Source organism: Sphingomonas sp. (assembly GCF_036388215.1).
Lineage (GTDB): Bacteria > Pseudomonadota > Alphaproteobacteria > Sphingomonadales > Sphingomonadaceae > Sphingomonas.
In genome coordinates this window covers 224,252-281,922 of the sequence record NZ_DASVSH010000031.1, presented here as the reverse complement: position 1 = coordinate 281,922, position 57,671 = coordinate 224,252, and the positions used below count along the sequence as shown (strand labels likewise).

The 57,671-nt window shown below is 64.4% G+C and carries 39 protein-coding genes (2 of these 39 running past the window's edge); 29 read left to right on the top strand and 10 right to left on the bottom strand.

Annotated features, from left to right (window positions below; all coding sequences use genetic code 11):
• Positions 1–829 carry the 3' end of a phytase gene (locus tag VF617_RS13740; protein WP_331015457.1) on the top strand. Its footprint begins 1,151 nt before the window's first position, so only the last 829 of its 1,980 coding nucleotides appear in the window; its start codon lies beyond the left edge, outside the window; it ends in the stop codon at positions 827–829.
• 35 nt (positions 830–864) lie between these two features.
• On the opposite strand, the gene VF617_RS13735 is transcribed toward VF617_RS13740, so the two are convergent.
• From VF617_RS13735 to VF617_RS13725, 3 genes are read right to left on the bottom strand one after another with little or no spacing between them, the layout of a single operon-like run.
• Positions 865–1,845 carry a substrate-binding domain-containing protein gene (locus VF617_RS13735; RefSeq protein WP_331015456.1) on the bottom strand — a complete coding sequence of 327 codons (981 nt, stop codon included), beginning with the start codon at positions 1,843–1,845 and terminating at the stop codon, positions 865–867.
• On the bottom strand, positions 1,842–2,654 hold the full coding sequence (locus VF617_RS13730) for an ATP-binding cassette domain-containing protein (RefSeq protein WP_331015455.1): 813 nt from the start codon (positions 2,652–2,654) through the stop codon (positions 1,842–1,844). Before VF617_RS13730 ends, VF617_RS13735 begins: the two co-directional genes overlap by 4 nt.
• Entirely contained in the window at positions 2,651–3,718 is a 1,068-nt protein-coding gene (locus VF617_RS13725) for an ABC transporter permease (protein WP_331015454.1), read from the bottom strand. Before VF617_RS13725 ends, VF617_RS13730 begins: the two co-directional genes overlap by 4 nt.
• 322 nt (positions 3,719–4,040) lie before the next feature.
• Between VF617_RS13725 and VF617_RS13720 the strand changes: the two genes are divergently transcribed.
• The 6 genes from VF617_RS13720 to VF617_RS13695 all read left to right on the top strand — a co-directional run bounded on the left by VF617_RS13720 (position 4,041) and on the right by VF617_RS13695 (position 29,578).
• Positions 4,041–5,351 (top strand): TolC family protein, encoded by a 1,311-nt coding sequence (locus VF617_RS13720; protein ID WP_331015453.1) that lies wholly within the window; start codon positions 4,041–4,043, stop codon positions 5,349–5,351.
• Positions 5,348–7,075 (top strand): type I secretion system permease/ATPase, encoded by a 1,728-nt coding sequence (locus VF617_RS13715; protein WP_331015452.1) that lies wholly within the window; start codon positions 5,348–5,350, stop codon positions 7,073–7,075. The genes VF617_RS13720 and VF617_RS13715 overlap by 4 nt, the downstream gene beginning before the upstream one ends.
• Position 7,076: 1 nt before the next feature.
• Positions 7,077–8,375, top strand: coding sequence for an HlyD family type I secretion periplasmic adaptor subunit (locus tag VF617_RS13710; protein ID WP_331015451.1), 1,299 nt, complete (start codon positions 7,077–7,079; stop codon positions 8,373–8,375).
• A gap of 447 nt (positions 8,376–8,822) precedes the next feature.
• Positions 8,823–26,030, top strand: a complete 17,208-nt coding sequence (locus VF617_RS13705; protein WP_331015450.1) for an Ig-like domain-containing protein — start codon at positions 8,823–8,825, stop codon at positions 26,028–26,030.
• Between the two features lie 152 nt (positions 26,031–26,182).
• Positions 26,183–27,115 (top strand): hypothetical protein, encoded by a 933-nt coding sequence (locus VF617_RS13700; RefSeq protein ID WP_331015449.1) that lies wholly within the window; start codon positions 26,183–26,185, stop codon positions 27,113–27,115.
• A gap of 111 nt (positions 27,116–27,226) precedes the next feature.
• A complete protein-coding gene (locus VF617_RS13695) occupies positions 27,227–29,578 on the top strand; it encodes a membrane-bound PQQ-dependent dehydrogenase, glucose/quinate/shikimate family (protein WP_331015448.1) in 2,352 nt (783 codons plus the stop codon).
• A gap of 209 nt (positions 29,579–29,787) precedes the next feature.
• On the opposite strand, the gene VF617_RS13690 is transcribed toward VF617_RS13695, so the two are convergent.
• Both VF617_RS13690 and VF617_RS13685 read right to left on the bottom strand, forming a co-directional pair.
• Positions 29,788–30,153 carry a c-type cytochrome gene (locus tag VF617_RS13690; RefSeq protein ID WP_331015447.1) on the bottom strand — a complete coding sequence of 122 codons (366 nt, stop codon included), beginning with the start codon at positions 30,151–30,153 and terminating at the stop codon, positions 29,788–29,790.
• A gap of 35 nt (positions 30,154–30,188) precedes the next feature.
• On the bottom strand, positions 30,189–30,539 hold the full coding sequence (locus tag VF617_RS13685) for a hypothetical protein (RefSeq protein WP_331015446.1): 351 nt from the start codon (positions 30,537–30,539) through the stop codon (positions 30,189–30,191).
• 248 nt (positions 30,540–30,787) lie between these two features.
• On the opposite strand from VF617_RS13685, the gene VF617_RS13680 reads away from it, so the two are divergent.
• From VF617_RS13680 to VF617_RS13635, 10 genes are all read left to right on the top strand, one after another.
• A complete protein-coding gene (locus VF617_RS13680; protein WP_331015445.1) occupies positions 30,788–32,821 on the top strand; it encodes a PQQ-binding-like beta-propeller repeat protein in 2,034 nt (677 codons plus the stop codon).
• Complete coding sequence (locus tag VF617_RS13675; RefSeq protein ID WP_331015444.1) at positions 32,821–33,768, top strand: acetaldehyde dehydrogenase (acetylating); 948 nt, start codon at positions 32,821–32,823, stop codon at positions 33,766–33,768. Before VF617_RS13680 ends, VF617_RS13675 begins: the two co-directional genes overlap by 1 nt.
• The gene (gene dmpG, locus VF617_RS13670; protein WP_331015443.1) at positions 33,765–34,808 is read left to right on the top strand and encodes a 4-hydroxy-2-oxovalerate aldolase; all 1,044 of its coding nucleotides are present in this window, start codon (positions 33,765–33,767) and stop codon (positions 34,806–34,808) included. The genes VF617_RS13675 and dmpG overlap by 4 nt, the downstream gene beginning before the upstream one ends.
• 23 nt (positions 34,809–34,831) lie before the next feature.
• Entirely contained in the window at positions 34,832–35,752 is a 921-nt protein-coding gene (locus VF617_RS13665; protein WP_331015442.1) for a hypothetical protein, read from the top strand.
• A gap of 53 nt (positions 35,753–35,805) precedes the next feature.
• On the top strand, positions 35,806–36,663 hold the full coding sequence (locus VF617_RS13660; RefSeq protein WP_331015441.1) for an IclR family transcriptional regulator: 858 nt from the start codon (positions 35,806–35,808) through the stop codon (positions 36,661–36,663).
• 115 nt (positions 36,664–36,778) lie between these two features.
• Positions 36,779–37,636 (top strand): 4Fe-4S dicluster domain-containing protein, encoded by an 858-nt coding sequence (locus tag VF617_RS13655; RefSeq protein ID WP_331015440.1) that lies wholly within the window; start codon positions 36,779–36,781, stop codon positions 37,634–37,636.
• The gene (locus tag VF617_RS13650) at positions 37,633–38,319 is read left to right on the top strand and encodes a hypothetical protein (RefSeq protein ID WP_331015439.1); all 687 of its coding nucleotides are present in this window, start codon (positions 37,633–37,635) and stop codon (positions 38,317–38,319) included. The genes VF617_RS13655 and VF617_RS13650 overlap by 4 nt, the downstream gene beginning before the upstream one ends.
• The gene (locus VF617_RS13645; protein ID WP_331015438.1) at positions 38,297–39,646 is read left to right on the top strand and encodes an amidohydrolase family protein; all 1,350 of its coding nucleotides are present in this window, start codon (positions 38,297–38,299) and stop codon (positions 39,644–39,646) included. Before VF617_RS13650 ends, VF617_RS13645 begins: the two co-directional genes overlap by 23 nt.
• Before the next feature lie 18 nt (positions 39,647–39,664).
• On the top strand, positions 39,665–40,945 hold the full coding sequence (locus tag VF617_RS13640; RefSeq protein WP_331015437.1) for an MFS transporter: 1,281 nt from the start codon (positions 39,665–39,667) through the stop codon (positions 40,943–40,945).
• Positions 40,942–41,823 (top strand): SMP-30/gluconolactonase/LRE family protein, encoded by an 882-nt coding sequence (locus VF617_RS13635; protein ID WP_331015436.1) that lies wholly within the window; start codon positions 40,942–40,944, stop codon positions 41,821–41,823. The genes VF617_RS13640 and VF617_RS13635 overlap by 4 nt, the downstream gene beginning before the upstream one ends.
• Positions 41,824–41,840: 17 nt before the next feature.
• Here VF617_RS13635 and VF617_RS13630 read toward each other — a convergent pair whose 3' ends face one another.
• The 4 genes from VF617_RS13630 to VF617_RS13615 form a co-directional block, all read right to left on the bottom strand.
• Positions 41,841–42,803, bottom strand: a complete 963-nt coding sequence (locus VF617_RS13630) for an amidohydrolase family protein (RefSeq protein ID WP_331015435.1) — start codon at positions 42,801–42,803, stop codon at positions 41,841–41,843.
• 154 nt (positions 42,804–42,957) lie between these two features.
• A complete protein-coding gene (locus VF617_RS13625) occupies positions 42,958–44,097 on the bottom strand; it encodes a PKD domain-containing protein (protein WP_331015434.1) in 1,140 nt (379 codons plus the stop codon).
• A gap of 107 nt (positions 44,098–44,204) precedes the next feature.
• Positions 44,205–44,876, bottom strand: coding sequence for an anti-sigma factor (locus VF617_RS13620; RefSeq protein WP_331015433.1), 672 nt, complete (start codon positions 44,874–44,876; stop codon positions 44,205–44,207).
• Positions 44,873–45,364 (bottom strand): sigma-70 family RNA polymerase sigma factor, encoded by a 492-nt coding sequence (locus tag VF617_RS13615; RefSeq protein ID WP_331015432.1) that lies wholly within the window; start codon positions 45,362–45,364, stop codon positions 44,873–44,875. Before VF617_RS13615 ends, VF617_RS13620 begins: the two co-directional genes overlap by 4 nt.
• A 74-nt stretch (positions 45,365–45,438) precedes the next feature.
• Here VF617_RS13615 and VF617_RS13610 point away from each other — a divergent pair, with 74 nt between their 5' ends.
• The 3 genes from VF617_RS13610 to VF617_RS13600 all read left to right on the top strand — a co-directional run bounded on the left by VF617_RS13610 (position 45,439) and on the right by VF617_RS13600 (position 47,956).
• Complete coding sequence (locus tag VF617_RS13610) at positions 45,439–46,665, top strand: S8 family serine peptidase (RefSeq protein ID WP_331015431.1); 1,227 nt, start codon at positions 45,439–45,441, stop codon at positions 46,663–46,665.
• Between the two features lie 72 nt (positions 46,666–46,737).
• Positions 46,738–47,751: an OmpA family protein gene (locus VF617_RS13605; protein WP_331015430.1), complete on the top strand. Its 1,014-nt coding sequence runs from the start codon at positions 46,738–46,740 to the stop codon at positions 47,749–47,751.
• Between the two features lie 64 nt (positions 47,752–47,815).
• Positions 47,816–47,956, top strand: coding sequence for a hypothetical protein (locus VF617_RS13600; protein WP_331015429.1), 141 nt, complete (start codon positions 47,816–47,818; stop codon positions 47,954–47,956).
• Positions 47,957–47,986: 30 nt separating this feature from the next.
• On the opposite strand, the gene VF617_RS13595 is transcribed toward VF617_RS13600, so the two are convergent.
• Positions 47,987–48,766, bottom strand: a complete 780-nt coding sequence (locus VF617_RS13595; protein WP_331015428.1) for an IclR family transcriptional regulator — start codon at positions 48,764–48,766, stop codon at positions 47,987–47,989.
• Between the two features lie 195 nt (positions 48,767–48,961).
• Between VF617_RS13595 and VF617_RS13590 the strand changes: the two genes are divergently transcribed.
• The 9 genes in view from VF617_RS13590 to VF617_RS13550 are tightly spaced (at most 23 nt apart) and all read left to right on the top strand, a layout consistent with a single transcriptional unit that may run on beyond the window.
• Complete coding sequence (locus VF617_RS13590; protein ID WP_331015427.1) at positions 48,962–50,503, top strand: alpha-L-fucosidase; 1,542 nt, start codon at positions 48,962–48,964, stop codon at positions 50,501–50,503.
• A complete protein-coding gene (locus VF617_RS13585) occupies positions 50,503–50,886 on the top strand; it encodes an L-rhamnose mutarotase (protein ID WP_331015426.1) in 384 nt (127 codons plus the stop codon). The genes VF617_RS13590 and VF617_RS13585 overlap by 1 nt, the downstream gene beginning before the upstream one ends.
• On the top strand, positions 50,883–51,626 hold the full coding sequence (locus tag VF617_RS13580; protein WP_331015425.1) for an SDR family oxidoreductase: 744 nt from the start codon (positions 50,883–50,885) through the stop codon (positions 51,624–51,626). The genes VF617_RS13585 and VF617_RS13580 overlap by 4 nt, the downstream gene beginning before the upstream one ends.
• Positions 51,623–52,897 carry an L-fuconate dehydratase gene (locus VF617_RS13575; protein WP_331015424.1) on the top strand — a complete coding sequence of 425 codons (1,275 nt, stop codon included), beginning with the start codon at positions 51,623–51,625 and terminating at the stop codon, positions 52,895–52,897. Before VF617_RS13580 ends, VF617_RS13575 begins: the two co-directional genes overlap by 4 nt.
• Entirely contained in the window at positions 52,894–53,670 is a 777-nt protein-coding gene (locus tag VF617_RS13570) for an SDR family oxidoreductase (protein WP_331015423.1), read from the top strand. The genes VF617_RS13575 and VF617_RS13570 overlap by 4 nt, the downstream gene beginning before the upstream one ends.
• Before the next feature lie 23 nt (positions 53,671–53,693).
• Positions 53,694–54,980: an L-fucose:H+ symporter permease gene (gene fucP, locus VF617_RS13565; protein ID WP_331015422.1), complete on the top strand. Its 1,287-nt coding sequence runs from the start codon at positions 53,694–53,696 to the stop codon at positions 54,978–54,980.
• On the top strand, positions 54,981–55,997 hold the full coding sequence (locus VF617_RS13560; RefSeq protein WP_331015421.1) for a zinc-binding alcohol dehydrogenase family protein: 1,017 nt from the start codon (positions 54,981–54,983) through the stop codon (positions 55,995–55,997).
• A complete protein-coding gene (locus VF617_RS13555; RefSeq protein WP_331015420.1) occupies positions 55,997–56,827 on the top strand; it encodes an amidohydrolase family protein in 831 nt (276 codons plus the stop codon). Before VF617_RS13560 ends, VF617_RS13555 begins: the two co-directional genes overlap by 1 nt.
• An 11-nt stretch (positions 56,828–56,838) precedes the next feature.
• On the top strand, positions 56,839–57,671 hold the 5' portion of the coding sequence (locus VF617_RS13550; RefSeq protein ID WP_331015419.1) for an alpha-L-fucosidase. Its footprint extends 727 nt past the window's final position; 833 of the gene's 1,560 nt are visible here — the first part of the coding sequence; its start codon is at positions 56,839–56,841; its stop codon lies beyond the right edge, outside the window.

Here is a 57,671-nt window from a genome sequence, read left to right as displayed (position 1 = left end):
GCTTCAGTTCCTGCCGGACGGCCGGATGAACAATGTCGATCTGCGCGAAGGCTTCAAGCTGGGTGGCAAGGCCGTCACCCTGGTCACCTCGAGCAACCGCACCAAGCGCAGCATCTCGATCTATGCGTTCGACCCCGCCACGCGCCGTCTCACCGATGTAGCGGACGGCATACAGACAACCGGGTTCGACGATCCCTATGGCCTGTGCATGTACCGCAGCGCGCGCACGGGGAAGCACTATGTCTTCGTCAACCAGGGCGATGGCGCGATGCGGCAATGGGAGTTGGTGGCGACGCCAGCGGGGAAGGTCCGGGTCAAGCTGGTGCGCGACATGCCCTTTGCCAGTCAGGTCGAAGGCTGCGTCGCGGATGACGAGACCGGGATGCTCTATGTCGGTGAGGAGGATGTCGGCATTTGGCGGCAGGGCGCGGAGCCCGCTGGCGGCCCCGCGCGCACGATGCTGGCGGCGGTCAAGGACAACCCCGCGCTGAAGGACGACATGGAGGGCATGGGCCTCTATAAGCTCGGCGCCAAGCGCGGCTATCTGATCGTCTCGAGCCAGGGCAATGACAGCTATGCCGTGTTCCGGCGCGAAGGCGATAATGCCTATGTCGGTTCGTTCCAGGTCGGCGCGAATGCGGGGGAAGGGATTGACGGCATCTCAGAAACCGATGGGTTGGAGGTTACCAGTGCCTCCGCAGGCGGGATGTACGCCAACGGCTTGATGGTTGCGCAGGACGGCCGGAACGTCTCTCCGCCCGAGCATCAGAACTTCAAGCTGGTGCCATGGGAGCGCGTCGCAAAGGCTCTGAAGCTGGAGACTCGCTGACTTGGCGATAGAGGAAAAGCTCCCGAGCCGGGCCGCTAGTGCTTGGCGCGAGCGGCGGCGGAGCCCAATTTATCAACGTTGGACCGATCGACGAAGAACGGGCCGGTAAGCACCGGCTTGCCTCCCCCGATGATGTTCCCCGTCCGGTGCTGCAAGGACAAGGCCGTGACGGCCATATAGCCCTGCAAGAAAGGCTGTTGGTCGATGGCCCATTCCAGAGATCCGTTTCGGATCATTGCTGGAATCTGCTCGTTGAGATCGAAAGTCGCTACTTTCGCCTTGCTGCCGAGGTCCCGCACCGAATCGCGGGCGGTCACCGCGAAGGGAGCGCCGAGCGTCACCACGAGATCGATGGACGGATCTTGTTTCAGCTTGGCGGCGATTGTCGATCGGACGGATGGCATGTCGGTGCCCATGACATAGACTTTTTCAAAGCGGCCAGGCGTGAACCCGCGGCTCAGTCCATCGCATCGCGCTTCGAGGGCCACATGGCCCTGCTCGTGGGCCACGCACAAAACGTGTTTCGCCCCGTCCTTTGCAGCCCGTTGGCCTGCCGCTTCGCCCGCTGTGCCATCATCGGAGCCGAAGTATGAGGTTACGCCAAGCGGCTGCCATGCGTCGATGCCGGCATTGAGCGCGACGACCGGCGTACCCCGCTCGACCGCCAGCCGAACAGCTGGTGCCATTGCCGAGGGTTTGGCAAGCGTGATGGCGATGGCGTCGATCTTGGAGTCGAGCGCGTTTTGCACCAGCGTCACCTGCGCTCCCCCATCGGGATCGCCGACATAGCGCAGCGATACGTTATTGCTGGCTGCTGCCGCCTCGGCTCCGAGCCGGACGAGATCCCAGAACGTATCGCCGGGCGCCGCATGCGTTATCAGGGCCACCGTCATTGGAGCGGCTTTCTGGTCGGCCTGCTCAGCGCCGGCTTTACCCCCTTTCGAACTACACCCCGCAAGAAGGGCCAGTGCACCGGCGAGCGTAAGCAGTTTTGCGTGCGACAATCGCTTGGTCATCTGTCGTCCTTCCCGGTCGCCTCGGTCTCGGGCGTTCGAATGGTGAGTTCATGCGAGAGCATTTCCAGTTCCGCGCCGCCAGCCATGCGGCGCGTAAGATCGTCCACGGCGATCTGACTCCGATCAAAGAAGCCCTGACTTTGTCCCCGTTGCAGAAGCAGGAACTGGTCGCCCACGGCATAGGCGTGATGCGGGTTGTGGGTGATGAATATTACGGCAACGCCGCGTTCCCTGGCGGCCCGAATATGACGCAGCACGACACCGGCCTGCTTAACGCCAAGCGCCGCCGTGGGCTCGTCTAGAATCAGGATCCGGGCGCCGAAGTATATTGCCCTGCCGATAGCGACGCATTGCCGCTGCCCACCCGAAAGACCGCTGATCGGCCGATCGACATCATTCAAGGCGATCCCCATCCCTGCAAGTTCTTCGCGCGCGATCCGCCGCATCGCGGCGATGTGCATGCGGGCGAAAAGCCCTTTGCCGGTACGCAGCTCCTTACCGAGAAAGAAGTTCGCCCACACCGGCATCAATGGCGCGATGGCGAGATCCTGATGCACGGTGGCAATGCCGCGCGCGATCGCATCTCTGGGAGACCCGAGTGAAACCGGCTTGCCATCGAGCTCGAATACACCCCCGTCGGGACTGTGGATGCCCGAGATGATTTTGATCAGTGTCGACTTGCCGGCGCCATTATCGCCGAGCACGCAAACCACCGCACCGGATGCGACTGCGAAGTCGATACCGCTCAGCGCTGTAACGGCACCGTAACGCTTGCCGATCCCCGTCAGCTTCATCAGCATTCGCGTCATATGCGATCCGCCCGCCAGCGCTGGACGCGCGTGTTGATCAAGATCACCGAAAGTAGCAGCGCGCCGACGAAAAACTTGAACCAGTCGGGATTCCAGCCAGCATAAATGATCCCCTGTGTCGTCATTCCGAAGATGAGCGCCCCGAGCACCGCGCCGACAGCAGATCCCTGGCCACCACTGAGCAGGCAGCCCCCCACCACGGCGGCGATGATATAGTAGAACTCCTTCCCGACGCCTTCGCCGGACTGCACGGTGTCGAAGGCCATCAATTGATGGATGCCAACAAACCAAGACGCAAAGCCGACGGCCATGAACAGCAGTATCTTCACGTGACGGACCGGAATGCCGACCGCTCGCGCGCTCGCCGGCGCACCCCCAACCGCGAATATCCAGTTGCCGTATATGGAGCGCCGCAGGACCCAGCTCGCTAGCAGCGCGAACGCCAGCCACCAGATCACCGTTATCCGAATGGTGATGCCAGCTATTTCGAAGCTTGAAGCGAAGACTGCCCGCGCACTTGCGAAGCCATCCATGTCGGCGATGGATCGGGTGGCCACGCTGCCGGTGACATATCTGGTCAGAGCAAGATTCAGTCCTCCCAGCATGAAGAAGCTTCCAAGCGTTACCAGAAAGCTTGGAATACCGGTTCGGACGACCATCCATCCGTTGAGCGCTCCGATGCCGAGCGCCACGGCAAGCGAGACTGCGATGCCTAGCCAGACGTTCGCCGTGAGCTCGTAGCTCAGCATCGACGCTAGCAGAGCCGCGCTGATTACACCGACCCCCGCGGACAGGTCGAATTCGCCACCGATCATCAGCAACGCCACTGCAATCGCCGGGATGCCGTAAATCGAGCTGACATAAAGCACGGTAGACAGCGATTCCAAATCGCGGAACGGAGGCGCTGCCAGAAAGAAGAACAGATAGACCAGTATTGCTCCCGCCAGCGCTCCCGCTTCGGGGGATATATTCCGCGCGAAATCCTTGCCCGTCAGTGCCCGAGTGAGGCCGAAGGGGGGCGGTAAGCGCTCCAGCGTGTCGTGTTCAACGCCAGTGTCAGACATTCCCCACTCCTAATTTTATCTGCTGGCGTCCTGAATGAGGTGTAACACGTTCATTCGATCTGCCGTCAATCTGGAATTTTCCATCCAGGAAGTTGAACCCTGTTTCTATCGGCGCCGCCGCTCACCCAATGCGCGCACGCGGATTTTGTGAAATTTTTTCAGTGACGTGCCGGGTGCGCTCGCGTACGGGCCATGCCTTATTGGGGGGGTTGGCGCTATTCTGTTCGCGTTTCTGCTTGCCGTCGGTCAGGATGCCGCGGCGCATTCGCAAGCCGCTCCGACCAGTCCCCCGGCAGACCTGCCGGTTGCGGAAGCGCGTCCCATGGATATCGATTTCGATCGCGACCCCGTGCTCGCGCTGCGCCGCCGCCAGACGGACCGCGAGAGCTTTCGCGCCGTAATGGAAGCTGCGATCGACCGGCATCCCGCCTTGCTCGAGTCAGAGGCACTGAAAGATGTCGCCGAAGTTCGCGTGCGTCAGGAGCAAAGCGGACGCCTTCCCAGCCTGGATGCGTCGGTTTCGAGCTATCGCGTGCTCTCACGCGACTTTTCCAACGATCCGAGCAACATCATCGAGCGTTCGCGCCCCCGGCAGCGCACCGATGCGCAATTGTCGCTTTCGCAGACCGTGCTGGACTTCGGCGCAACGGAAAAGCGGATCGAGGCTGCCAAGGACCGACGCCGCGCCGCATCCGCCGATTCCGATGGGATCGCAGAGCGCGTGGCGCTCGCGACGGTTTCCGCCTGGTACGAATTGTTCGGGATGCGTGCGCTTGTCGGGCTGGCCACGGCGTTCGGCGAGAGCCAGCGCGACTTGCGCCATGGGGTCGAGCAGCGCATTCGCGAAGGCGCATCGGCGGAAAGCGATCTGGCGCGCGTCGACAGCTATATCGCCAATGCGGACCGCCAGATCGCCGGATTCCGCCGCGCAATGGCCAATGCCGAAGCGCGGTTTCGCGAACTGACAGGGGCCGAGCCTCCCGAAAAGCTCGATCGCGCGCCCGTACCGGCGATGACGCTTGGCGATCGCGCATCGGCCGCAGACGCGGGAAGGGCAGCGCCAGAGGTTCGCAGCGCCGAGGCGAGCGCACAGGCAGCGCGGGGCGATGCCGGCGCCGTCAGGGCCAGCAAGCTTCCCAACGTTTCCGCGGGTATCGATGCCGGGCGCTATGGAGTGATCGAGAACGACCGCGATTACGACGTGCGCTTCCGCGTGACGCTTCGCCAGCGGCTGTTTGGCGGCACCGATCCCAGGACCGGCGAATATGCCGCCCGCGTGCGCGCCGCCGATGCCCGCTTCCAGCGCGTCCGTGAGGAATCGGCGCGCGATGCAGCGATCGCCTGGTCGGACGTGCAGGCGCTCGAACAGCAGCTTGCCGCGCTTGAGAGCGCCTATATCGCTTCGCGGCGCTCGCGCGACGTCATCGCCGAGCGGTTCCGCCTCGCGCGCGGATCCCTTCTCGATGTGCTTGGAGCGCAGGACGCTTATTTCGCCAGCGCCGCCGCGTATATTCAAGGGCTGACCGAGTTGGACGCCGCCCGTTACGTGCTGCTCGCGCGCACCGGCCGGTTGTCGCGTGAACTCGGCGTCGATCCCGAAGCCAAGGCCGAAGCCAAGGATAGCGTTCGATGAGCGAAGAGCATGTCGCTGTCCCCAAGCCCCGCTTCGCGGCCTGGCTCGCGGAGCCGATGAAGCGCAACAGCGCGACCTATTGGAAAGTCGCGCTAGCGGCGGTGTTCATCAATATCTTCAACCTGCTCACTTCGATCTTCTCGATGGTGGTCTATGACAGGGTAGTTCCGAACAATGCGATCAGTTCGCTGGTGGGCCTGTCGGTCGGCCTGGCGCTGATCATCGTCTTCGATTTCATCCTCAAGATGCTGCGCGCCTATTTCGTCGATCTGGCCGGCGCGGATATCGACCAGAATGTAGGCGAGCACGTCTTCGCGCGCCTGGTGGCGATGCGGTTGGAGCTCAAGCAGGGATCGACAGGATCACTGTCCAGCCTGATGCGCGAACTCGAAGGACTCCGGGAATTCTTCGCCTCCGCCACGCTGGTGGCGATCGTGGATGTGCCTTTCATCTTCCTGACCCTGATCGTGATCGCACTGATCGGTGGGCCGCTCGTGCTCGTCCCCGCAGTGCTTGCCGTGCTGGTGGTCATCGTGGGCGTCGTCACGCAGCCCGCGATCGAGCGGCTTTCGGCGCGGACGATGGGGCAGGGGATGGCCAAGCAATCGGTGCTGGTCGAGACCATCGGCAGCCTGGAAGTGGTCAAGGCCAGCGGCGCCGGACCGCTGCTCAAGCGGCGCTGGCGCGATGCAGTCAGCCAGCAATCCGAAAGCTCGATGCGCCAGCGGCTCATCGCCTCCATCGGCATGACCTTCGCTGGAACCGCGGGAACGCTCTCTTATGCCGGCGTGATCGTGGCGGGCGTGTTCCAGATCGCGGCGGGGGACCTTACGACGGGTGGATTGATCGCCTGCTCGATCCTCGCCAGCCGTGCGATCGCGCCGCTGGGCCAGATCACCCAATTGCTCACGCGCCTCACGGGAACCCGCACCGCTTATCGCCAGCTCGACGCGCTGATGCAGCAGCCGGTGGAGGGGCCGGAGAAAGATGGCCTCAAGCTCGCCAGGCCCGAAGGCAAGATCGAGTTCCGCAATGTCAGCTTCCGCTATCCGGGGGGCGCGGAAAAGGTGTTGGAAGCCATCAACTTCACGATCAAGCCCGGCGAGCACGTTGCGCTGCTAGGCCGGGTCGGATCGGGCAAGTCATCCTGTGCGCGGCTGATGCTCGGCCTGTTTCCGCCCGAGGATGGGCTCGTGATGATCGACGGCATCGATATCCGCCAGTTCGACCCCGAAAGCCTTCGCGGCGCAATGGGCGCGGCGATGCAGGACAGCGCCTTGCTCACCGGCACGGTGCGCGAGAATATCTCGCTTGGCCGCGAGGGAGTGGATGACGAGGAAGTGTTCCGCGTGGCTCAGGTCTCGGGCCTGCATCAATATCTTGGCCAGATAGCCAACGGATATGATTTGCGGCTTGCCGACCGCGGCGAGGGATTGTCGGGCGGTCAGCGCCAGTCGATCGCCATCGCCCGCGCGCTCGCCGGCAGCCCCAGGATAGTGCTGCTGGACGAACCCTCGAGCGCGATGGACCAGCAGACCGAAGCGATGCTGATCCAGCAGCTCCAGGAAGAATTGAAGGGACGCACGCTCGTGCTCATCACGCATCGACCGCAGCTCGTGCAACTCGTCGAGCGCATCATCCTGCTCGACAAGGGCCGGGTGGTCGCCGACGGCCCGCGCGACCAGATCATGGCGCAACTCCAGCGCCCGCGCGCGGTGGCCTGACATGGAGCATGCCAGCCTCGAGGAGCTTTCGGGCCGCATCAAAGCGAGCACCGCTTCGAACGTGCTGCTGTGGACGATCATCGTCTTTGTCGTGCTGTTCTTCCTCTGGGCGGGGCTGACCAAGATCGACCGCACCGTGCGGGCGACGGGACGGGTGATGCCCAGCGCGCAGTTGCAGATCGTCTCGAACCTCGAAGGCGGGATCGTTCAGGACATATTGGTGCGGGCGGGCCAGACGGTGGCGCGCGGTGACGAACTCATCCGGCTGGACTCGACTCAGTCGGGCGCGGAGCTGGGAAGCGGCGAAGCCACCACCGGCGCGCTCGGCGCGAAGATCGCCAGGTTGACCGCGGAGGTCACCGGCCGCGAGCCCGTCTATCCGGCTCGGCCCGATCCGGCAGGGCAAGTTGCGATCGAACGCGCGCTTCATGCCTCGCGGATGAACGAGCTGGCGCGAATGACCGAGGCCGCCAATGCGCGCGTGCGCCAGGCCGAGCGGGCAGTGGCGGAGGCGAGCGCGAATTATCAGGGGCGCGTGGCCCTGCGCGATTCCAAGATGGCGCAGCTCCGCACGATCCGATCGCTGGTCGAGCGTGGGATCGAGCCGCGGCTGAGCCTGGTGCAAGTGGAGGGTGAGGCCGCAGGCGCACGCAGCGACGCCGCTTCCGCCGCGGAAGGGATCGGCCGCGCGCGTGCGCAGGTCGCCGAGGCGCGCGCACAGATGGCGGTGTCGCGGCAGGAATGGCGCGCGCGCGCTGCGGATGAGCTGGCGACCGCGCAGGCGGAGCTTTCGGCGCGCAGCCAGGCGCTCCCGGCGTTGAGCAAGCGAGTGGAGCGAACGGTCGTCCGCTCGCCGATGGCCGGGCGAGTCAATCGCGTGCTCGTGGCCACGCGCGGCGGCAGCGTCCAGCCGGGCCAGCCGCTCGTCGAGATCGTGCCGGACGACAAGAGCCTGCTCGTCGAAGTGCACGTCCGGCCGCAGGATATCGCCGCGGTCCGCATGGGCCAGAGCGCCACGGTGGCGATCACCGCATATGATCGCTCGATCTATGGCACGATCGAAGGCGCGGTTACGCAGATTTCGCCCGACTCGGTTACGCAGGAAAAGACCGGCGAAAGCTATTATATCGTGCAGGTGCGGACCAGCTCGAACGGCCTGCGAATGGCGGACGGCACCATACGCCCGATCACCTCGGGCATGGGGGCGGAAGTGGATTTACGCGGGGAGAAGCGGACCGTGCTCGCTTATATCCTGACTCCGATCACCCGGCTAGGCGAGACCGCGTTTCGCGAGCACTGATCTCCATTTTGCGCGGCTTGCAGGGGCCGAGGCGCGCGTCCCGTTTTGAGACCGGGCCGATCGTAACAACTTCGCATAACCAGTTCTTTTCTGGACAGTAACGAACTCGTTGCCGATTGCTGGGCCGCGCCGATTTCGCGATCTGGCGGGCGCATTTACCCTTTTTGCACGGGAGACGGAAACAAGTCCGCAATTTAATAGCAATATAATGCGGCCTACGCTTTCGCCCATTATAAGAAAAATATACAGTTATATCCTGTTAACTATCCAGAGTAATTTGTTTATTCTTAAAATACCTGTGATGACGCAAGCTAAAACCACAGTATTATTTAATAATTGTAAGGAATTTTCATCGATTTTTATTCTTTAGAAAATGAGTTTCACTTGATTGACGTTCGCCTCACTTGATCGGTACAAGGCCGTCACTTTTATTCGGGTGGGGCAATCATGGCTACGTATAACGGCACCAACGGTGACGACGTCATCAACGCGGCTGCTGGCAGCAACACGATCAACGCGGGCAACGGCAACAACCGCGTCACCGCCACCGGAACCGGAAGCCAGACCGTCACCGCCGGGACGGGCAACGACACGATCACCACAGGCGATGGCAGCGACAGCATCAACGCCGGCGCGGGCAACAATGTGATCAACGCCGGCAACGGCAACAACAACGTGACCACCCTGGGCGGCAACGACACGATCACTGCCGGATCGGGCGACGACAAGATCGATGCCGGCGACGGGGTCAACGTCGTCAACGCCGGCGATGGCAAGAACGACATTCAGACCGGTTCCGGCGCAGACACGATCACCACGGGCAGCGGCGACGATAAGATCGATGCCGGGGACGGCGCCAACCTGATCCTGGCCGGCAGCGGCCGAAACGACGTCAGGGCCGGCTCGGGCGCGGACACGATCACGACGGGATCCGGCGACGACAAGATCGACTCGGGCGCAGGAAACGACTTCGTCAACGCTGGGGGTGGCGACGACAATATCAAGCTCGGAGCGGGCGACGACATCGCCCGGCACGTGGTGTCGGACAATCTGACCGCGAAAGACAATTATACCGGCGAGGACGGCGTAGACACGCTCCAACTGGTGCTGACCGCGGCCCAGGCCGCCGATTCGGCGATCCTTGCGGACATCCAGCGCTTCCGCGCCCATCTTGCCAGCGGTTCGAACGGCCAGTTCAGCTTTTCCGCTTTCGACCTCAAGGCGCACAAGTTCGAGAAGCTCGATCTCGTGGCTCCGGTCGATGCGAAGAACGACACGGCCAGCGTTTCGGAAGATGGCCAGACGACGATCGCGGTCCTCGCCAACGATGTCGATATCCTCGCCGCCGATTCGAGCGCGCTGCGCGTGATCAGCTATGACGCCGCGGGCCTTCCCGGCACGCTGACCCTGAACAACAATGTTTTCACTTTCGTGCCCGGCGCGCCCTACCAGAACCTGGCCCTGGGCCAGACCGCGACCGTCTCGTTCAATTACACGATGGGCGACGATCAGGGCTATACCGACACGGCGACCGTCACGCTGACCATCACCGGGGCGAATGACGGTCCGGTGGCGATTGTGGACGTCGTTTCCATCACAGAGAATCAGTCCGTCACCGTGGACGTGCTGGCGAACGACATCGACGTGGACAATGGCTATGTCCTCACACTGGTTTCGGCGAACGCGCCTACCGGCCAGGGCATTGCGACGGTCGTCAACAACAACCTCGTGTTCACGCCCGGCGCGAATTTCGATCATCTCGCCGCGGGCGCGACCCAGGCGGTCACCGTAACCTATGCGATGCGCGACCAACATGGCGCGACCTCCAGTTCCACGCTCACCGTCACCGTTACGGGGACCAATGACGGTCCGGTCGCAGTCGCGGACACCGCTGCGGGCACCGAGAACCAGACGCTGACGATCGACGTGCTGGCCAATGATACCGATGTGGACGACGGCCATGTCTTCGCGCTGGTCTCGGCTTCCGCGCCTGCTGGTTACGGCACTGCCTCGGTCGCCGCCAACCAGCTCGTCTTCACGCCGGGCGCCGCCTTCGATCACCTCGCGATCGGCGCGACTGCTGTGGTCACGCTAGCTTACACCATGCGTGACGAGCATGGCGCGCAGTCGAGCTCCACCGTCACCGTGACGGTGACCGGCACGAATGACGGCCCCGTTGCAGTAGCCGACACTGCGGCGGGCGCCGAAAATCAGGCGCTGACTATCGACGTGCTTGCGAACGACACCGATCTCGATGACGGCCATGTCTTCACGCTGGTTTCTGCGAACGCACCGAGCGGCCAGGGCGTGGCTTCGGTCGTCGACAACAGGCTTGTATTCACGCCCGGCACCAGCTTCGACGATCTCGCCGCCGGCGCGACCGAGACGGTCATCGTCAGCTATACCATGCGCGACCAGCATGGCGCGCAATCGACCTCGACGCTCACCCTCACTGTTACGGGCACGAATGACGGCCCGGTCGCTGTTGCGGACACCGCCGCGGGCACCGAGAATCAGACGCTGACGATCGATGTTCTGGCCAACGACACCGACGTGGATAGCGGTCACGCCTTCACGCTGATTTCGGTGAGCGCGCCGAGCGGCCAGGGCGTGGCTTCGGTGGTGGACAACAAGCTCGTCTTCACGCCAGGCACTAGCTTCGACGATCTCGCCGCGGGCGCGACCGAAATCGTGACCGTCAGCTACATCATGGCCGACGAGCATGGCGCGCAGTCGAACTCGACTGTCACGATCACCGTCACGGGCACGAATGACGGCCCGGTCGCCGTCGCCGACGCCGCCGCGGGCACCGAGAATCAGACGCTGACCATCGACGTTCTGGCAAACGATACCGATGTCGATACCGGCCATGTCTTCACGCTGGTTTCGGCTTCGGCCCCGGCCGGCTATGGCGCGGCGTCGGTAGTCGCCAACCAGCTCGTGTTTAACCCCGGCGCCGATTTCGATCATCTTGCGCTTGGCGCCACTGCGGTGATCACCCTGGCCTATACGATGGCGGACGAGCACGGCGCGCAGTCGAGCTCGACGGTCACCGTTACGATCACCGGCACCAACGACGGCCCGGTCGCGGTCGCGGACACAGCCGCCACCACCGAGAACGCCGCTATTACGGTGAATGTGCTCGCCAACGACACGGATGTCGACAACGGCGCGGTGTTCACGTTGCTGAGCGCCTCGGCGCCCAGCGGTAAGGGCGTTGCCACGATCTCGGGCAACCAACTGGTGTTCACGCCCGGCACCGATTTCGATCATCTTGCGGCTGGTGCAACCGAAGTCATCACCGTCCTCTACGCAATGTCCGATGGCCAAGGGGCGGAATCCGCTTCGACCCTGACGGTTACGATCACCGGCACGAATGATGGTCCGGTCGCGGTGGCGGACACCGCGGCGGGCACCGAGAATCAGGCGCTCACGATCGACGTGCTGGCGAACGACACAGATCTGGACGACGGCCATGTCTTCACGCTGCTCAGCGCGTCGGCGCCCAGCGGCTCCGGCGTCGCCTCGGTCATGGGCAACCGGCTCGTATTCACGCCCGGCATCGCGTTCGACCACCTCGCCGCGGGCGCCACCGCAGTGGTGACGCTGGCCTATATGATGGCCGACGAGCACGGCGCGCAGTCGAGCTCGACGGTCACGGTCACGGTCACGGGCACGAATGACGGCCCGGTCGCCGTCGCCGACGCCGCCGCCGCCACCGAAAACCAGGCGCTCACGATCGACGTGCTTGCGAACGACACCGACGTGGATGACGCGCATGTCTTCACACTGCTCGGCGCGGCTGCCCCGAGCGGCAGCGGCACCGCTTCGGTGACGAACAACCAGCTTGTTTTCACGCCCGGAACCGACTTCGATCATCTCGCTCCCGGCGCTACCCAGACCGTAGTCGTGTCTTACACGATGGCGGATGAGCATGGCGCGCAATCGACTTCGACCGCCACCATCACGGTCACCGGCACAAACGACACGCCGACCGTCACATCCGGAGCCGCCGCAGCGCGCGGCACGGTGATCGAGGCCGGCAATGCAGATGACGGCAGTGCGCTTGCGGGCACATCAAGCGCGACCGGCACGCTCACCGCGGCTGATGTGGATGACGGCGCGGCGCTGACATGGAGCGGCAACGCCAACGGCACCTATGGCAGCTTCGCCATCGGCGCGAATGGCCAGTGGACCTATGCGCTCGACAACAGCCGCAGCGCCACCCAGGCGCTGCGCGAGGGCCAGACGGTCACCGAGAGCTTCACGACGACCGTCCGCGATCAGTTCGGCGCGGCCGCGACGCAGACCGTGCAAATCACCGTGAACGGCACTAACGACGCGCCGGTGATCGTCCCCGGCGGCGGCGTGAGCGGCAATGGATCGGGCAGCTATGCGCTCCCGTCAAACGTCCACAATCACAGCATGGCTGCTGCCGTCTCGCTCGACGGGCTGCTTTCGCTCAGTTCGAACGGCAACATCGAAAACTCGACCACCGTTCCGCACGTCACCGTGTCGGCCGTGGCCGACGGCCAGACCGATTGGTACAGCTTCACCGTGCCCAGCGGTGCGACCGTGACGCTCGACGTCGATGGGGCGGCCTTCGACACATGGCTGACGCTCTACAATTCGAGCGGCACTGCGCTGGCCGTCAGTGACGATGCCGGCGGCGATCCGGGCAGCACCTCCGGTCTCGACAGCTATATCAGCACACAGCTCACCGCCGGCACCTATTATATCCAGATGGCACGTTTCCCGTCTGCATCGAGCGCGTCGGGCAGCTACAACTTCCATCTCTCGATCGCGGGCGGCACGGGCGCAAGCTATACCGACACGTTGGTCGAATCGGGCCATCTCGATAACGGTTCCGTCGTAGCTGGCGATGCGGCCGGCAGCGGCCTGGCGCGCTCGACCGATGTCGATGCGGGCGCTACCGCAACCTGGAGCGGCACGGCCAACGGCGCCTATGGCAGCTTCGCCATCGCGACGAACGGCGCGTGGACCTATTCGCTCGACAACAGCCGCGCGGCGACCCAGGCGCTCGACGAAGGCCAGACGGTCACCGAGACTTTCACTATCACTGTCACCGACGAATTCGGGGCAATTGCTACCCAGCCGGTCGTGGTGACGATCACCGGCACCAATGATCGTCCCGTTGCGGTTGCCGACACGGGCGCGACCACCGAGAACCAGGCGCTCACCATCGATGTGCTCGCCAACGATACCGACGTGGACGGCAGCGCCTTCACGCTCGTCTCGGCCAGCGCGCCGAGCGGGCAGGGCAATGCCGCCGTGGTCGCCAATCAGCTCGTCTTCACGCCGGGCACAGCGTTCGACCATCTGGCGGCCGGCGCCGTTCAGGTGGTGACCCTCAGCTACGTAATGCGCGACGAGTTCGGCGCGACTTCAACTGCAAACGTCGCCGTCACTGTGACCGGCACCAATGATGGCCCGGTCGCCGTAGTCGATACGGCCGCGGGCACAGAGAACCAGACCCTCACGATCGACGTGCTGGCGAACGATACAGACGTGGACGATGGTCATGTCTTCACGCTGCTGGGCGCGAGCGCGCCGGAAGGCAGCGGGCTGGCCGCAATCGTCAACAATCGCCTCGTGTTCGCACCGGGCGCCGACTTCGATCACCTCGCGGCGGGCGTCACCCAGACCGTCACGCTCACCTATACGATGCGCGACGAGCATGGCGCGACTTCGGCCAGCACCGTCACCGTAACCGTGACCGGCACCAACGATGCGCCGGTAGCCAGCTTCGATGCCGCAACCACGAGCGAGAATGCAGCGGTCACGATCGACGTGCTCGCCAACGATACCGACCTGGACGACAATCATGTCCTGACTGTCACCGCCGCAATGGTGGCGCCGGCGCAGGGCAGCGTTGCCATCGTCGCGAACCGGCTCGTCTACACGCCCGCCAATTTCGACCACCTCGCGGTCGGCGCCAGCGAGGCCGTGACGATCTTCTACTCGATCAGCGACGCCCAGGGCGGCCAGTCGGCCGCTACCGTGACGGTCACCGTCACCGGCGCCAATGACGCCCCGGTCGCCGTCGCCGATACCGCTGCGAGTACCGAGAACCAGATTCTCGCGGTGGATGTCCTCGCCAACGATACCGATGTGGATGACGGCGCGGTATTCACGCTCGTCTCGGCCTCGGCCCCCGCGGCGCACGGCGTTGCCAGCGTGCTCAACAATCAGCTCGTATTCACGCCCGGAACGGACTTCGATCATCTCGCCGCCGGAGCCACCGAAGTGGTCACCGTCAGCTATACGATGCGCGATGGCCAAGGGGCGGAATCCGTCTCCACGGCCACCATCACGATCACCGGCACGAACGACGCTCCCGTCGCGATTGCCGACACCGCGAACGCGACCGAGGATTCAGTGGTGACCGGATCGGTTGCCAGCAACGACAGCGATATCGACGATGGGGCAACGCGCAGCTTCGCCCTCGATGCTCCGGTTCCCGGCCTCACGCTCAACACCGATGGAAGCTACAGCTTCGATGCGTCGAACGTGGTCTATCAGGATTTGGCGCTGGGCCAGCTCCTCACCGTAGCCGCCAGCTACACTGTCACCGACGACAAGGGCGCAACCGCCGCCTCGACCCTGACCTTAACCCTCACCGGCACGAATGACGGCCCAGTCGCCGTCGCGGACGTAGCGGCGGGCACGGAGAACCAGACTCTCACTGTGGATGTTCTGGCCAACGACACCGACGTGGATAGCGGTCACGCCTTCACGCTGATTTCGGTGAGCGCGCCGAGCGGCCAGGGCGTGGCTTCGGTGGTGGACAACAAGCTCGTCTTCACGCCGGGCACGAGCTTCGATGATCTCGCCTCGGGCGCAACCGAGACGGTAATCGTGAGCTACACGATGCGCGACGAGCATGGCGCGCAGTCGAACTCGACGGTCACCGTGACCGTCACCGGCACCAACGACGGCCCGGTTGCTGTAGCCGACACCGCGGCGGGCACCGAAAATCAGACGCTGACGATCGACGTTCTCGCCAACGACACCGATGTCGACACCGGCCATGTCTTCACGCTGGTTTCGGCGAACGCACCGAGCGGCCAGGGCGTGGCTTCGGTGGTCGATAACAAGCTGGTCTTCACGCCCGGCACCAATTTCGACGATCTCGCCGCGGGCGCGACGGAGATCGTGACCGTCAGCTACATCATGGCCGACGAGCATGGCGCGCAGTCGAGCTCGACTGTCACGATCACCGTCACGGGCACGAATGACGGCCCGGTCGCCGTTGCGGACACTGCGGCGGGCACCGAGAATCAGACCCTGACCATCGACGTTCTGGCGAACGATACCGATGTCGATACCGGCCACGTCTTCACGCTGGTCTCTGCAACCGCCCCCAGCGGGCAGGGCACCGCCTCGATCGTGAGCAACCAGCTTGTCTTCACGCCAGGCGCCGATTTCGACAATCTTGCCGCCGGCGCGACCGAAACCGTCATCGTCAGCTACACGATGGCCGACGAGCATGGCTCGCAATCCGTCTCGACCGCGACGATCACCGTCACGGGCACCAACGACGCCCCAGTGGTGAGCGGCGCGGTTACCGGCGCCGCGACTGAAGACGGCTCGGCCGTGGGCCTCAATGGCCTGGCCAATGCAAGCGACGTGGACGATGGCGCGGTCCTCGCGATTACGCCGCCTGCGACACTGCCGGCCGGGGTCAGCTTCAGCGCGGGGACCGGCGTGTTCACTCTGGATCCGGCCAACGCCGTTTTCCAGTCGCTCGCCATGGGCGCGACGACGATTGTGACCGTGAACTATTCGGTGACCGACGGGACCGCCAGCGTTCCCGCATCGGCCAGCTGGACCGTTACCGGCACCAACGATTTGCCTGTCGTCACTTCGAACGCAGCGGCGGCCGCAGGCAGCGTCGTCGAGGCGGGCAGCAGCGTTGCCGGCACCGCGACCGCGACCGGCGCACTCGCTTCGAGCGATGTCGACACCGGCGCCACCGCGAGCTGGAGCGGCACTGTCAACGGCACTTATGGCAGCTTCGCGATCAGCGCGGCGGGCGTGTGGACTTACACGCTTGATAACAGCCGTGCCGCGACCGAGGCGCTGGCGCCCGGCCAGACCGTGACCGAAACCTTCACTGCGACCGTGACCGACGACAAGGGCGGAACCGCGCAGCAGACGATCACCATCCAGGTCGCCGGCTCCGAGGACAATCGCGCGCCGACGGCCGCAGACGTTTCCCTCTCCGGCACTTCGGGCTCGCTCGGTGGATCGGGTGTGGCGATCGCCCCCTATAATAACGGGTCGGGGATGATCTTCACCCGGCTTATCGACACCAATGGCGACGGCGTGGCGGACACCCCGGATGCGCCGTCGACGCTCTCCGGCGGATACGGCACCGGCCTCGCCACCGGCGATATCGACGGCGACGGCGATGTGGACATGGTCTCGATCAACGGCAGCCAGGTCTGGACCTACAGCAATGTCGGCGACACCGATGCGGACGGCCGAGTGGACTTCGTCAGCACGATGGTTTCGCAAAGCGGCAACGGCAGCCAGGACATCGGCCTCACCGACCTGAACGGCGACGGGAAGCTGGACATCGTCTACAGTTCGTATGGCTCGCTGACCGAATTGATCAATCAGGGCGACAGCGATGCGGACGGAGTGATCGAGGACTTCTCGAGCCGCAGCATCGCCACCAACGGCAGCAACGGCTATACTTATGGCATCGCGACCGGCGATCTCGACGGAGACGGCCTCTCGGACATCGTGATCCCGAATTACGAAGCCAATTGGTATGGCGGCCAGGCAGTCACCGTGATGTTCAACCGCGGCGATACGGACGGCGACGGCCAGATCAATTATGTCAACCAGGGCCTCAATCCGGGCACCATGTCCGCGATGGGCGCGTCGATCGGCGACCTCAACGGCGACGGCAAGGCCGATCTGGTCATCTCACGCTGGGATTATCAGGGCGTCCAGGTGATGATGGGCCGCGGCGACACGAACGGCGATGGCCAGATCGAGTTCGGCGTCAGCAATATCACCATCAACGATTACGTGATGGAAACCACGCTCGCCGATCTCGACGGCGACGGCGACCTCGATCTCTCTTCTTCGGGCGCCAACGGTTATGTGTACCTCAGCCTGAACCAGGGCGACACTGACGCCGACGGCAATCTCAACTTCACCACCACGTCCTATTACACGGGCTATGGCAGTTATGGCCTGGCAGTCACCGATCTGGACGCGGATGGCGATCTGGACGTCTTCGTGCCCAACCAGGGCGGCTATTGGTACGGCAACACCGCCGCCTATCTCAACAATCTCGGTGATACGAACGGCGACGGCGTCGTCGAATTCAGTGTGGTCCCGCTCTCCAACATTCCATCGGCCTGGGATGCGGAGCCGCTCGATGTGGGCATCGGCGGCGGGAGCGGCGCACGTGAGGACGGCCCAATAGTCACCGGCAGCTTCGTCGGCGACGACGTGGACGCGGGCGACGCGGCCAATCTCACTTTCGAGGTACTGACGCAGCCCGGCGAGGGCAGCGTGGTCAACAATGGCGACGGCACGTTCGGGTTCAACCCGGGCGCCGACTTCCAGGATCTGGCGCAAGGCGAGAGCCGCACGGTGACCTTCACGTATCGCGCGGTGGACAGCCATGGGGCCGGCTCGCAGCCGGCAACCGTGACGGTCAGCGTCGCCGGAACCAACGATGCCCCGGTCTCCACTTCCACGCCCGCGGCGCGCGTCGGCTCCGTCACCGAGGCAGGCGACCTGGATAACGGTACAGACGTGGCAGGTACGCCATCGACGACCGGGACGCTCTCCGCGTCCGATGCCGATAACGGCGCGAGCCTCACCTGGTCGCTCCCGGCCAGCGGTGGCAACGGCACCTATGGCACCTTCGCGCTCACCAATGCGGGCGCATGGACCTACACGCTCGACAACAGCCGCGCGGCGACCCAGGGTCTCGCGGAGGGCCAATCGGTCACCGAGACCTTCACGGTGCGCGTCACCGATGAAAAGGGCGGCTTCGCGACCGAGCAGGTCACGATCACCGTCAACGGCACCAACGACGCCCCGGTTGCAGTGGCCGATGCCGGCCCCGGCGTGATCGGCGCGACGGCCATCGGCCCGGAGTTCCAGGTCAACAGCACGACCTATCAGAGCCAGTATCAGTCGAGCATCACTGGCTTGGCCAATGGCGGGTTCGTCGTTACCTGGACCGACCAGAGCAACGGCCAGAATGGCGATTGGGCGAATATTTCGGCGCAGCTCTACAACGCAGCCGGCCAGCGCGTGGGCAACGAGTTCCGCATCAACGCGACCACCACCAACGGCCAGTACGAGCCCAGCACGACTGCGCTCGCCTCGGGCGGGTTCGTCGTCACCTGGCAGGACGACAGCCAGCAGTTCGGCGACAATAGCAGCCTCGCGACCATCGCCCAGATTTTCGACGCATCGGGGCAGCGCGTGGGAAGCGAGTTCCGCGTGAACACCGCGACCACCCACGCACAATATCAGGCGGAAGTCACAGCGCTCGCCTCGGGCGGGTTCGTCGTGACTTATGCGGATCAGAGCCCGCACAACAATGGTGGCCAGGAATACACCAACATCAACTTGCAGATATTCAACGCCAGCGGCCAGCGAGTGGGCGGCGAAATCGTCGCCAACCTCACTACTATCTACGACCAGTATGAACCCACGATCACGTCGCTGTCCGACGGCGGATTCGTGATCGCGTGGCGGGATAGCAGCCAGCAGGGCGGCGATACCGATACCGGAATTCGCGCCCAGCGGTTCAATGCTTCGGGTGCGCGCGTCGGCAGCGAAATCCTCGTCAACACCACTACCCAGGGCTATCAGGGCGAGCCGGCAATGACGGCATTGTCGAATGGTGGGTTCGTGGTCACCTGGCAGACCCAGGGCACCGGGAACAACCAGGACTATGAGAACGTCATGGGCCAGGTTTTCAACGCCCAGGGCCAGCGGGTGGGCGGGGAGTTCCAGGCGAACTCCGTGGTGGTCGGCAGCCAATATCAGTCGGCGATCACGGCGCTTCCCAATGGCGGCTTCGTCATCACCTGGATCGATAACAGCGCGCATTACAACAACAACAATGGCAGCACCGATTATAGCGATATCCGGGCGCAGGTATTCGACGGCAGCGGCCAGGCCGTGGGCAACGAGTTCGTAGTCAACAGCTTCCGCAACTACGACCAAAGCGAGCCGGCGATCACGACGCTGGCCAACGGCACGATCGTCATCAGCTGGACCGACAACAGCGGCCAGAATGGCGACAATAGCGGCGGGGCGATCCATGCCCAGATCTTCAGCTTCCTGACCTATCCGGAAAACGATCCGATCACCTTCGATGTGCTCGCCAACGATACCGACATCGATGCCGGCGCGGTCCTGACGCTGACGTCAGTGAGCGTTCCGAACGGGCGCGGCACGGTCTCGATCGTCGATAACAAGGTCGTCTACAATCCGGGCACCGTCTTCGATCACCTGGCGGCGCGCGACACCGAGAGCGTGACTGTCACCTACACGATGCGCGACCAGTTCGGCGCGACTTCGGGCTCAACGCTGACGATCACGATGACGGGCACCAACGACGCACCTGTCGTGAGCGGCCCGGTGACGGGCACGGCCATTGAGGATGGCGCGAGTTCGACGCTCGACGCCTTCGCCAACACCAGCGATGTGGACGACGCGACGATCTTCACTGCGGTGCTGCCGAGCACGCTGCCGTCGGGCGTCACTTACAACGCAGCGACCCACAGCTTCACGCTCAATCCGGGTGCCGCGGCCTATCAGTCGCTCGCTCCGGGCCAGACGACCACGGTCACGGTCAATTACGGCATCACGGACGGTATCGCCACGACTCCGGCTATCGCAAGCTGGACCGTCACGGGCACCTATGACGGTCCCGCCGTAAGCGGCAACTCTACCGCCACGGTCGCCGAAGACGGCGCGGCCTCCACGATCAGCGGTCTTGCAAGGGCAAGTGCGATCGATTCGGGCAGCACCGTCTCGGTCACGAACGTGCCGGCGACCCTGCCGGCCGGCGTGACTTACAACGCCGCGACCCAGAGCTTTACGCTCGACACCGCAAATGCGGCATATCAGTCGCTGGCTACAGGCGCGACGACGACCGTTACGGTCAGCTATGGCGTCACCGACGGCACCACCACAGTCCCGACCGCCATAGTCTGGACGGTGACGGGCACCAACGACACGCCGACTGTGAGCGGCGCGGTGACCGGCGCTGCTACCGAGGATGGCGCTAGCGTCACGCTTTCTGCGCTGACCGGTGCCGCGGATGTGGACACCGGAACAACGCTGTCGGTCACCAGCATCGGCGCACTGCCGGCTGGCGTGACTTATAATGCCGGGACACAGAGCTTCACGCTCGATCCCGCTAATGCGGCCTATCAGTCGCTCGCTGCGGGCGCGATGAACACGGTCACGGTCAATTACCGGGTCAGCGACGGCGCCGCCTCGGTCGCGCAGACCGCGAGCTGGGTCGTCACGGGCACGAACGACGCGCCTGTAGTGAGCGGCGCTGCGACCGGAACAGCGACCGAAGACGGCGCTTCGTCCGTCATCAACGCGCGCGCCCAGGCATCCGACGTCGATGCCGGGACGACGCTGACCGTAACCGATGTTCCAACGACTCTGCCGGCAGGCGTCACCTATAACGCCGCGAACCAGACCTTCTCGCTCAATCCTGCGGACGCGGCCTATCAGTCGCTTGCCGCCGGCGCGACGACGGTCGTCACGGTCAGTTACAGCGTCAGTGACGGCACGACTTCGACGCCCGCTTCGGCGCGCTGGACGATCACCGGCACCAACGACGCGCCTTCCGGAGCCGGCGCCACGCTGAGCGTCAACGAGGATGTACCGCTGACGCTGACGGCCGCGAACTTCGGCTTCTCGGATGCCGAGGGCAACGCGCTCTCCGCGGTCGTTATTACGACCTTGCCGAGCAACGGCGTGCTCCGTCTCAACGGCACGGCGGTGACGGCAGGTGCGGTGGTTTCGGTCGGTGCAATCAACGCGGGCCAACTCATCTTCACCCCGGCCGCGAACGCCAGCGGAAGCGGCCATGGGAACTTCACCTTCCAGGTCCGCGACAATGGCGGCACCGCCAACGGCGGCCAGGATACCGATCAGTCGCCGAACACCCTGATCATCAACGTGAATCCGGTTAACGATGCGCCAGTGGGCATCAACACGACGGTCGTCGTGCTCGAGGATACGACGTACACGCTGGCACGCGCCGATTTCGGGTTCACCGATGTGGAAGGCAACGCCTTGCTCGCGGTCAAGATCGCCGCGCTGCCCACGGGCTCGCTGCGGCTCAACGGCACCGCCGTCACTGTAAACCAGGTCATCACCGTTGCGGACATCGATGCGGGCAAGCTGACCTGGATCCACGTTCCGAACGCCACCACCAGCGCGGCCTTCTCGTTCCAGGTGCAGGACGATGGCGGCACCGCGAATGGCGGCGTCGATCTGGATCAGTCGAGCAATGGGCTGACGTTCCAGACCACGCCAGTCAATGATGCTCCGGTAGGCGCGGATCGCACCATCACCGCGACCGAAGACACCGCGCTCACGCTGACGACGGCGAACTTCGCGTTCACCGACACTGAGAGCAATGCGCTCGCTTCGGTGACGATCACGACCGTTCCGGCCGCGGGCACCCTGGCGCTCAACGGCGTCGCCATCACGGCCGGCCAGCTCGTTACCGCCGCCGATATCACTGCGGGCAAGCTTGTCTTCACGCCGGCGACGAACGCCAACGGCGCCGGCTATGCCAGTTTCACCTATCAGGTGCAGGACAATGGCGGGACCGCCAATGGTGGCCAGGATACCGATCAGTCGCCCAACACGATGACGATCAACGTCACCGCGGTGAATGATCCGGTCACCGACTTGAGCATGGCAGTCAACCCGGTGCCGGAGAACGTGCCGAGCGTGGTCGTCGGCGTCCTGTCCGCGACCGATGCGGACGTTGCCGATACGTTCACCTATTCGATCCGTCCGGGCCTTGATGGCGCATTATTTACGATCGTAGGCAACGAGCTGCGAGTCGGCGGCACCGGCCTTGATTACGAACAGGCGACGACCCGCCAGGTCACCGTGCGTGCCACCGACGCGGCGGGTTCGTTCTACGACCGGGTGTTCACGATCCAGGTGCTCGACAGCAACGAGATTACGCTAACGACGGGCAGCGACGTGGCGAATGCCGGTGCGACCAACGACCAGGTGCTCGCGAATTCGCTGACGCTCAACACCGGCGATCAGATCACCACCGGCGGCGGGACCGACGAATTGCTCCTGTTCGGCGGCGGAGCGTTCAACCTCTCGACTCTGGCGGCCTATTCGGGGATCGAGACGGTCCGCCTGATCAACCTGACCGCCAACACAGCAACGCTCACGCTCAAGGCAGGCGTCCAGAACGATGTCGTGGTCAGTGGCACGGGCAACACCACCACTATCCTGAACAATCTGGCCAGCACGTTCACCGGCGCCGACGGCGCCGATACCGTAACCGCGGGGACCGGCAACGTCGTCATCAACACCGGCAACGGTAACGACATCGTCACCACCGGCAGCGGCACCGCCAGCGTCAATACGGGGTCCGGGTTCGACACCGTCACGACGGGTGCAGGCGCGGCCACCGTGCTGACCGGAGACAGCAACGATACCGTCACTCTCGGCACCGGCACGGCGACCGTCGATACCGGCACCCAGGACGATACCGTCAACCATAATGGCGGCGCGGCCACGATCGAAACCGGTCAGGGCAACGACGTAATTCGGTTGGGCAGCGGTCTGGCCACCGTCCTGGCCGGGACCGATCAGGACACGATCCTCTATGACCAGAACGGCTTCAATGCCGCGCAGACCATCGACGGCGGCCTCGGCACAGACACGCTGCAGGTCAACGGCATCCGTGACCTGACCGGGGCGACGCTTACCAACCTGGAAACGCTGAGCGCGCAGGGCCAGGTGACGATGACCGCGGCCCAGCTCGCGCAGTTCACGACGATCACCGGCAGCACCGCTGGCCGGGTGACGATCGCCGACGCCACGCTCGACTGGACCGGCAAGACGCTCATCAATGCGACTCTCTACAGCACCAATGCGACCGGCACCCTGTTCAAGGTTTCGAGCGCCACGGCGGCGCTGCAAATCTATGGTGGCAATGGCAATGACACCGTCCAGGTGGTCGGCGCGGCGCTGACTGCCGACCAGCGCGATTATCTGTTCGCGGTCTCGTCGATCGAGACCTTGATCGACAGCAGCGGGACCTATGCGGCCCCGGTGTCGGGCGGCAATCTGATCAGGCTGACCACGGGCACGGATACCGTCGTGGCCGATCCCGGCGACGTGACCGTCAACGCGACCGCGCTGACGCTCAACGCCGCCGACGTGCTCGCCGGCGGGGCCGGGACCGACACGCTGGCGATCTACGGCACGGGCACCTTCAACCTCAATTCGTTCAACGTGACCGGGTTCGAAGAGGTCAAGCTGGTCAACAACACGACCACCACGGTGTCGCTCACCTTGAAGACCAACGAGACGACCAACATCACCGCGACCGGCACTGGCGGGGTCACCGCTCTGCTGAACAACATGGCCAGCACCGTCACGCTGGCCGGCGGCGGCGACACGGTCCAGAACGGAACCGGCACTGCGACGATTTCGACGGGCGCCAATGGCGACACGGTCTTCATGAATTCGTCCGGCGGGGGGACGATCGACACAGGGATCGGCAACGACAACGTCTATCTGGGCACCGGCCTCGTCACGGTCGACATGGGTGCCGACACCGATCAGCTGCGGCTCGACCAATACGGCTTCAACGCCAGCTCGTCGGTCAATGGCGGCAGTGGTTTCGATTACCTGTACCTCTTCGGCAATCGCGATCTGACTGCGACGTCGATCAGCAACTTCGAATATCTGTCGACCAGCGGCGACATCCGCATCACCACCGCGCAGCTGGCCCAGTTTCAGCAGTTCGGCGGCAGCGGCTGGCAATCGAAGGTCACGTTTGGCGAAGCCCTGGTCGATCTGACCAACAAGTCGGTCAGCAATGCCTATTTCGCAAGCTTCAACGCCACCGGCACGACGTTCAAGGTCAACAGCGCGGCGATGGCGACAGCGGTTCAGGGCGGAGCAGGCAATGACACGATCGATGCCGCGACGATCACGCTCAGTGCTGCCGACCGGGAGTTCATCTTCGCGACCAGTGCGGTTGAGACGATCATCGATTTCTCGGGCACCTATACGGCTCCGGCGGCAACTCCCGGCACGATCAAGCTGACGACAGGCAACGATACGCTTCCAGCTCTTCCCGACAGCCAGACGATCATCGCCACATCGGCGACGCTGACCAACGGCGACAACCTGGCGGCCGGGGCGACGGGCACCGACGAACTCAAGCTTTACGGCGGTGGGACCTTCAACTTCGGTGCGCTGGCCGGCTTCTCCGGGTTCGAGCTGATCACGCTGATGAACAATTCGGTGAATAGCGCCACCGTCTACTTCCGCAGCGGCGTCACCACGACCTTCGTGTCGAACAGCAATACCCAGGTCGACGTGTTCGCTAGCGATTCGACCTCGACGATCACCTGCGGTAACGGATCGGACTATATCCGCCTGGCCAACGGCAACAGCACGATCAACACCGGCAACAGCACCGACGTCGTGTGGATGCAGGGCACCGGCACGGCGAATGTGAACATGGGGGCCGGCAACGATGAGCTCCACCTCGGCAATGGCATCGCCGTCGCCGATATGGGCGCCAACGACGATTATGTCCGCGATACCTACGGCTTCGCGGCAGGCAGCGTCCTGGATGCCGGCACGGGCTTCGATTACTTCCGCATCATCGGCACCCGCGATCTGACCACCATCACGTTGTCCAACTTCGAATATCTCTCGCTCGACAGCACCACGGCCACGGTGAAGATGTCGGCCGCGCAGGTCGCGCAGTTCACCTACGTGTACGGCCAGACGGGGTCGAAGATCACCACGGCGGACGCCGTGTTCGACTTGTCGGGCAAGAACACGGGCACCGTCTCATTCCTCAGCGAGAACGCGGCCGGCACCTTGTTCAAGGTGTCGAACTCCGCCGCCGGGTTCCAGGTGGTCGGCGGTTCGGGCCAGGACGGGATACAGGCAGTCGGCTTCACCTTCACGCTGGATCAGCGCACCGCGCTGCTCAACGGCGCGTCGGTGGAGTACATCATCGAAGGCAACACGATCTATGGCGGCAGCGGCAACAACACGCTGACCGGCACGGCTGCGGCTAACACGATCTATGGCAATGGCGGGGACGATACGGTCGATGGCGCGGCCGGGGTGGACTCGCTTTACGGCGGCGACGGCAACGACGTGTTTGTATTCCGTTTCGGCGAAAGCGATGGCGACCATGTCCTCGACTTCAGCGGCAACGGCGCAGGCATCGGAGATTCGCTCCAGTTCGTAGGCTATGGCGCTGGGGCGACCTTCACGCAGATCGACGCCACGCATTGGCAGGTGAATTATAACGCCGGCGCGTCGCACGACGTGATCACGTTCGACAACGCCCCCGCGATCAACACGGCGGACTTCACCTTCGTTTAGAGCGATAAGGGCCGCTTTTCTCACGGAGAGCGGCCTGGTCCACAGTATCAGAGCGTATAGTGAGTAGGTGCAGGGTTGCGTAAAGGCCTGTTGAGTTCGGGGCGGCGGTGGGAGGCCGCGTCCATCGGAAGCCGCCACGTAGGGACAGCCCGATGATCCCCAGCGGCACCCACGCGCCAGACGTGCCCGCGACCGTATTCGAAGGCCCCGCGAACACCGCCCTGCGCTATGAGCGCCCCGATCCGCGCGTCATCGACTTCGTTTCCGATTATTATGTGCTCGATTCGGACGGGCCCCATGCCCTGGGGGCCATCGAATGGAGCATGCCGGGACCGGCCAACATCCGGCTGTTCATGGATGAAAGGCCGGTCAACGTGGCGATCGGTTCGCGCGTTTTCGCGCCCACGCCCCATGTCGCACTTTACGGGCCCACGGGAAGGGCGCTGCGCATCGAGGCGTTTGGCGGCGTCACGATCGGGATGGGTATCACCGCGCTCGGATGGGCGCGGCTTTTCGACAAGTCGGCCGACCAATATCAGGATCGAATCGTGCCGCTTGGCGACGTAATGCAGGAAGCGCCGGCGGCGGAGCTTCATGCGCGGCTGAGCGCCTCCGATCGCGCGCTCGAAGTGAAGGCGATACTCGACTCGTTCTTTCTCGAACATCTGGGCCCGCCGCATCCCGACGAGCCCCAGATCCGGCGCGTGATGGCATTGGTCGTGGATGAAGCGGTGGGCGATCTCTCGGAAGTCGCGGAGCGTGCCGCGCTTACTCCACAGCAGCTTCGCCAGATATCGCTGCGCTATTTCGGCTTCCCGCCAAAGCGGCTGCTTCGCCGCGGGCGCTTCCTGCGATCGCTGCTTCGCATGTATGCCGCGGGCAGCGCGGATTACGGGCTGATCTCGCGCAGCTATTTCGACGTGCCGCACTTCCTCCGCGACGCCGAAGAGTTTCTGGGCACCACGCCGCGGCGGTTCATGGCCATGCAGACGCCCTATCTGCGCCACATCATCCGTGCGCGCACTGCGGTGTTCGGCGTTCCCGCCCAGGCGCTGTTTGGGGCGGGCAGTGAGCCTGAGGCTTAGCTCTCATACGGTGAGCCAAATTGGTGGGGCAAGCGCGGCGCATCGCGGATCGCCTTGCCGCAGTCTGCACTGTCGCCTTATGCTCGATATTCACTTTTCCCGGATCGGGCCTTGAACAGCATCAGCAAGCCGCCGCGCAACTGGCTCAGTATCCTGACAGGCGCGGTCGTCGCGCTTGCGGGCTTGGGGCTTGCCGCGCCCGGGGCCATGCTCGTCGCGCTTGGAGGCTCGTTTTACTACCTGCTCGCCGGGCTGGGCCTGATCGGGTCGGGGGTGCTCATCGTGCGCGGCAGGCCGGCGGGCTTGCTGGCTTATGCAGGGCTGATCCTCCTCACATTGCTGTGGAGCCTGTGGGAAGCCGGGCTCGACGGATGGGCGCTGATGCCGCGGCTGGTGTTCTGGATCGTCAGCGGAGCCGTAATCGTGCTGACCGCGAGCAAGCTGGCCAAAGCGAGCGGGGAGGGGAGACGCGCCAGGCTGGGCCTGATCGCCGCAACCGGGCTGGCACTGGCCACATTCGTGCTGGCCTGGGCGTTGCACCGCCAGATCGAGACCTTCGCCCCGGTTGCCGATGGTCCCGCAACCACCGCGAGCGCGGGCGATTGGCTGCATTTCGGCGGTTCGCTGAGCGGCACGCGCTATTCGGGGCTCGATGAGATCACCCCCGCCAATGTGGGGGCGCTGGAGCAGGCCTGGGTCTACAGGTCTGGCCCGAAACAGCCGGGCGGCAAGCGCGAGGGCGGGCTTCAGCTCACGCCGCTGATGGTCGATGGGACGGTCTATGGCTGCACCGCCTTCAACAGCGTGTTCGCGCTCGATCCGGTGACGGGGGCGCAGCTCTGGCGCCACGATCCGGTCTTGGCCGAAAATGCAGGCGGGCATGCAGTATGCCGCGGCATATCCTTTTTCCGCGCGCCCGCCGGAACCATGGATTGCCCGACCAGGTTGCTCGTGGCGCGCATCGACAACCAGCTCGAAGCGATCGACGCGAGGACCGGCAAGGCCTGCACGGGCTTCGGGATCAATGGGCTGGCGAGCATGATGGAGGGTCGTGGAGATTTCCCGATCCGCTGGTCGCACCCGACTTCGCCCGCGACGATCGTCAACGGCACTGCGGTGGTCGGCGCCTATGTCGTGGACAACCAGTCGACCAACGTCCCGCCGGGCGTGATCCGGGGCTTCGATGCGCTCACCGGAAAATTGCTCTGGGCATTCGATCCCGCGCGGCCTGACGACACCAAGCCGCTGCCGCCGGGCCGGAACTATACCCCATCGACACCCAATAGCTGGACCGTGTTCAGCGGCGACGAGGCCCTCGGGCTGGTTTATGTGCCGATGGGCAATGGCAGCCCCGATTTCTTCGGCGGGCATCGCACGCCCGAGACCGAGCGTTTCACCTCCGCCGTGGTCGCGCTCGATTCGCGCACGGGCGCGGTGCGCTGGACCTTCCAGGCCGTGCATCACGATCTGTGGGATTACGACCTGTCGGCACAGCCCGTTCTTGTCAATTTTCCGACGGGCGGCACCACCACGCCTGCGCTGATCCTGCCGACCAAGACCGGCCAATTGTTCGTGCTCGACCGCCGCACCGGCCAGCCGCTGACCAAGGTGGAGGAGCGCCCGGTCCCGCGATCGGAAACTCCGGGCGAGCGTGCCTCGCCCACGCAGCCCTTTTCAGTCGGCATGCCGGATATGTCGGGCGGTTTGCTCACCGAATCCCACATGTGGGGGCTCTCCCCCTTCGATCAGCTATATTGCCGGATCAAGTTCCGTCAGGCGCGCTATGAGGGGATATATACCCCGCCGCGGTTGGGTCCTTCGATCCGCTATCCCGGCGAGCTCGGTGGCGTGGATTGGGGCAGCGTATCGGTGGATGAGCGCCGCGGGCTGCTGATCGTCAATTCGAACCATATGGCCAATTACAACACGCTGATCAGCCGTGCCGAAGCCGATAAGCGCGGCATCAGGGCGAAGGTCGATCCAAAGGGAAAATACGCCCCGGGCGCCGCGATGGAAGGGACGCCCTACGCAGTCGAATGGTCGCCCTTCATGAGCGGGCTTGAAATGCCCTGTCAGGAGCCGCCGTTCGGCTATCTCACTGCGATCGACCTGAAAACGCGCAAGATCGTCTGGAACCGCACGCTGGGCGACGCGCGCAACAGCGGCCCGTTGAGCACGCCGCTCGGGCTCCCGTTGCCGCTGGGCGCGCCCAATATCGGCGGCTCGCTGACCACGGCCAGCGGGCTGATCTTCATCGGCGCGACGCAGGACGAGATGTTCCGCGCGATCGATACCCGGACGGGAAAGGTTTTGTGGCAGCAGAAGCTTCCGGCTTCCGGCCATGCTGCGCCGATGAGCTATCGCGGGCGCGACGGGCGCCAATATGTGCTCATCGCCGCCGGCGGGCGATCGCTCCGCGACAAGGGCGGCGACCATTTCATTGCGTATCGCTTGAAGCGGTAGGTCCGCCCAGGTCGCATCGATATCTAGATTCCCCCCCTGCAAGGGAGGGGCTAGGGGTGGGTGGGGCTGGGGCGGGGCTCGATGCCCCGACCGATGCCATCTAGCCGAGGCGCATGAGAGTCTTTTGAGCGCGCAGACGCGCGCACCCACTCCCAACCCCTCTTGTAGGGAGGGGAGAAATTAGTCTGAGATAATCTAACGCCTGGCCCCTATTTCAGGCTAAGCACATAATCGGCGATTTCCGCCGCTGCCTTGGGGTCGCGATTGCCGGGATAGGGCATCCGGTTTCCGGGAATGACCTTGCGCGGATTTTCGATGAAGGCGATCAGCGCCTTGCGATTCCAGGTCGCGCGAGACGCTTTCATCGCCGCGGAATAATTGAACTGGCCGGTCCCCGCGCGGCGATTGGCGATGCGGTACAGGTTGGGACCCATCGCGCTGCGCTCATTCGGCGCGGTCTTGTGGCACGCTGCGCACGCGACGAAGGACGCGGGGCGCTCCCCGGGGGCAGGCAGGTCGGTCGCCGGTTTGGCCGGCGCTTCGGCGGTGAGCGCGACGGCGCAGAGCGACGCCACAACCAGCGCCAATGCCCCCCGATGCGACGCGGCGCTCAGCGCCCGCCCGCCGGCTTGGGAGCAGGCCCGTACGTTGCCGCCAGATACTCAACCAGCTTGGGATATTCCGCGTCGGAAACCTGTGCGCCAAAGCCCATCATCTGGTCCACCGTGGCCGCCCATTCGTCCGCGGTCTTGTGCCGCGAAGTCGTCTGGGAGGCGACATGGCAGCCGGTGCATTTCTTTTCAAAAAGCGTGCGGCCGTAGGCCAGGGCGGAGGCATCGGGCGTCGCGGAGGCGACGGGGCCTTTCGGCGCGTCTTGCGCCGGCGCGCTGGCATGCGCCGCTACTCCCAGCGCCAGCATGAAGCACCCGCCGAGAACTGCGATACGCCCGGCGATTCTCATGCTTTCAGTCTCCCTAATGCCGCCCGTCGGTCTCCGCATGCGCGGATAGCGGCCCGGGGTTTAATGGCCGCTGAATTGCCCTGGCTTATAGCAGCGCCGCCGATGCCCGCTATCCAAACTTCGCCCATCGCTCACTTGGTGAATGATCTCTCTCAAATCCGCATTGACAGCAAGTGGTCTGCGCGCGCCATTTGACGCCATCGGGCATCGCAAGAGCGAGCCGGGGCCGGAGGGGAAATCACTTTCACATGCGAGCAAGATTCACTCGCCGACAGCTTTGCGCGACGGGGATCGGCCTTGCCCTGGCGTCCCGTGTCAGCGCTGCGGTCGCCGAAGCAGGAGCGGCGGAGGGCGCATCCGGGGATCCGATGCTCTCGGCGGGAACCACCGGGGGGGAGTGGCGCACATATGGCGGCGACCTGGCCAGCACGCGCTATGCTCCGCTCGACCAGATCACTGCCGCCAACTTTTCTCAGCTCGAAGTGGCGTGGAAATTCCGGCCGGACAATCTCGGCCCCGCTCCGGACCCCAATCTCCAGACCACGCCCCTCATGGTGGATGGGGTGCTGTACTTCACCGCCGGCACGCGCCGGGCCGCAGTCGCGATCAGCGCGCGGACCGGCGAAATCCTGTGGAAATACAACATCGACGAAGGCATCCGCGGCGAGAAGGCGGCGCGCCCCGGCAGCGGGCGCGGCCTGAGCTATTGGAGCGACGGCAAGGAAAAGCGCATTCTCTATGTGACCCCCGGCTATCGCATGATTGCGCTGGATGCCGCGACCGGCCGCCCGATCCCCGGTTTCGGCGAGAACGGCGTGGTCGATCTTAAGAAGGAGCTGGACCAGGACGCGGATGTCGATCTCGACACTGCGGACATCGGCCTTGCCGCCGCCCCGCTGGTGGTTGGAGACGTGGTGGTCGTGGGCGCGGCGCACCTGCCTTCGGGATCCCCGATGAAGAAGCATATCAAGGGCGCGATCCGCGGCTATGACGTGCGCACCGGCAAGCGGTTGTGGATCTTCCATACGATCCCGCAAAAGGGCGAGTTCGGCCACGAAACCTGGCTAAACGGATCCGAAGTCTATACCGGCAATGCCGGCAGCTGGGCGCAGATGAGCGCCGATCCCGAGCTCGGCCTGGTCTATGTCGGGATCGAATTGCCCACCGGCGACTGGTATGGCGGCTCACGCCCAGGCAACGGCCTGTTCGGCGAAAGCCTGGTGGCGCTCGACATCAACACCGGCAAACGTCGCTGGCATTTCCAGTTGGTTCATCATGGCGTGTGGGATTACGACGTTCCCTGTGCCGCGATCCTGGCCGACATTATTGTAGATGGCCGCAAGATCAAGGCAGTGGCGCAGCCAAGCAAGCAAGCTTGGGTCTATGTGTTTGATCGCGTCACCGGAAAGCCGGTGTGGCCGATCCCCGAGCGCAAGGTGCCCAAGGGCGACGTGCCAACCGAATGGTATGCGCCCACTCAGCCGCACGTCACCAAGCCGCCCGCATTCGATCGCCAGACGCTGAGCGAGGACGAACTGATCGATTTCACGCCCGAGCTCCGGGCGGAGGCGCTGGCGATCATCCAGGATTATCGCTGGGGCGGCGGAGTATTCCTGCCGCCGACCTTCAGCAAATATCCGCGGCCTCGCGCATCGATCGTCACGCCTTATGGCGACGGCGCCGGCCAGTGGCCGGGTGGCGCGCTCGATCCCGAAACCAACATCCTCTACATCTTCTCGAACCTGTCATACGGAGCGCTGGCCAATCAGCCGGCCGATCCCGCCGTGACCGATCAGGCCATGGTGCCGGGAATGGTGCTGCCACCGGGCGAGACGGTGCGGCGGCCCAATCGGCTCACCGTGCAGGGGCTGCCTCTGCTCAAGCCGCCTTATGGCCGCATCACTGCGCTCGACCTCAACAAGGGCAGCCTCGTGTGGCAAGTCCCACATGGCGAAACGCCCGACGAAGTGCGCAACCATCCCGCACTCAAGGGGCTCACCATTCCCAAGACCGGCAGCATCGGGAAGGTCGGCACCTTGGTCACCAAGACGCTGGTGATTGCCGGCGAAGGCACAGCGACCACCGGGGCGGACGGCGTCAAGGGCGCATGGCTCATGGGCTATGACAAGAAGACCGGGGCTGAGGTCGGCAAGGTGCGGATGGCCAAGCGCGCCACGGGATCCCCGATGACCTACACGCTGGGCGGCAAGCAATATCTGGTCATCGCGACCACCAATCCGGGCGAGCCCGGTGAGCTGGTCGCCTACAGGCTGCCGGGCTGATGGCGAGCAGACCCAAGATCAAGGCCGCCATCATCGGATCGGGCAATATCGGCACCGATCTGATGATCAAGATCATCCGCACTTCCAAGATACTGGAAATGGCCGCGCTGGTCGGCGTGGACCCCGAATCCGACGGCCTGAAGCGCGCCGAGGGAATGGGCGTGGCGATTACCCATGAGGGAATGGAAGGGCTGACTCGCCTCTCGGTCTGGCCCGAGATCGGGGTGATCTTCGACGCGACTTCGGCAGGCGCGCACCAGCGGCACAACGAGATCGCCAAGGCGGCGGGCAAGATCATGATCGACCTCACTCCCGCCGCGATCGGCCCCTATGTGATCCCCGTCGTCAACGGCGAAGCGCATCTCGATGCGCAGAACGTGAATATGGTGACCTGCGGCGGCCAGGCCACGATCCCCATCGTGGCCGCGGTCGCATCGGTGGCCACCGTGCATTACGCGGAGATCGTCGCGTCGATCGCTTCAAAATCGGCGGGCCCAGGCACGCGCGCCAATATCGACGAGTTCACCGAGACCACTTCGCGCGGGATCGAGGAAGTCGGCGGCGCGGCGCGGGGCAAGGCGATCATCATCCTCAATCCCGCCGAGCCGCCGATGATCATGCGCGACACCGTCTTCACGCTTTCGAGCGGCGCTGAGGAAGCGGAAATCCAGGCGGCGGTCGAGGCGATGGTCGCCAGGGTGCAAAGCTATGTGCCCGGTTACCGGCTCAAGCAGAAGGTCCAGTTCGAGCGCTTCGGATCGAACAACAAGGTCCGCATCCCCGGCCATGGCGAGTTCGAGGGACTAAAATCCTCGATCTTCCTCGAGGTGGAGGGCGCCGCGCATTATCTGCCCGCTTACGCCGGCAACCTCGACATCATGACCTCCGCGGGCCTGCGCATCGCCGAGAAGATCGCGGCGCGCCAGTTGCTGGGAGCGCGGGTGTGAACCCCGCCACGAAAATCTACATGCAGGATGTCACGCTGCGCGACGGGATGCACGCCATCCGGCACCGCTACAGCCTCGATAACATCCGCGCGATCACCGCCGCCCTTGACGAGGCTGGAGTCGATGCGATCGAGATCGCGCATGGCGACGGACTCAACGGCTCGAGCTTCAACTATGGCTTTGGCGCGCATACCGACTGGGAGTGGATCGAAGCGGCTGCCGAAGTCGTCCGCCACGCCAGGCTGACCACGCTGCTCATCCCCGGCATCGGCACGATCGAGCAATTGCGCCACGCCTACAGCCTGGGAGTCCGATCGGTCCGCGTCGCGACGCACTGCACCGAGGCCGATATCTCGCGGCAGCATATCGGCGCGGCGCGGGACCTGGGGATGGATGTCTCCGGCTTCCTGATGATGAGCCACATGATCGAGCCCGAGCCGCTGGCTGCCCAGGCCAAGCTCATGGAAAGCTATGGCGCGCACTGCGTCTACGTCACCGATAGCGGCGGCGCGCTCGACATGGACGGCTTTCGCGACCGGTTGCTCGCTTATGACCGGGTGCTGAAGCCCGAGACCGAGCGCGGCGTGCACGCGCATCACAACCTGTCCCTCGGCGTCGCAAATTCGATAGTCGGGGTGCAGGCGGGAGCCATTCGCATCGATGCGAGCCTGGCGGGGATGGGCGCGGGCGCGGGCAATACGCCGATCGAAGTCTTCGTCGCCGCCGCCGAGCGCAAGGGCTGGAATCACGGGTGCGACCTGTTCAAGCTGATCGACGCTGCCGAGGATCTGGTGCGCCCGCTCCAGGACCGCCCGGTGCAAGTCGATGGCGAAACGCTCAGCCTGGGCTTTGCGGGCGTCTATTCCTCATTCCTGCGCCACGCCGAGGTGGCCTCTGCGGAATATGGGGTCGATACGCGAGAAATCCTGCTCGAACTCGGCCGCCGCAAGATGGTGGGCGGACAGGAGGATATGATCGTCGATGTCGCGCTCGACCTGCGCCGGCAGGCTGCCGAGCGCGCAGCCGAACGCGAGACATAATTGAGCGCTATGCGGAGAGTGAGATGGTGGGACAGGAATTCGATCGACGCAGTTTGATGCAGGGCGCCGCAATGCTCGCCGGGATTGCTTTGGCCCCCGGCGTGGCTTCTGCCGCCACCGGCGCCACGCTACCCGATCTCTCGGACGTGAAGACGCGGACGACCGGAAAGGTCGAGACGCTCTACAAGACGCCCTATTTCGGCCCCAACGGCATGTGGATGACCGACGAGGGGATGTGGATCATCCACCAGATCGACGAGAACCAGGCGACGCTGATCGATCCGGAAAACGGCAAGTTGATTCGCGAGATACGCTGCGAAGGCGTGTTCCGCGCCAGCGGCATCTGCATCGACGAAGCTGGAGTGATGTGGATCGGGTCGACCTATAACCGGCTGATCGTCGCCTGCGACGCGAAGACCGGCAAGGTCATCGACAAATACAGCACGCCCGGCGCGGGCCAGATCTATGCGATGAAGGGCGATGTGAAGGGAAACCCCACGCCGCTCGCCCCGGCCTATCCGCCGCCTCCGCCTTCGGCGCCCAGCGGGCGCTCTGGAGCCGGCAAGCAGAAGCCCGGCACCGCCGAAGGTCCGGCCGGGACCGGGGCGCACTGCATCCTGCCCAAGGGCAATCTGCTCTATGTCGATGTGCCGCCCGCGCGGCAGATTTTCGCGATCGACAAGGCGACGTGGGAGGTCCAGCTGGCCTTTCCCACAGCGGGCAATCGCCCGCACGACATGGCTTGGGCCGACGCCGCCAAAACCCGCTTGTGGTGTTCGGATTCCAACATGAATGCATTCTTCCAGCACGACGCCGCGACGGGCCAAATCCTGGAACGCGTCAACCTGCCCGAGGGCTCGCCGGTCATCCACGGCGCAAAGCTGCACAAGGGCTATATGTACATGTGCGACGACGTCGGCTGGATGAACCGCGTACGATTTTAGTTTGAGCACACCCTAAGCCTCGAAGAAGGCAAGGTTTCCAAGGAGAGGTAGACATGGCGACCCCACGGAACAGATCGGTCCAGAAGGCCTTCAAGATGCTGCGGGCGTTCACCGGGCCCGACGAATGGCTGACCAGCGCGGAGCTGAGCCGGCGCGCAAGTCTCCCGGAAGCCTCAGGCTATCGCCTCATCCGCACGTTGCTGGAGATCGGCGCGGTGATCCAGGACGATCGGGGACGCTATGGCCCCGGCATGCTGCTCGTCTCGCTTTCGCGTTACGTGGCGCATGAGCGGCTTTTGCGGGATGCAGCTTTCACGATCCTGGAAGACCTGGCGATTGAACTCGACTTGATCGTCCATATGGGTGTCTTGGAAGACGGAATGGTAACCTATGTGGCGAAAGCGGGGGCGAATGAGCGCTTTCGTGTCCACACCCGGGTGGGGACTCAACTTGAGGCCTATTGCTCCGGGCTGGGGAAGGTGCTGCTCGCCGCGCTGCCCCAATATGAGCTGGAGGCCTTTATCTTCGAAGGCGATCTGGTGCCGCTCACCGCCAACACGATCACCGATCCTGACGCTTTTCGAGCCGAGATCGAGCGCGTCCGCGATCGGGGATGGGCAATCGACAATTGCGAGATCGACGCCAATCTGCGCTGCGTCGCCGTGCCGATCCGTGACACCGGTGGCCGAACAGTGGCTGCGATCTCCTCATCCGACGCCGCCGAGTTGATGACCGAGGCGCGTGTGGGCGAAGTGCGTGAGGCGCTACGGAGCGCAGCGGCTGTCATCGGCGCGCAAATCTATCGGACCAGCGGCCCATCGCCTTTCCGCTTGCCGAGTGTGGGGCCGGATCGCCCCCTCGCCCGCCAGCGTTCGCGTGAAGCGGCGCGCCCGCTGGCGGTGTCTCACTGAATGAGGGTATGTTGCGCCCCTGGTTTGTCCTGGGCGCGGCGGAAGACATAGGCTTTGATCGTAGTGGCTTCGCTATCTGCTTTGAGCCACAATAAGCGCCGGATGGGAGGGGTGGATGGAGATCAGTCAGACCCGATGCATCGGCTGCGGCAATTGCACCTATGTCTGCCCGATGGGCGCCATTTTCATCGATCCCGAAACCCGCAAGGCAAGGATCAACGACGACGCCTGCGTCGAATGCTATGCCTGTTACAATGGGCTGAGCCGTGAAGTCCTGCCGCCCAAGACGGCGCGGCTGGCGCGGCGGCTGTCGAAGAAACTGCTGCTCCGATTCGATCCCGATCCCGATATCTGCCCGACTTCGGCATTCGAGCCCGATGACCTCGCCTGGCCCCGCATCGTCCGCCGCGCGTTTTCCGATCCTCGCGTGCCGCACGAATCCACCGGCATCGTCGGCCGGGGCACCGAGGAAGTGAAGACCAACGACGTGTCCGGCCGCATCGGGATCGGCCAAGTGGGCTTCACCGTGGAATTCGGCCGCCCCGGAGTGGGCGCACGCTTCAGCGAAATCCAGGTGATGAGCCGCGCGCTGGCGCGCATCGGCGTCGCATTCGAGCCCAAGAACCCGGTGACCACGCTGATGAGCGATGTGGCGACCGGGGATATCCGCGAGGACATACTGAACGAGAAAGTCATGTCGGCGATCCTGGAGATCAAGGTCGAGGTGGCGCGCACCGAGGAGATCGTACGGGCGGTGTGGGAAGTCGAGAAGCAGCTAGATACGATTATCGTCCTGGGCGTCGGCGCGCGATGCGACGAGAATGGCGACGAGAACGTGGTCGCGCCGATCCTCGAGCGGCTTGGCTACAAGCTCCATCGGGCCAAGACTAACCTTGGCCTGGGTCACAAGACGCTTCGGTTGATCGCTCCTGAAGAATTCGAGCGCCCGCCGCTTGCAGCCGCCTTGTCATGACCAATACGCTGCACCGCTACGGGACGGCGGAAAGCTTCGCCGACGATTATGTCGTGATCGCGATTCCCGCAAAGAGCGCGCAGGGCGGTGGCGACCCGCTTCCGGGTCTGAAGCGATTCCTCCAGATCGCGCTGGAATATCATCCGGTCAGCATCGGCGACGCGATGTCGGGCGGGAGCATGCGTCCCACGCGGCGCAAATCGATGTGGGCGCATTTCTTCGCCGAGCGCCCATCCCAGCCGGACTTCCGGACCGTCATCGACGGGATCACCAAGCCCACCACGTTCGCCGCGGTGTTCGACAAGCGCGAGAACGCCGAGGCGTTCGTTCATCGCATCGCAGACGAGGATTTCGGGCTCAGCATCAACGTTTCAAGCTCGGTGCTGAACGGCGCGCAATGCTGCAAGGCGGCCGGTGTCACGCGGCACAGCGTGGCCTATTCGCTGGGGTTCGAAGGCATCCCGGACAATCTGCCGAACCGCCACGCCATGATGCTCTCCACGATGTGCGGGCACGGCATGATCAGCCTTTCCTATGCCAAGAAGATGATAGATTTCGTGAAGGAAAATCGGATGAAGCCAGAAGCGGCGGCGGCCTCGCTCAGCCGCTTCTGTTCATGCGGCATCTTCAATCCTTCGCGCGCAAGGAGGATTTTGGAGGATGCCCGTAAGACGACTTTTTAGGCGGCTCGCCGGAGCGGTCGCGCTTGCGGCCGCGCTGGTCGCAGCGCCCGCTTTTGCAGACACGCTCGTCCTCCACGGCTTCACGCTCATCGACGGCACCGGCCGCGCGCCGGTGAGGAATGCCGGCATGGTGATCACCGATGGCCGCATTCGCTGGGTCGGGCCAGCCGCCGGGATGCGCACGCCGAAGGGCGCGAAGGTCGTGCGGCTTGCGGGAAAATACGTGATGCCGGGCCTGATCGACACCCATGTCCACCTTGGCATCAGCAAGGACCTACTGACCGTATCGGCTGCGAACCAGACGCGTGAGCATGTGATTGCGCAGCTTCGCCAGTTCGCCAGCTATGGCGTCACGACCATCCAGACGATGGGGACCGAGCAGGATATCGTGCTCCAGATGCGCGACGAGCAGCGCCGCACCGGGCGCCCGATGGAAGCGCGCATCTACGCCGCCGGCCTGGGCGTGGTGGTCGAGGGAGGCTATGGCGGCCTGGCGGGCGTGACGCGCAAGGTGGGGACCGCCGGTGAGGCTACTGCCGCGGTGAACCAGGAAGCCGCGCGCAAGGTCGATCTGATCAAATTCTGGCTGGACGACGAGCTCGGCACGATGCCCAAGCTGCCGCCCGAGATCAGCGGGGCGAGCATCGCGGCGGCGCACGCCCACCGCCTCAATATCGTGGCCCATATCTTCTACCTCGCCGACGCCCGGCGTGTGGTCGATCAGGGCATAGACGGGCTGGGCCACGGCGTGCGCGACCAGCCCGTCGATCCCGGATTGATCGCGGCTATGAAGGCGCATGGCAGCTGGCAGATGGCGTCGACGCTGGCGCGCGAGCGGGCGCTGTTCGCTTACGGTTCGGCGGCGCCCTGGCTGAACGATCCGTTCTTCGTCCAGGCGGTTCCCGCCGATACGCTCAGGCAGCTTGCCGATCCCGCACGTCAGTCACGCGTGGCGGCCGGGCCGAATTTCGCCAAGCTCGAAGGGTTTCTGCGGATGGCGCAGCGCAACCTCAAGACGCTCGCCGATGCGGGCGTGCCCTATGCGATGGGCACCGACGCGGGCGGCCCGCTGCGCTTCCCAGGCCATGCCGAGCATGACGAGCTGGTGCTGATGGTCGAGGCAGGATTGACGCCGATGCAGGCGATCGTCGCGGCCACCTCCAGCGGCGCGAAGTTCATGAAGGCCGTGGATATCGGCTCGCTCCAGGCGGGCAAATGGGCCGATCTGATCGTGCTCGACGCCGATCCGCTCAAGGACATCCGCAACAGCCGGACGATCCGCGCCGTCTATGTCGCGGGCCGGCCCGTCGCTTCGATCAAACGCTAGAAAGGGAGGGGCGAGCGAATGACGGCGATTCCGGAAGACGCCCCCGCGCGCAAGCGACCAACGCTGGTGCGCCACCATGTGCTGTGGCTGACCGTGCTCGCTTATATGATCACTTATATGGACCGCGTAGTGATCTCGACCGCGGCGCCCTATATCCGCGAGGAGTTCGGGCTGACCACCGCGAAGATGGGCTGGGTGCTGGCGGCGTTCCAGCTGGCCTATGCGCTGTTCCAAGTGCCCGGCGGCTGGCTGGGCGACCGGTTCGGGCCGCGCAGGGCCCTGACCGGCGTGGTCGCCTGGTGGTCGCTGTTCACCGCCGCGACGGTGCTTTCGTGGAACATGACGTCGCTCATCGTCTTTCGCTTCCTGTTCGGGATGGGTGAGGCGGGCGCGTTTCCGATCGCCACGCGTTCCCTGTCGCGCTGGATCCTGCCCGCCGAACGCGGCTGGGCACAGGGCGTGACGCATGCCGGATCGCGCGCCGGCGGAGCGATCACGCCGTTTATCGTCGCGGCGCTGATCGGCTGGTGGGGCTGGCGCGCGCCGTTCGTGATCTTCGCGCTGGTCGGCCTGATCTGGGCTGCCTTCTGGTGGGTATATTATCGCGATCTTCCGCGCGAGCATCAGGGCGTTAATGTCGAAGAGCTCGCGCTGATCGAAGCGGAGCTGGGCGTGGGCGACAAGACCCGGCGCGCGGTGCCCTGGAAACAGATCCTCTCCGCGCCGCAGATGTGGCTGCTGTCGCTCACCTATTTCTGCTATGGCTGGGGGATCGTCACTTTCCTGCAATGGACGCCGACGTACCTCCACGACGCGCGCGGTTTCAATCTTGCGGCGATCGGCCTGGCGGCAAGCGCCCCGCTGGCAGCGGGGGTCGTCGGCGACCTGCTGGGGGGCTTCATTTCGGATCGACTTCTTCACCGTACGGGCAACCTGACTTGGGCGCGGCGGATCGTGATGCTGTTGGGCTTCGCCCTTGCTGCATTCGCAGTGCCGCTGGCGGCGATCAGCCCCGAGCCGGTGATTGCCGTGGCGTGGTTCGCGCTTGCGGTGTTCGGGCTCGAGCTGGTCGTTGGCGTGGCATGGGCGATCACGCTGGATATCGGGGGCGACTCGGCGGGTTCCGTATCGGCGGTGATGAACACATTCGGAAATCTCGCCGGCACGATCGCGATCATCGTCACCGGCTACGTCGCGTCGAGCAACGGCTGGAACAGCGCGCTGTTCGTCATTGCCGGGTTCGCCGTGATAGGCGCGTTGCTGTCGCTCAAAGTGGATGCTTCCAGGAGAATTGCATGATCCGTTCGATCGCTCTCATCGCCGCGGCACTGAGTGCCGCCCCTGTCGTGGCGCAGACTGCTCCGCCGGCGCAGGCGGCGCCACCCATGCTCTTGCTGTCAGACGCCGGATTCCTGGGTTCCGAAGCCGCACGCTATGATGACCGCGCCGACGATTATCTCGTCAGCAACCTGGGCGCATCCGGCGACGTCAATGACGGATTCGTCTCGCGCGTCTCGCCCGACGGCAAGGTCACGCAGCTCAAATGGATCGAGGGCGGCAAGAACGGCGTGACGCTGATCCAGCCGCTGGGCATCTTCGTGAAGGGCGACTTGGTCTATGTCGCCGATGTCCGGCAGGTGCGGATGTTCGATCGCGCGACCGGTGCGCCCAAGGGCAATGTCGAAGTACCGGATGCCGTGCGGTTGAACGATCTGACGGTCGCGGAGGACGGCACGGTTTATGTCAGCGACAGCGGAGATGGCGACCGTGGTGGCGCGCTCTACCGCATCAGCAAATCGGGCAAGGTTTCGCCGTTTGTGGCGCGCAATGATGCGCTTGAAAAGCCCAATGGCATCGCGGTTCTTGCGGACGGCACGGTGGTTCATGGCGGGCGCGGCGTGAATCTGGTCTATCGCGACGCGAAGGGCAGGGTACTGCGTGAGCGCACGCTGCCGACGGGGCGGTTCGACGGCATCATTCCGCTGCCCGACGGCCGGCTGCTTGTCGCCAGCCAGGATGGCAAGAATGTTTATCGCGTGCCGGTAACGGGCAAAGCGGAAATCGTGGCGGGCGACATCGCGGTGCCTGCCGCGATCGGCTGGGATTCGAAGCGCAATCGGCTGCTCGTGCCTCAGATTCGCGCCGCGACCCTGAGCATTTACCAGCTGACCGAGTAGGTCGTGTCAGTGGCGGCTCATGCGAACAGCTTTCGCTGAGCCGCGGTGCGGGGCTTCCATTTGTAGACTGCGATGGAGTTCTTCCAGAAGAACTTCTCGCGCTCCTCCGGGGTCTTGCCTGCGAAATAATCCTGGACGATCCGTACCGCCGTATCGACCGGTCCGTCGCCCTCGACATTGGGCCAGTCGCTGGCGAACAATGTGCGGTCCGCGCCAAAGACGCCATATACCAGGTCGAGCCGCTCCTTGTGGTCGATCATTCGCGGGCTGACATGGCCGGCATGGAGGCTGGATGAGAGCTTTACGAACAGATTGGGCCGCTGCGCGATCTCACGCAGCACGGCGTTGTAGGCGGGCAGTTCCTCCACCGTCGGCTCGAGCTTGGCGAGATGGTCGATCACTATGCGCAGCGTGGGAATGCGATCGCTGATCCGCACCACCGCCTCGAGCAGGTCGATGCGCGGGTTGGCGGTATCCAGCACCAGATCGCTGTCAGCGACAAGCTTCAGCCGGTCGATGAATTCCCCCCGCCGTGACTGCGCGACCAGGTCATATCCCCATAAATTGCCATAGCGCAGGCCTCGGAACAGCGCGTTCTTCGCGTGGCGTGCGAAAATCTCGGCAAAGCCGTCTTGCTCGATCCGGAAATTGCCGATCGTCCCCACCATCACGGGATCGGTCTCGGCGATCTGCAGCGCCCATAGATTATCCTCCACCCAGGCGCTGGCATCGACATGGATCGCCGCGACCACCGGATGCTTGCGCATGACCCGGCGATAAGTGGCGGGGAAGGACCCCTCGGTGAAGAATGGCTTGTCGCGGGGACCGCGATAGGGCGCTCCCTGGGGACGATTGGGGTCGAACAAATGGATATGCGTATCCACCATCGGCATGCCGGTGGGCGCGGATGCCTCGGCATGCGGCGCTATCGCCATTGCCGTTGCCCCGGCTAGCACCGACCGGCGTGATACAGGGCGCATCGAACCTCTCCTACCTTGCCCGCTTTGGTGCCTGCCGGCATTCTGCCATCATCCTGCGATCCCGTATAATGAAACTCTACGCGGCGCTGGCGCTGGCGATGCCCGGCTGCGTGGCCGCCCAGTCGCGATAGCCGCGGCGGAGCAGTGAGCCCGATCAGCGCAACTGCACGTCCCAAACCTTGGACCGCCGCGATTTTCCATCCGGACCCGTCACATCGAGGATGACGACATAATTGCCCGGCTTGGCATAGCTATGAAGCGGATGTTGCTCGGTCGAGGTTGAGCCGTCGCCGAAATCCCAGTTCCAGCCGGTCACCTTGCCGATGCTCCGGTCCTTGAAGGCCACCAGTCGGCGATCCATGTCCACCACGCTGAACGACCATTGCGCCTCGATCGGCCTGAGGAATTTCGGCTCAAGTGGCATCAACTGGAAGACCGGCAGGTCACTGGCATTGCCGAACATCATTCGCTGCTTGGACAGCGTCCAGAAGCCACCTTTCTCGTTCGAGTTGACGTCGTCATAATCGAGGATGACCCAGCCCAGCCCGATATGGCGGTTCTCGCGCAGCACCGATTCAACTGCGCGCTGCGGCCCTTCGGGGCCCGCATAGTCATAAGCGGTGATCCAGAATTCCAGCGTCAGCTTGCCGGGCTTGCCGGGCTGCACATTGTGCTTGAGCTTCGAATTGGCATAGGGAAATTCCTTGATCCAGGTCGGTGAGCCCCAGGCCATCGTCCAGTCCTTGTCGCGGGCCGGCGTGAAGATGTGATAGTTTTGCGCGTGCACGCCGTGCGTCGCCCAATGCGCTTCCTCCACCGTGATGCGCGGATCGCGCACGGACCGCGCCTGGCCGACCACGGCGGGGGTCCATACGTCCTTATGCCCGTTGTCGATCAACGGGCCGCCGGAGGAATCGGCATCGACCACCACTTCGAACGTGTCGTTGTGAAGGCCCGGCAGCGCGAAATCCCAATAATCGTCATAAGCTTCGTAGAGGAAATAGAGCCGGTTGAGGCCCTTCACCCAGCCGACCTTGACGGTGAAATCGAGCGTCTTGGGGTTCGGGGCGGGGTACTTGCCGTCATTCTCGGTCATGTCGTTGGTCCCGACGACATAGCTTTGCGGCACGACCGCCCAATCGCCGGTCTCCCCGTCGATCCGGGGCATGGCGTCAGCCGGAAACTGGAATATCTTGTAGGTTCGGCCGGACGTGTCCTGCGCGACGGCAGCCAGCGGGGTGAGCAGAGCGCCCGCCGCGAAAAATGCCGATGCCGCCAAGTGAAGAATGGACATGCCCCGCTCCCCTGAAATCATCTCGCTTTGATGCGCCGATTATGGGGTATTCGCGACCTCTATTCCGCAGGCCCCCTAGGGTCGTTCACTCTGTGAGAAAGATGGCTCTATTTGCGCCAGCCCCCGGCACTTGCGGCGCGTTCGGCTGCCGCGTCGAGCGGATCGCCGGCCATCATGCCTTGCGCCGCTGCGAAAAGCCCCGGTTCGCCCGAGCCGGCCTGACGAAACTCGCCTCTCGCTCCCGGAGCGTTTGCCTGGGTGTGTTGCATGACCCAGCCGCGGTCTTCATGGCAAGCAATCCCCTCGATTGCGGGTGCCTGGAACAGCCGGCAATAGCCGCCTTGCTTGTCGCGGAAGCTGACCAGAATGCGCGTTGGCCCCTGCGCTCCCGCCAAGTCACGGTCCAGCGACCGGGCGAGCGTCCCGGACGCCACCAATGGATCGCCCGACACTCCGCCAGGCGTCGCCTGCCAGAAATGGCCGATCGCCACCCCGGCAACCATGCACGCTGCCATCGAAGCCGCCGCGCGCCAAAAGCCTTCGTGCCTTGCCGGACGGATTTCCACCACGTTTGAGTGCAGCAAACCCGTCAGCCGCTCAGGCAGGGGCGCTTCAGCAATCGGCGCGAAGCCCCGCTCCAGCCGGGCCCGCAATGCGCGATGTGCTTCGACCGCTTCGGCCAAGGCTGGCGTCTCAGCCATTTGCCGCTCGAAGCGTCTGCCGGCGATCGGGTCGAGTTCGCCATCGGCATAGGCCATCGCCAATTCCTGATCGGTCATGCCGCTTCTCCCAGCCGGGCGACCAGCGCCTGGCGTCCGCGGACGAGCCGCGAGGTCAATGTGCCCATCGGCACGTCCAGAATCTCGGCCGCCTCCTTATAGGCCAGCCCCTCGATCAGCACGAGCGCGACGGCTTCGCGCTGCTCGTCCGGAAGCTGCGTGATCGCGGTTTGGACTTCACGGAACTCGATGTGCGCCTCGATTCCGGCCGCACCGCCGTCAGCGACATTTTCGCCCGCTTCCTCCGGCGCGAATGTCTCGGCCGCGCGCCTGCGGGCCCTTGCGGTGTCGATCCAGGCATTGCGCATGATCCGGTACATCCAGCTATCCATCCTCGTGCCCGGCTGCCATTGCTGGCGCGCCTTCAGGGCCTTTTCGACTGTAGCCTGGGCAAGATCGTCCGCGTCGGCGGCACTGTTAGCAAGCGCCCGCGCAAAGCGGCGCAAGCGGGGCAGCACGGCCAGCAACTCGTCTTCAAAGGCGCCCAAGCGGGAATTTCCTCTTGCTGGATGAAACGGATGAGATTGGCCGTTTCATCCTTATGCTGCCATATTATTCCTCAATGCGAACCCTGGCTCTTCTTTTTGCGATTGCGCTGTCCGGCTTTGCCGCGCCGGCCGCAGCGCAACTGTTGCCCGGATTGCCGAGCCCCGGCGATACGCTGCGGCCCGTCTTGCCGATACTGCGCAACGCCGGCGATCTGCCGCAAGCAGCGCTGAACCGGCTCGATGCATTGCGCGCCGATCGGATTGCCGGGCTGGTGCGCGATCATCCGGAATCGATCGCGCTCGATCCCAACGGATTCCCTGCCCGGGCGCGGGAAGTGGTGGTCGAGGAGCCGACCGACGCGCTGGTGAAGGCCGCGGGGGGCAAGGGCTTTCGGCTGATCGAGCGCGAGGAGACCCTGGGCGTGCATTTTGCCCGGTTCGAAGCGCCGCGCGGCCTTTCGCTCAAGCAGGCGATCCGCGCGCTTCGAAAGCTGGGCGCGCGGGAAGTCGATGCCGATCAGTTGCATTTCCAGAACGGCGCGGTGTCGCCCGGTGGCGGCATTTCCACGCTCCCGTTTCAGCCAGGCGGCGGCCCGTTTATCGGCATGATCGATGGTGGAGTCGGCGGCGGTGGCATGATCCAGCGCGGCTTCGCGGCCGGCGGCGCGCGCGCCAGCGATCACGGCACCGCGATCGCCTCGCTGATCCTGGGGCGCGGACCGGTGCGCGGCGCTGCGCCCGGCGCGCGGTTGATGGTCGCGGATGTTTATGGGGCCGACCCGGCGGGCGGCAGCGCAACCGCGATCGTCAAGGCGCTGGGCTGGCTGGTCGGGCAGGGCGCGCCGGTGGTGACGGTCAGTCTTGTCGGGCCGCTGAATCCGCTGCTGGCCCGCGTCGTGTCGGCCGCGCAGGCGCGCGGCGTGATCCTCGTCGCCGCTGTAGGCAATGATGGCCCCGCCTCGCCTTATTCCTACCCCGCCTCTTATCCCGGCGTGATCGCAGTGACGGGGGTGGACGGACGCGATCGCGTGCTGATCGAAGCTGGCCGCGCGACGCATCTCGATTATGCCGCCCCCGGCGCGGATATGCTCGCCATCAACGCCGCCGGGACTGCAGCACCGGTGAGGGGCACTTCGTTCGCGGTGCCTCTGGTGGCGGCGCGCATCGCCAAGGCCTATCCACGCCCGGCGCCCGCCGCCCGGGCCACGGCGCTCGCCGCCGTGGATGCGGAAGCCAGGCGGCTCGGCAAGCGCTATGGCCGCGGCCTGGTGTGCGGCGCGTGCAGGACGCCGCCGCGCTGAGTTTTTTTCGCGCCATGGATTAAAGTTCAACCAGCACCCGTTCTCTCCATGAAACTTCATGGGAGAACTGCGATGAACAAGTTCCTTTTTGGCGCGGCAACAGCAGCGTTGGTTATCGCCGCACCGGCCTCCGCACAGATTCTGGGCGGCGGTGGCGGCCTTGGGGGTGGGCTGGGCGGTGGGCTCGGCGGCGGCGGGATCGGCGGGTCGCTCGGCGGCACGCTGGGCAGCACGATCGAGCGCGGCCGCACCACCGTAGACACCACCAACCGCGTCCGCGGCTCCACGCGTGTCGATCGCGAACTGCGGACCCGCAGGGGCAATCGCGGAGTGACCGGCACGGTTACCGGCGATGCGTCGATCGACAATGCCACGCGCCTGGGCGAGCGGCGCATCGTATCGAGCCAATCGGTGGCGGGGGAGGGCCGCCTGTCGTTCGATCAGCGCATGTTGCGTACGCGTGGCGCGGTGGCGGCCAGCCGTCGCGGGCTGCGTCGTGTCGCGGCGACTGCGTCCGGCGTACAGGTTTTCGTCCCGCGCGTCGCTTTGCCCGGCCCCACGCTGCCCCGCGTTTCGGTCAACTCGTTCCCCGCTTACAGCAGCAGCTATTATTACGAGCCGGGCGCGGTCTTCGTCGGCTCGGCTTATGTCGATACCTATATGGACCGTCAGCACCAGGACCTGGAAGCGGGCCTGAGAGGCACGGGCGCCACTGTCCGGCGGCGCGGCGACGACCTGATCGTCATGCTGCCCGCTGACGTGACCTTCGCGTTCGACAAGGCGGACATCCGTCCGCGCTTCTATGGCCCGTTGAGCGCCTTTGCACGGACGATGCGCAACTATCCTGGCACGGACGTCGAAGTGGTGGGCCATACCGACGCGGTTGGCTCGGATGCCTATAATCTCAGCCTGTCCGAGCGGCGCGGCCGCGCGGTCGCCGAATTCCTCGTCGCGCAGGAGGCCGAGCCTTCGCGCCTCGTGGTCGAGGCGATGGGAGAGGCCGAGCCCGTAGCCTCCAACGCCAGCGTCGATGGACGGGCGGCGAACCGGCGCGTGGAGTTGATCGTCCACCCGCGCGCGGGCTGACAGCAGCGTTCAGATGAGTCCGCGGGCTTGGCGCCCGCGGACTCACTCGCGTGAAGGGGGATCAATGACTCAATCGAGCTATTTCAAGGAGCGGGCGAACCGCCACCGCGCCTTGGCCGAACGGGCCCAGCATCCGTCCGCCAGGCTGGCGCATGAGCAACTGGCATCCGCCTATGGAGCCAAGGCAGCCCTGCCCGACAAATAATCGAAACTCGCGGTCACTTCAGCAAACGCCTCAATCCCGGGCCGGGGCGCCCCCGGCGGGATCGCCGAACTCGATGATAGAGGAGATCGTCGCGGCCGTTTCGAGCAGTGCCGTGACCGCCTCCTGCTCGTCGAGCGCGACAGCCGATCCCTTGAGATAGGGCATGGTAAGCGCCGCCCGCGCATTGCCGCGAAGCAGGATCGGGGCCGAGAGATCGGTGACCGCAGGAGTCATGCGGCTCTGCTGCCGGATGAAGCCGCGGGCGCGGGCCTGATCCGTCCATTCGATTACGGCTGCCCGGTCAAACGGCACGCCCTCCTTCTCCACCGTCTCCAGCATCGACACGCGCGTCGCGTCGTCCTGAAATGCGAGGAGGGTCAGGCCGGATACCGTGATCGCCAGGGGCCTGCGGTGACCGACGCGCACTGCGAAGCCCAGATATCCAGGCGCTTCCACGCGCGCCACCACCACCATCTGCGCGCGCGATGCGATCGCCAGGTGGCAGGATTGGCCGGCGCGCTCGGCAAGCTTTTCCATCTGCGGAAGCGCGGATTGCACGAGGTCGCGGATCGGCGGGCGCTGCATGCCCAGTTCGAATAGTCGATTGGTGAGCAGATAGCCTTCGCCGCCGCGGGCGATATAGCCTTCTTCCTCCAGCACCTGGATCATCCGGAAGATCTCGCCTTTCGAGCGGCCGACCTGCGCGGCGATCTCCGCCATCGCCATCGGCTCCGCCACCGAGGACAGAAGCTCCAGGACCTCCAGGCCCTTTTTGAGGGCGGGCGCGCTGTATCGGGGCAATTCGGACATCTGGGAGAGGCAGCTCGCTTCGCATGATCGACCCGGTCGGTCGCGTGGCTATCCAGTATCGCCTTCGCTCACTTTCTTCCAGTGAGGCGATTGCCAATGGACCTCGGGCGCGATAATCACAAGTTCATATATAAAACGACTTTGTGCAGGCGCACCGCATTGGGAATATTGCGGACAGGAGTGGGGGGAGAGCGGATGGGCGGCAGCGATCGGCGTTTGAGGAGGCGCCTGGCCACGGCTGCCGCCCTGGCGATGCTGATCGCTGGCCATGCCCATGGCCAGCCGAACACATCGCAATCGACCCCGCCACGCAAGACGCTGCACCTGCCCGGCGGCAAGGCGGCGGATATAAGCGGACCGGTCAAGCCGGATTGGGAGTCGATCCGTGCGCATTACACGGTGCCTGAGTGGTTCAGGGACGCCAAGTTCGGCATCTTCATCCATTGGGGGCTCTATTCGGTGCCCGCCGCGCAGAGCGAATGGTATCCGCGCTACATGTATCGGACGCCTGCGACGATCGCGCGGCACACCGAACGTTTCGGCGCCCCCGACAAGTTCGGCTACAAGGATTTCATTCCGCGCTTCAAGGCGGAGAAATACGACCCCGCCGCATGGGCGGACCTGTTCGAGCGGGCGGGGGCGAAATATGTGGTGCCCGTCGCCGAGCATCATGATGGCTTCGCGATGTATGACAGCAGGCTGACCAGATGGGACGCCAAGGACATGGGTCCGAAGCGCGACCTGCTGAGCGAGCTGATGGTGGAGACGCGCAAGCGCGGGCTCAAGTTTGGCGTGTCGAACCACCGCATCGAGAATTGGGACTTCATGTATCCCGGCGCGGGCGTGAAGACCGATCTGTTCGATCCCAAATATGCCGATTTCTATGGACCTCCGCAGCCGCCGCAGCCGCGCGAGCAAATGACCTCCGCGGAGATCATGGCCGGCGTGGGCGCCCCGCAGAGCGCCGCATTCCGCGAGGAGTGGCTCGCCCGCACCTATGAGCAGATCGACAAGTTCAAGCCCGATCTCTTGTGGTTCGACAATGGCATCAATCCGCGCGGGCTCGATCCGACCAAGCTGCGGCTCGCGGCCTATTATTACAATCGGGCGCGCGAATGGGGAAAGCCCGTCACGCTGACGACGAAGCGCGATGCCTTCCTGGCCGGCACGATCAAGGATTATGAGCGCCAATGGCAGGCGCCGTTCTCTCTGCAGCAAGAGCCATATCAGGTCGATGACGCGCTCGGCGACAAATGGGGCTATGTGGAGGGCATGGGCAATCTCTCGGCCCAGACGGTATTGTTTCGGCTGATCGAGAATGTCAGCCGCAACGGCAATCTCCTGCTCAATGTCTCGCCCATGGCGGACGGGACCATTCCCGAGGCGCAGGTGAAGGTGCTGCTCGAAGTGGGCGAATGGCTGAAGCTGAACGGCGAGGCGATCTATGGGACGCGCGCCTGGAAGCAGGACAACGATCATATCGTGCGCTTCACCCGCAAGGGGAACATTCTCTACGCGATCCTGCTGGCGTGGCCCGAAGAGCCGCTCATGATCTCGGCGGTGCCGCAGAACATCGGCAAGGCGACGAAGGTGTCGCTCCTTGGTTCGGGTGCGGCTCTCGCTTTCAAGCAGAATGACGCCGGATTGACCGTGACCCTGCCCGCGCGGCCCGCCGGCGCGCGGTACGCTTATGTGCTCAGGCTCGAAGGCCTGAAACTCGACCAGGCTGGCCACTGATGAGCACCAATCCGCCCTGGATCGAGCGACGCTGCCTGATCCTGGATCTGCAGAACGATCCCACCCTCATCGCCCAATACGAGCATTGGCACCGCCCGGGCGGGCCGCCTGCGGCGGTGAACGCCTCGATAAGGGCCGCCGGCATCTTGCAGATGGAGATATTCCGCTCCGCAGACAGGCTGATCATGATCATGGACGTGGGGCCGGGATTTGATCCTGCGGCGAAGGCGCAGGCCGATGCCGCGGACCCCGAGGTGCAGGCGTGGGAGCGCCTGATGAATGCGTACCAGAAGCCCGTGTCGTGGGCGCGACCGGGTGAAAAGTGGGTGAGCGCGCCAAGCATTTACCGGCTTTCTGACCAGCCGGATGGAGGCGAGGGTTGAGGCTGAAGGGCAAGCGCGCATTGGTCACAGCCGCCGGTCAGGGTATCGGCCGGGCCGTTGCCGAAGCCTTTGCGCGCGAAGGCGCGAGCGTGGTCGCGGTGGATATCGACGCGCGCTTGCTCAGCCAGACTACCGGCTATGAGACTGCCGCACTCGATCTTACGGATCCTGCCGCCATCGCGGCGCTGCCCGCGCGGACGGGCGCGATAGACGTGCTCTTCAACGGCGCCGGCATGGTCCATTCGGGAACCGCGCTCGATTGCACCGAAGAGGAATGGGCGGCGGCATTCAACCTCAATTGCACCGCGGCCTATCGCCTGATCCGCGCATTCCTGCCGGGCATGATCGAAGCGGGCGGAGGATCGATCATCAACACGTCTTCGGTCGCGTCCTCGATCATCGGCGTGCGCAATCGATTTGCCTATGGCGTGACCAAGGCGGCGGTGATCGGGCTGACCAAATCGGTCGCGGCGGACTTCGTGGGGCAAGGCATTCGCTGCAATGCGATCTGCCCCGGCACGGTGGAAACGCCGTCGCTGCTCCAGCGGGTCGAAGAGAATGCGCGCGCGACCGGCGTTTCGATCGAGCAAAGCTATGCCGGCTTCGTCGGGCGGCAGCCCATGGGGCGGCTGGGCACGGCCGCCGAGATCGCCGCCGCAGCCGTGTACCTGGCTTCGGACGAAAGCGCCTTCACCACTGGCACAACGATGATCGTCGATGGCGGGTGGACCGTCGAATGACTCGGATCACTGCCCTGCGCACCATGGACGTGCGCTTCCCGACTTCGGAACGCCTCGACGGTTCGGATGCGATGAATCCCGATCCCGATTATTCGGCTGCTTATGCCATCCTCGAAACCGACAGCGGGCTGGAAGGGCATGGCCTGACCTTCACGATCGGGCGCGGAAACGAGATATGTGTGGCGGCGATCCGCGCGCTTGCGCCGCTGGTCGTCGGGCTGGAGCTGGACTGGATCAAGGAGGACCCCGCCCGCTTCTGGCGGCACATCACCGGCGACAGCCAGTTGCGCTGGATCGGGCCGGACAAGGGCGCGATCCACCTCGCCACGGGCGCGGTGGTCAATGCGGTCTGGGACCTCTGGGCGAAGCAGGCGGGCAAGCCGGTGTGGCGCCTGGTCGGCGAAATGAACCCTGCGGAGATAGTCCGCGCGATCGACTTTCGCTACATCACCGATTGCATCGGCCCGGACGAAGCGCTCAACCTGCTGACTGTGCGCGCCGAGGGCAAAGCCGAGCGCCTTGCGAGCCTGTTGGCGGAAGGATTCCCGTCTTACACCACCTCCGCGGGCTGGCTCGGCTATTCCGACGATAAATTGCGCAGGCTGGCGGGCGAGGCGGTAGCCAGTGGCTTCGACCACATTAAGCTCAAGGTCGGACGCGATCTCGATGACGACATCCGCCGTGTGCGGATCGTCCGCGAAGTGATCGGGCCGGACCGCAAGCTGATGCTCGACGCCAATCAGGTGTGGGAAGTCGATCAGGCGATCGATTGGGTCAATGCGCTCAGCTTTGCCAAGCCATGGTTCATCGAAGAGCCCACCAGCCCGGACGACATTGCGGGCCATCGGGCGATCGGTGCGGGCATCGGCGGCATCAAGGTCGCCGGCGGCGAAATGTGCCAGAACCGGGTGATGTTCAAGCAGTTCATCATGAGCGGCGCGATGCATGTGGTCCAGATCGACTCCTGCCGATTGGGGGGCGTGAACGAGATCCTTGCAGTGCTGCTCATGGCCGCGAAATATGACCTCCCCGTATGTCCGCACGCGGGCGGCGTCGGCCTGTGCGAATATGTCCAACACCTCTCGATGATCGATTATCTTTGCTTCGCCGGAACGCGCGAGGGCCGGGTGATCGAATATGTCGATCACCTCCACGAGCATTTCGTCGATCCCTGCGTGATCCGCGATGCCGCCTATATGCCGCCGACCGCGCCGGGCTTCTCGATCGAGATGAAGCCCGCTTCCCTGCGCCAATACAGGATCGACTCATGAAACTAGGGCTCGAAGGCAAGGTGGTTATCGTAACCGGCGGGGGTGCCGGGATCGGCGGCGCGATCTCTACCGTGCTGGCGGAAGAGGGGGCGATTCCCGCCATCCTGGGCCGCAGTCCGTTGAAGCCGGATTTCGAAGCCCGAATTCGCGCGCTCCAGCCCGAGACGATCTTCATCCAGGCGGAGATGACCGACGATGCGGCCTGCGCCGCCGCGGTCGCCGAAGTCGCCGCGAGAGGGCGCGGCATCCACGGGCTGGTCAATAACGCCGGGACAAACGACGGCGTGGGGCTGGAAGCCGGGACCGAGGCATTCCTGCGCTCGGTGACGAGCAACCTCGGCCATTATTACGGCATGCTGCACCACTGCCTGCCGCATTTGAAGGCGAGCAAGGGCAGCGTTGTGAACATTTCGTCCAAGACTGCAGTGACTGGGCAGGGGGGCACCAGCGGCTATGTTGCGGCGAAAGCGGCGCAACTAGGCCTTACGCGCGAATGGGCTGCCGGGCTGCTCGACGACGGCATCCGGGTGAATGCAGTGATCCCCGCCGAAGTGATGACGCCGCTTTACGAGAGCTGGATCAAGACCTTCGACGATCCCGAAGCCAAGCTCGCGCTGATCACGGCGCGCATTCCGCTCGGCAAGCGCATGACGACCGACCGCGAGATCGCCGACACGACGGTATTCCTGCTCTCGCCCCGGGCGGCGCACACCACTGGCCAATGGGTATTCGTCGATGGCGGCTATACCCACCTCGACCGCGCACTGGATTGATAACGATAAAAGGGAGCTTGGGGATGGAAACTGAAACGGAAAAGCGGGCGATATCCTATGCGCCCGCAATCGCGCTCACGGTCAGCCTGTTCTTCCTGTGGGGCGTCGCGAACAATCTGAACGACATCCTGATCGCGCAGTTCAAGAAGGCATTCGTGTTGTCGGATTTCGGAACCAGCTTTGTCCAGCAGGTCTTCTATCTCGGTTATTTCCTGCTCGCGATTCCCGCTTCGTTCGTGATGCGCGCCAAGGGGTATAAGGCCGCTATCGTTACCGGCCTGCTGCTCTATGGGGTGGGGGCGCTGCTCTTTTATCCCGCGGCGGCGGCGAGCCAGTACACGCTCTTCCTGCTCGCCCTGTTCGTGATCGCAAGCGGCCTCGCCTTTCTCGAGACCTCGGCGAATCCACTGATGACCGAACTCGGCGACCCGGCAGGCGCCGCGCGGCGGATCAATTGGGCGCAGGCGGCGAACCCGCTCGGTGCGCTCACCGGCATCTGGATCGGCCGCAACTTCATCCTCTCTGGAATCCATCATGACGAGGCGGCGCTCGCCGCGATGGGGGAGGCGCAGCGGCTGGAATATTACCGCGTCGAAACGCTGGCGGTGCAGGGTCCCTATCTGCTGCTTGGCCTCATCGTGCTCGGCTTCGCGATCGCGGCGATGCTCATCCGCTTCCCTGCGGGGGAAACCTTCGCCCAGGACGAAACGAAGGGGCGTCGCTTCTCCGAAATCTTCGGTAAGCCCCGCTTGCTGTTCGCGGCCGTGGCGCAATTCTTCTATGTCGGCGCGCAAGTGGGCATCTGGAGTTACACGATCCGATACGCCCAGCAGAACGCCGGCCTCGGCGAAAAAGCCGCGGCGGACATGCTGTTCGCCAGCCTGGTTCTCTTCGCCGTCGGGCGCTTCGCCGGAACTGCGCTGATGAGCCGCATCTCGCCGGCAGTGCTGCTCGCCGTCTTCGCAGCCGCCTCGCTGGTGTTGACTGGAATTGCGGGCATCGTGGGCGGCGAGACGGGGCTTTACGCGCTGGTGGCGGCGAGCTTCTTCATGTCGATCCAGTTCCCCACCATTTTCGCGCTCGGCGTCGAGGGGCTTGGACCCTTGCGCAAATGGGGCTCGTCGTTGATCGTCATGGCGATCATTGGGGGAGCAGCCCTTACCGGGCTCATGGGCTGGACCTCGGACAAGACCAGCATGACGACCGCCATGCTTGTCCCGGCTGCGGCCTTCGCGGCAATCTTCGCTTTCGCCTGGCACTGTCGCAAAGCAGGGCCGGATGCGGGTGTGCAAGCATCGGGAGCGCGCTAGATGCTGATGGACGTCGTGATCTGCACCGAGCCGGGTCAGCTCGACCTTGTCCGCCGGCCTCGTCCCCAGCGGGCCGAAGGCGAGGTGCTGATCCGCGTCCGGCGCGTCGGCGTCTGCGGCACCGACATGCACATCTACAGGGGCACTCAGCCCTTTCTCAGCTACCCGCGAGTAATGGGCCACGAGCTTTCCGGGGAGGTCGCCGAAGCAGATCCGGACAGCGGCCTGTCGCCCGGGGAAACGGTCTATGTCATGCCGTATATGTCGTGCGGCGCCTGCGTTGCGTGCCGCAAGGGCAAGACCAATTGCTGCGTCGCGATCCAGGTGCTCGGGGTGCACCGCGATGGCGGGTTGGCCGAATATATCTCGGTCCCGCGCCAGTTCGTCGTGCCTGTCCAAGGCATCAGCCTGGACGACGCCGCGATGATCGAGTTCCTGGCCATCGGCGCGCATGCGGTGCGGCGCGCGGCGGTCATGCCGGGCCAGCGGGCACTGATCGTGGGGGCGGGGCCGATCGGCGTGGCGGCGGCGATCTTCGCGAAGATCGAGGGGGCAGAGGTCACGGCGATCGACAATCGCAAGGACCGGCTCGATTTGTGCCGGGACGCCGTGGGTGTCGATCACATCGTCGAGGTTGGCGCGAATGACCAGGCCAGCCTCTCCGAAATCACCGATGGGGAATTCTTCGATCTGGTGGTGGATGCGACCGGCAGCCCGGCCGCGATGCAAGCCAATTTCGCCCGCGTCGCGCATGGAGGAACCTATGTTCTGGTGTCGGTGGTCGATGCCGACATCACCTTCAACGATCCCGAATTCCACAAGCGCGAGACCACCTTGCTCGCCAGCCGCAACGCGACCTTGGAGGATTTCTCGCATGTGGTGGCGATGATGCGCGCGCGCCGGATACCGCTGGAATCGCTGGCCACGCACCGCACGGCACTGGCCGATTTCGCCGAGGCGCTTCCACGCTGGATGGAGCCCGGCGCGGGGGTTATCAAGGGGCTGGTCGAGCTCTGATGCCGGCGCTGATCGACTCCCATCAGCATTTCTGGGCGCTGGGCGCGAACGGCTTCGAATGGCCCACGCCCGATCTGGGGGCGATCTATCGCGATTTCCGCCCATCGGATCTGGTCGAGGCCGCGGGTCCGCTCGATCTCCTCGGCACGGTCCTGATCCAGTCGCAGCCTTCCATGGCAGATACCGAGTGGCTCCTCCGCGTCGCAGCCGAAGAACCACTGATCAAGGCGGTCGTCGGCTGGGTCGATTTCGAGAGCGCCGATGTCCTGGCGGATATCGAGCGGCTTTCGGCGCATCCCAAATTCCGCGGACTTCGCCCGATGCTGCAAAATCTGCCGGACGACGATTGGATCATGCGACCTGAATTCGATCCCGTATTCGAGAAAATGGAGGCGCTTGGCCTTTCGCTTGATGCCTTGGTCTTTCCCCGTCATTTGCCCTTTCTGGAAGCGAGGGTGCGCAAGCATCCAAAGCTCAAGGTCGTGATCGATCACGGCGCGAAACCGCGGATCGCCGACCTGGAATTTTCAAGCTGGGCGGCGGCAATCGCCCGGCTCGCGGAGCTGGAGCAGGTGTTCTGCAAGCTTTCGGGCCTTCCGGCCGAGATGGCGGATGGCCAGCGCGATGCGGAGCTCAATCCCTATATCCGGCATCTCGTGACATGCTTCGGCCCGGGGCGGCTGATGTGGGGAAGCGACTGGCCGGTTGTGAATCTGAACAGTTCTTACCGGGCGTGGTTCGACACGGCAGTCTCGCTTTCCGGTCTGGCCGGGGACGATCTCGACCGGTTGTACCGCCGGACCGCGATGCAATTTTATTCGATCGATTAGGAGTGGTTTCGATGCGTTCCGTGAAAATTCTGGCTTTGGCATTCGCCGCACTGCCTGCACTGGCCTGCGCACAATCGCTGCCCAAGCCGGACAGGGGCGGCGTTCCGGATTCCGAACTTTACGATTATGGCGTGATGGGCCCGCCGGCGACCCCGGCGATCGTTGAGGCAGCCCGCGCGGCGGTCGCGTTGCCGCCCGTCAAGGGTCCCTTCGCGCCCACTTGGGAATCGATCGCCAAGCATTACCAAACCCCCGCTTGGTTCGGCGACGCGAAGTTCGGGATATTCATGCACTGGGGCGTCTATTCCGCGGCCGCGCATCACAATGAATGGTATGAGAAGCACATGTATGCCGCCGATCGCGCGTGGCACGCGCAGAATTTCGGCCCGCAGGAGCGCGTCGGCTACAAGGACCTGATCCCGCTTTTCACCGCCGCTAGATGGAATCCGGATGACTGGGCGGCTTTATTCAAGGCGGCAGGAGCGCGCTTCGTCATGCCGACCGCCCAGCATCACGACAATTTTGCTTTGTGGGACAGCAAGGTGACTCCCTTCAACGCCAAGCGGATGGGGCCGAAGCGCGACTTGATCGGCGATCTCGCCGCCGCCGTACGCCGCAAGGGAATGAAGTTCGGCGTTTCGAACCACGGCGTCGAGAATTTCACGTTCATCAATCCCGTCCCCGAGCTCAACGACAGGCTGAAAGCTGCAAAGGCCGATCTGTACGACCCGGCCTGGGGCAGCTTCTACAATGTCGCGGACCGCAGCCCAGCGGCGATGACGCGTTTCCTGACCGATTGGGTGGACCGTAATGTCGAGCTGATCGACAAGTACAAGCCCGATAT

Excerpts from the sequence above, each read along its gene's own strand:
- VF617_RS13735 (WP_331015456.1), bottom strand. The coding sequence starts at position 1,845 with ATGACCAAGCGATTGTCGCACGCAAAACTGCTTACGCTCGCCGGTGCA.
- VF617_RS13730 (WP_331015455.1), bottom strand. The coding sequence starts at position 2,654 with ATGACGCGAATGCTGATGAAGCTGACGGGGATCGGCAAGCGTTACGGT.
- VF617_RS13725 (WP_331015454.1), bottom strand. The coding sequence starts at position 3,718 with ATGTCTGACACTGGCGTTGAACACGACACGCTGGAGCGCTTACCGCCC.
- VF617_RS13720 (WP_331015453.1), top strand. The coding sequence starts at position 4,041 with ATGGATATCGATTTCGATCGCGACCCCGTGCTCGCGCTGCGCCGCCGC.
- VF617_RS13715 (WP_331015452.1), top strand. The coding sequence starts at position 5,348 with ATGAGCGAAGAGCATGTCGCTGTCCCCAAGCCCCGCTTCGCGGCCTGG.
- VF617_RS13710 (WP_331015451.1), top strand. The coding sequence starts at position 7,077 with ATGGAGCATGCCAGCCTCGAGGAGCTTTCGGGCCGCATCAAAGCGAGC.
- VF617_RS13705 (WP_331015450.1), top strand. The coding sequence starts at position 8,823 with ATGGCTACGTATAACGGCACCAACGGTGACGACGTCATCAACGCGGCT.
- VF617_RS13700 (WP_331015449.1), top strand. The coding sequence starts at position 26,183 with ATGATCCCCAGCGGCACCCACGCGCCAGACGTGCCCGCGACCGTATTC.
- VF617_RS13685 (WP_331015446.1), bottom strand. The coding sequence starts at position 30,539 with ATGAGAATCGCCGGGCGTATCGCAGTTCTCGGCGGGTGCTTCATGCTG.
- VF617_RS13680 (WP_331015445.1), top strand. The coding sequence starts at position 30,788 with ATGCGAGCAAGATTCACTCGCCGACAGCTTTGCGCGACGGGGATCGGC.
- VF617_RS13675 (WP_331015444.1), top strand. The coding sequence starts at position 32,821 with ATGGCGAGCAGACCCAAGATCAAGGCCGCCATCATCGGATCGGGCAAT.
- VF617_RS13665 (WP_331015442.1), top strand. The coding sequence starts at position 34,832 with ATGGTGGGACAGGAATTCGATCGACGCAGTTTGATGCAGGGCGCCGCA.
- VF617_RS13660 (WP_331015441.1), top strand. The coding sequence starts at position 35,806 with ATGGCGACCCCACGGAACAGATCGGTCCAGAAGGCCTTCAAGATGCTG.
- VF617_RS13655 (WP_331015440.1), top strand. The coding sequence starts at position 36,779 with ATGGAGATCAGTCAGACCCGATGCATCGGCTGCGGCAATTGCACCTAT.
- VF617_RS13650 (WP_331015439.1), top strand. The coding sequence starts at position 37,633 with ATGACCAATACGCTGCACCGCTACGGGACGGCGGAAAGCTTCGCCGAC.
- VF617_RS13645 (WP_331015438.1), top strand. The coding sequence starts at position 38,297 with ATGCCCGTAAGACGACTTTTTAGGCGGCTCGCCGGAGCGGTCGCGCTT.
- VF617_RS13640 (WP_331015437.1), top strand. The coding sequence starts at position 39,665 with ATGACGGCGATTCCGGAAGACGCCCCCGCGCGCAAGCGACCAACGCTG.
- VF617_RS13635 (WP_331015436.1), top strand. The coding sequence starts at position 40,942 with ATGATCCGTTCGATCGCTCTCATCGCCGCGGCACTGAGTGCCGCCCCT.
- VF617_RS13630 (WP_331015435.1), bottom strand. The coding sequence starts at position 42,803 with ATGCGCCCTGTATCACGCCGGTCGGTGCTAGCCGGGGCAACGGCAATG.
- VF617_RS13625 (WP_331015434.1), bottom strand. The coding sequence starts at position 44,097 with ATGTCCATTCTTCACTTGGCGGCATCGGCATTTTTCGCGGCGGGCGCT.
- VF617_RS13620 (WP_331015433.1), bottom strand. The coding sequence starts at position 44,876 with ATGACCGATCAGGAATTGGCGATGGCCTATGCCGATGGCGAACTCGAC.
- VF617_RS13610 (WP_331015431.1), top strand. The coding sequence starts at position 45,439 with ATGCGAACCCTGGCTCTTCTTTTTGCGATTGCGCTGTCCGGCTTTGCC.
- VF617_RS13605 (WP_331015430.1), top strand. The coding sequence starts at position 46,738 with ATGAACAAGTTCCTTTTTGGCGCGGCAACAGCAGCGTTGGTTATCGCC.
- VF617_RS13600 (WP_331015429.1), top strand. The coding sequence starts at position 47,816 with ATGACTCAATCGAGCTATTTCAAGGAGCGGGCGAACCGCCACCGCGCC.
- VF617_RS13595 (WP_331015428.1), bottom strand. The coding sequence starts at position 48,766 with ATGTCCGAATTGCCCCGATACAGCGCGCCCGCCCTCAAAAAGGGCCTG.
- VF617_RS13590 (WP_331015427.1), top strand. The coding sequence starts at position 48,962 with ATGGGCGGCAGCGATCGGCGTTTGAGGAGGCGCCTGGCCACGGCTGCC.
- VF617_RS13585 (WP_331015426.1), top strand. The coding sequence starts at position 50,503 with ATGAGCACCAATCCGCCCTGGATCGAGCGACGCTGCCTGATCCTGGAT.
- VF617_RS13575 (WP_331015424.1), top strand. The coding sequence starts at position 51,623 with ATGACTCGGATCACTGCCCTGCGCACCATGGACGTGCGCTTCCCGACT.
- VF617_RS13570 (WP_331015423.1), top strand. The coding sequence starts at position 52,894 with ATGAAACTAGGGCTCGAAGGCAAGGTGGTTATCGTAACCGGCGGGGGT.
- fucP (WP_331015422.1), top strand. The coding sequence starts at position 53,694 with ATGGAAACTGAAACGGAAAAGCGGGCGATATCCTATGCGCCCGCAATC.
- VF617_RS13560 (WP_331015421.1), top strand. The coding sequence starts at position 54,981 with ATGCTGATGGACGTCGTGATCTGCACCGAGCCGGGTCAGCTCGACCTT.
- VF617_RS13555 (WP_331015420.1), top strand. The coding sequence starts at position 55,997 with ATGCCGGCGCTGATCGACTCCCATCAGCATTTCTGGGCGCTGGGCGCG.